At 71.6% G+C, this 42,716-nt stretch carries 69 protein-coding genes; 63 read left to right on the top strand and 6 right to left on the bottom strand.

Going from position 1 to position 42,716, the window contains the following annotated elements:
- Window positions 1-138: 138 nt before the first annotated feature.
- Window positions 139-1,410 (top strand): site-specific integrase, encoded by a 1,272-nt coding sequence (locus tag E8D37_RS19185; protein ID WP_136571453.1) that lies wholly within the window; start codon window positions 139-141, stop codon window positions 1,408-1,410.
- On the opposite strand, the gene E8D37_RS19180 is transcribed toward E8D37_RS19185, so the two are convergent.
- From E8D37_RS19180 to E8D37_RS19165, 4 genes are all read right to left on the bottom strand, one after another.
- Window positions 1,390-1,845, bottom strand: a complete 456-nt coding sequence (locus E8D37_RS19180; protein ID WP_136571452.1) for an ImmA/IrrE family metallo-endopeptidase — start codon at window positions 1,843-1,845, stop codon at window positions 1,390-1,392. The two genes, E8D37_RS19185 and E8D37_RS19180, sit on opposite strands and share 21 nt — an antisense overlap.
- A gap of 65 nt (window positions 1,846-1,910) precedes the next feature.
- The gene (locus E8D37_RS19175) at window positions 1,911-2,090 is read right to left on the bottom strand and encodes a hypothetical protein (RefSeq protein WP_136571451.1); all 180 of its coding nucleotides are present in this window, start codon (window positions 2,088-2,090) and stop codon (window positions 1,911-1,913) included.
- Window positions 2,091-2,103: 13 nt separating this feature from the next.
- Entirely contained in the window at window positions 2,104-2,865 is a 762-nt protein-coding gene (locus tag E8D37_RS19170) for a hypothetical protein (protein ID WP_136571450.1), read from the bottom strand.
- 47 nt (window positions 2,866-2,912) lie between these two features.
- Entirely contained in the window at window positions 2,913-3,611 is a 699-nt protein-coding gene (locus E8D37_RS19165; protein WP_136571449.1) for a helix-turn-helix transcriptional regulator, read from the bottom strand.
- A gap of 254 nt (window positions 3,612-3,865) precedes the next feature.
- Between E8D37_RS19165 and E8D37_RS20030 the strand changes: the two genes are divergently transcribed.
- From E8D37_RS20030 to E8D37_RS18910, 56 genes are all read left to right on the top strand, one after another.
- Complete coding sequence (locus tag E8D37_RS20030; RefSeq protein WP_168929833.1) at window positions 3,866-4,093, top strand: helix-turn-helix transcriptional regulator; 228 nt, start codon at window positions 3,866-3,868, stop codon at window positions 4,091-4,093.
- Window positions 4,093-4,881: a phage antirepressor KilAC domain-containing protein gene (locus E8D37_RS19155; RefSeq protein WP_240770569.1), complete on the top strand. Its 789-nt coding sequence runs from the start codon at window positions 4,093-4,095 to the stop codon at window positions 4,879-4,881. Before E8D37_RS20030 ends, E8D37_RS19155 begins: the two co-directional genes overlap by 1 nt.
- Complete coding sequence (locus E8D37_RS19150; protein ID WP_136571446.1) at window positions 4,878-5,123, top strand: hypothetical protein; 246 nt, start codon at window positions 4,878-4,880, stop codon at window positions 5,121-5,123. The genes E8D37_RS19155 and E8D37_RS19150 overlap by 4 nt, the downstream gene beginning before the upstream one ends.
- An 11-nt stretch (window positions 5,124-5,134) precedes the next feature.
- Complete coding sequence (locus E8D37_RS19145) at window positions 5,135-5,323, top strand: helix-turn-helix domain-containing protein (RefSeq protein WP_136571445.1); 189 nt, start codon at window positions 5,135-5,137, stop codon at window positions 5,321-5,323.
- 83 nt (window positions 5,324-5,406) lie between these two features.
- Window positions 5,407-6,267, top strand: a complete 861-nt coding sequence (locus E8D37_RS19140) for a hypothetical protein (protein ID WP_136571444.1) — start codon at window positions 5,407-5,409, stop codon at window positions 6,265-6,267.
- A gap of 20 nt (window positions 6,268-6,287) precedes the next feature.
- On the top strand, window positions 6,288-6,935 hold the full coding sequence (locus tag E8D37_RS19135) for a hypothetical protein (protein WP_136571443.1): 648 nt from the start codon (window positions 6,288-6,290) through the stop codon (window positions 6,933-6,935).
- Between the two features lie 24 nt (window positions 6,936-6,959).
- Window positions 6,960-7,154 carry a hypothetical protein gene (locus E8D37_RS19130; RefSeq protein WP_136571442.1) on the top strand — a complete coding sequence of 65 codons (195 nt, stop codon included), beginning with the start codon at window positions 6,960-6,962 and terminating at the stop codon, window positions 7,152-7,154.
- Window positions 7,151-7,387 carry a hypothetical protein gene (locus E8D37_RS19125; RefSeq protein ID WP_136571441.1) on the top strand — a complete coding sequence of 79 codons (237 nt, stop codon included), beginning with the start codon at window positions 7,151-7,153 and terminating at the stop codon, window positions 7,385-7,387. The genes E8D37_RS19130 and E8D37_RS19125 overlap by 4 nt, the downstream gene beginning before the upstream one ends.
- Window positions 7,384-7,611, top strand: coding sequence for a hypothetical protein (locus E8D37_RS19120; protein WP_136571440.1), 228 nt, complete (start codon window positions 7,384-7,386; stop codon window positions 7,609-7,611). The genes E8D37_RS19125 and E8D37_RS19120 overlap by 4 nt, the downstream gene beginning before the upstream one ends.
- Window positions 7,608-7,907: a hypothetical protein gene (locus tag E8D37_RS20025; protein ID WP_168929832.1), complete on the top strand. Its 300-nt coding sequence runs from the start codon at window positions 7,608-7,610 to the stop codon at window positions 7,905-7,907. Before E8D37_RS19120 ends, E8D37_RS20025 begins: the two co-directional genes overlap by 4 nt.
- A gap of 23 nt (window positions 7,908-7,930) precedes the next feature.
- Complete coding sequence (locus E8D37_RS20020; protein ID WP_168929831.1) at window positions 7,931-8,356, top strand: ASCH domain-containing protein; 426 nt, start codon at window positions 7,931-7,933, stop codon at window positions 8,354-8,356.
- Window positions 8,353-9,249, top strand: a complete 897-nt coding sequence (locus E8D37_RS19110) for a hypothetical protein (protein WP_136571438.1) — start codon at window positions 8,353-8,355, stop codon at window positions 9,247-9,249. The genes E8D37_RS20020 and E8D37_RS19110 overlap by 4 nt, the downstream gene beginning before the upstream one ends.
- On the top strand, window positions 9,246-9,689 hold the full coding sequence (locus tag E8D37_RS19105; RefSeq protein ID WP_136571437.1) for an HNH endonuclease: 444 nt from the start codon (window positions 9,246-9,248) through the stop codon (window positions 9,687-9,689). Before E8D37_RS19110 ends, E8D37_RS19105 begins: the two co-directional genes overlap by 4 nt.
- Window positions 9,686-10,948 carry a hypothetical protein gene (locus E8D37_RS19100; RefSeq protein ID WP_136571436.1) on the top strand — a complete coding sequence of 421 codons (1,263 nt, stop codon included), beginning with the start codon at window positions 9,686-9,688 and terminating at the stop codon, window positions 10,946-10,948. The genes E8D37_RS19105 and E8D37_RS19100 overlap by 4 nt, the downstream gene beginning before the upstream one ends.
- Before the next feature lie 19 nt (window positions 10,949-10,967).
- Window positions 10,968-11,177 (top strand): hypothetical protein, encoded by a 210-nt coding sequence (locus E8D37_RS19095; RefSeq protein WP_136571435.1) that lies wholly within the window; start codon window positions 10,968-10,970, stop codon window positions 11,175-11,177.
- Window positions 11,174-11,479, top strand: a complete 306-nt coding sequence (locus E8D37_RS19090; RefSeq protein ID WP_136571434.1) for a hypothetical protein — start codon at window positions 11,174-11,176, stop codon at window positions 11,477-11,479. Before E8D37_RS19095 ends, E8D37_RS19090 begins: the two co-directional genes overlap by 4 nt.
- Window positions 11,480-11,556: 77 nt before the next feature.
- Window positions 11,557-12,240 (top strand): hypothetical protein, encoded by a 684-nt coding sequence (locus E8D37_RS19085; protein WP_136571433.1) that lies wholly within the window; start codon window positions 11,557-11,559, stop codon window positions 12,238-12,240.
- Window positions 12,237-12,467, top strand: coding sequence for a hypothetical protein (locus E8D37_RS19080; protein ID WP_136571432.1), 231 nt, complete (start codon window positions 12,237-12,239; stop codon window positions 12,465-12,467). The genes E8D37_RS19085 and E8D37_RS19080 overlap by 4 nt, the downstream gene beginning before the upstream one ends.
- Window positions 12,464-12,610: a hypothetical protein gene (locus E8D37_RS20015; RefSeq protein ID WP_168929830.1), complete on the top strand. Its 147-nt coding sequence runs from the start codon at window positions 12,464-12,466 to the stop codon at window positions 12,608-12,610. The genes E8D37_RS19080 and E8D37_RS20015 overlap by 4 nt, the downstream gene beginning before the upstream one ends.
- A 17-nt stretch (window positions 12,611-12,627) precedes the next feature.
- Entirely contained in the window at window positions 12,628-12,861 is a 234-nt protein-coding gene (locus tag E8D37_RS20665) for a hypothetical protein (RefSeq protein ID WP_136571431.1), read from the top strand.
- A complete protein-coding gene (locus tag E8D37_RS19070; RefSeq protein WP_136571430.1) occupies window positions 12,858-13,553 on the top strand; it encodes a hypothetical protein in 696 nt (231 codons plus the stop codon). The genes E8D37_RS20665 and E8D37_RS19070 overlap by 4 nt, the downstream gene beginning before the upstream one ends.
- The gene (locus tag E8D37_RS19065) at window positions 13,553-14,017 is read left to right on the top strand and encodes a hypothetical protein (protein ID WP_136571429.1); all 465 of its coding nucleotides are present in this window, start codon (window positions 13,553-13,555) and stop codon (window positions 14,015-14,017) included. The genes E8D37_RS19070 and E8D37_RS19065 overlap by 1 nt, the downstream gene beginning before the upstream one ends.
- Window positions 14,014-14,286: a hypothetical protein gene (locus tag E8D37_RS19060; RefSeq protein WP_136571428.1), complete on the top strand. Its 273-nt coding sequence runs from the start codon at window positions 14,014-14,016 to the stop codon at window positions 14,284-14,286. The genes E8D37_RS19065 and E8D37_RS19060 overlap by 4 nt, the downstream gene beginning before the upstream one ends.
- Window positions 14,287-14,344: 58 nt before the next feature.
- Window positions 14,345-14,671, top strand: coding sequence for a hypothetical protein (locus E8D37_RS19055; RefSeq protein ID WP_136571427.1), 327 nt, complete (start codon window positions 14,345-14,347; stop codon window positions 14,669-14,671).
- On the top strand, window positions 14,668-14,892 hold the full coding sequence (locus E8D37_RS19050; RefSeq protein WP_136571426.1) for a hypothetical protein: 225 nt from the start codon (window positions 14,668-14,670) through the stop codon (window positions 14,890-14,892). Before E8D37_RS19055 ends, E8D37_RS19050 begins: the two co-directional genes overlap by 4 nt.
- Window positions 14,892-15,176 carry a hypothetical protein gene (locus E8D37_RS19045; RefSeq protein ID WP_136571425.1) on the top strand — a complete coding sequence of 95 codons (285 nt, stop codon included), beginning with the start codon at window positions 14,892-14,894 and terminating at the stop codon, window positions 15,174-15,176. The genes E8D37_RS19050 and E8D37_RS19045 overlap by 1 nt, the downstream gene beginning before the upstream one ends.
- Window positions 15,169-15,759: a hypothetical protein gene (locus tag E8D37_RS19040; protein WP_136571424.1), complete on the top strand. Its 591-nt coding sequence runs from the start codon at window positions 15,169-15,171 to the stop codon at window positions 15,757-15,759. Before E8D37_RS19045 ends, E8D37_RS19040 begins: the two co-directional genes overlap by 8 nt.
- A 212-nt stretch (window positions 15,760-15,971) precedes the next feature.
- Window positions 15,972-16,196, top strand: coding sequence for a hypothetical protein (locus E8D37_RS19035; RefSeq protein ID WP_136571423.1), 225 nt, complete (start codon window positions 15,972-15,974; stop codon window positions 16,194-16,196).
- Window positions 16,197-16,403: 207 nt separating this feature from the next.
- A complete protein-coding gene (locus tag E8D37_RS19030; protein WP_136571422.1) occupies window positions 16,404-16,598 on the top strand; it encodes a hypothetical protein in 195 nt (64 codons plus the stop codon).
- A 283-nt stretch (window positions 16,599-16,881) separates the two neighbouring features.
- Complete coding sequence (locus E8D37_RS19025) at window positions 16,882-17,202, top strand: HNH endonuclease (protein WP_206055863.1); 321 nt, start codon at window positions 16,882-16,884, stop codon at window positions 17,200-17,202.
- A gap of 96 nt (window positions 17,203-17,298) precedes the next feature.
- Window positions 17,299-17,700: a hypothetical protein gene (locus E8D37_RS19020; RefSeq protein WP_136571420.1), complete on the top strand. Its 402-nt coding sequence runs from the start codon at window positions 17,299-17,301 to the stop codon at window positions 17,698-17,700.
- Window positions 17,657-19,243: a hypothetical protein gene (locus E8D37_RS19015; protein ID WP_136571419.1), complete on the top strand. Its 1,587-nt coding sequence runs from the start codon at window positions 17,657-17,659 to the stop codon at window positions 19,241-19,243. The genes E8D37_RS19020 and E8D37_RS19015 overlap by 44 nt, the downstream gene beginning before the upstream one ends.
- A 27-nt stretch (window positions 19,244-19,270) precedes the next feature.
- On the top strand, window positions 19,271-20,521 hold the full coding sequence (locus E8D37_RS19010; RefSeq protein WP_136571418.1) for a hypothetical protein: 1,251 nt from the start codon (window positions 19,271-19,273) through the stop codon (window positions 20,519-20,521).
- Entirely contained in the window at window positions 20,518-21,906 is a 1,389-nt protein-coding gene (locus tag E8D37_RS19005; RefSeq protein WP_136571417.1) for a head maturation protease, ClpP-related, read from the top strand. Before E8D37_RS19010 ends, E8D37_RS19005 begins: the two co-directional genes overlap by 4 nt.
- A gap of 2 nt (window positions 21,907-21,908) precedes the next feature.
- The gene (locus E8D37_RS19000) at window positions 21,909-22,277 is read left to right on the top strand and encodes a capsid cement protein (protein WP_136571416.1); all 369 of its coding nucleotides are present in this window, start codon (window positions 21,909-21,911) and stop codon (window positions 22,275-22,277) included.
- A 10-nt stretch (window positions 22,278-22,287) separates the two neighbouring features.
- Window positions 22,288-23,232, top strand: a complete 945-nt coding sequence (locus E8D37_RS18995; protein WP_136571415.1) for a hypothetical protein — start codon at window positions 22,288-22,290, stop codon at window positions 23,230-23,232.
- Window positions 23,233-23,243: 11 nt separating this feature from the next.
- Window positions 23,244-23,603 (top strand): hypothetical protein, encoded by a 360-nt coding sequence (locus E8D37_RS18990; RefSeq protein WP_136571414.1) that lies wholly within the window; start codon window positions 23,244-23,246, stop codon window positions 23,601-23,603.
- Window positions 23,603-23,833 carry a hypothetical protein gene (locus tag E8D37_RS18985; protein ID WP_136571413.1) on the top strand — a complete coding sequence of 77 codons (231 nt, stop codon included), beginning with the start codon at window positions 23,603-23,605 and terminating at the stop codon, window positions 23,831-23,833. Before E8D37_RS18990 ends, E8D37_RS18985 begins: the two co-directional genes overlap by 1 nt.
- Window positions 23,830-24,318 (top strand): hypothetical protein, encoded by a 489-nt coding sequence (locus tag E8D37_RS18980; protein ID WP_136571412.1) that lies wholly within the window; start codon window positions 23,830-23,832, stop codon window positions 24,316-24,318. The genes E8D37_RS18985 and E8D37_RS18980 overlap by 4 nt, the downstream gene beginning before the upstream one ends.
- A gap of 31 nt (window positions 24,319-24,349) precedes the next feature.
- Window positions 24,350-24,790 (top strand): hypothetical protein, encoded by a 441-nt coding sequence (locus E8D37_RS18975; RefSeq protein WP_136571411.1) that lies wholly within the window; start codon window positions 24,350-24,352, stop codon window positions 24,788-24,790.
- 27 nt (window positions 24,791-24,817) lie between these two features.
- Window positions 24,818-25,378 carry a hypothetical protein gene (locus tag E8D37_RS18970; protein ID WP_136571410.1) on the top strand — a complete coding sequence of 187 codons (561 nt, stop codon included), beginning with the start codon at window positions 24,818-24,820 and terminating at the stop codon, window positions 25,376-25,378.
- A 35-nt stretch (window positions 25,379-25,413) separates the two neighbouring features.
- Window positions 25,414-26,529: a hypothetical protein gene (locus tag E8D37_RS20010; protein ID WP_168929829.1), complete on the top strand. Its 1,116-nt coding sequence runs from the start codon at window positions 25,414-25,416 to the stop codon at window positions 26,527-26,529.
- A 31-nt stretch (window positions 26,530-26,560) separates the two neighbouring features.
- On the top strand, window positions 26,561-26,965 hold the full coding sequence (locus tag E8D37_RS18960; protein WP_136571409.1) for a hypothetical protein: 405 nt from the start codon (window positions 26,561-26,563) through the stop codon (window positions 26,963-26,965).
- Window positions 26,966-26,967: 2 nt separating this feature from the next.
- On the top strand, window positions 26,968-27,444 hold the full coding sequence (locus E8D37_RS18955; protein ID WP_136571408.1) for a hypothetical protein: 477 nt from the start codon (window positions 26,968-26,970) through the stop codon (window positions 27,442-27,444).
- A gap of 107 nt (window positions 27,445-27,551) precedes the next feature.
- Entirely contained in the window at window positions 27,552-27,722 is a 171-nt protein-coding gene (locus tag E8D37_RS20005; protein WP_168929828.1) for a hypothetical protein, read from the top strand.
- A 21-nt stretch (window positions 27,723-27,743) separates the two neighbouring features.
- The gene (locus tag E8D37_RS18950; RefSeq protein WP_136571407.1) at window positions 27,744-30,113 is read left to right on the top strand and encodes a tape measure protein; all 2,370 of its coding nucleotides are present in this window, start codon (window positions 27,744-27,746) and stop codon (window positions 30,111-30,113) included.
- A complete protein-coding gene (locus E8D37_RS20000; protein WP_168929827.1) occupies window positions 30,110-30,598 on the top strand; it encodes a hypothetical protein in 489 nt (162 codons plus the stop codon). The genes E8D37_RS18950 and E8D37_RS20000 overlap by 4 nt, the downstream gene beginning before the upstream one ends.
- Window positions 30,598-31,899, top strand: a complete 1,302-nt coding sequence (locus E8D37_RS19995) for an NlpC/P60 family protein (protein ID WP_168929826.1) — start codon at window positions 30,598-30,600, stop codon at window positions 31,897-31,899. The genes E8D37_RS20000 and E8D37_RS19995 overlap by 1 nt, the downstream gene beginning before the upstream one ends.
- A complete protein-coding gene (locus E8D37_RS18940) occupies window positions 31,896-32,129 on the top strand; it encodes a hypothetical protein (protein WP_136571405.1) in 234 nt (77 codons plus the stop codon). The genes E8D37_RS19995 and E8D37_RS18940 overlap by 4 nt, the downstream gene beginning before the upstream one ends.
- Window positions 32,130-32,152: 23 nt before the next feature.
- A complete protein-coding gene (locus E8D37_RS18935) occupies window positions 32,153-32,494 on the top strand; it encodes a GPW/gp25 family protein (RefSeq protein WP_136571404.1) in 342 nt (113 codons plus the stop codon).
- Window positions 32,495-32,496: 2 nt separating this feature from the next.
- Window positions 32,497-33,684, top strand: coding sequence for a baseplate J/gp47 family protein (locus E8D37_RS18930; protein WP_136571403.1), 1,188 nt, complete (start codon window positions 32,497-32,499; stop codon window positions 33,682-33,684).
- A gap of 28 nt (window positions 33,685-33,712) precedes the next feature.
- Entirely contained in the window at window positions 33,713-34,483 is a 771-nt protein-coding gene (locus E8D37_RS18925; RefSeq protein ID WP_136571402.1) for a hypothetical protein, read from the top strand.
- 10 nt (window positions 34,484-34,493) lie between these two features.
- On the top strand, window positions 34,494-35,528 hold the full coding sequence (locus E8D37_RS18920) for a glycine-rich domain-containing protein (RefSeq protein WP_136571401.1): 1,035 nt from the start codon (window positions 34,494-34,496) through the stop codon (window positions 35,526-35,528).
- 12 nt (window positions 35,529-35,540) lie between these two features.
- Window positions 35,541-35,825 carry a hypothetical protein gene (locus E8D37_RS18915; protein ID WP_136571400.1) on the top strand — a complete coding sequence of 95 codons (285 nt, stop codon included), beginning with the start codon at window positions 35,541-35,543 and terminating at the stop codon, window positions 35,823-35,825.
- Window positions 35,825-35,980, top strand: a complete 156-nt coding sequence (locus E8D37_RS19990; protein WP_168929825.1) for a hypothetical protein — start codon at window positions 35,825-35,827, stop codon at window positions 35,978-35,980. The genes E8D37_RS18915 and E8D37_RS19990 overlap by 1 nt, the downstream gene beginning before the upstream one ends.
- A gap of 25 nt (window positions 35,981-36,005) precedes the next feature.
- Window positions 36,006-37,937: a hypothetical protein gene (locus tag E8D37_RS18910; RefSeq protein ID WP_136571399.1), complete on the top strand. Its 1,932-nt coding sequence runs from the start codon at window positions 36,006-36,008 to the stop codon at window positions 37,935-37,937.
- On the opposite strand, the gene E8D37_RS18905 is transcribed toward E8D37_RS18910, so the two are convergent.
- Window positions 37,898-39,109, bottom strand: coding sequence for a hypothetical protein (locus E8D37_RS18905; protein ID WP_136571398.1), 1,212 nt, complete (start codon window positions 39,107-39,109; stop codon window positions 37,898-37,900). The genes E8D37_RS18910 and E8D37_RS18905 overlap by 40 nt on opposite strands.
- 98 nt (window positions 39,110-39,207) lie before the next feature.
- The gene (locus E8D37_RS19985) at window positions 39,208-39,384 is read right to left on the bottom strand and encodes a hypothetical protein (RefSeq protein WP_168929824.1); all 177 of its coding nucleotides are present in this window, start codon (window positions 39,382-39,384) and stop codon (window positions 39,208-39,210) included.
- A gap of 175 nt (window positions 39,385-39,559) precedes the next feature.
- Between E8D37_RS19985 and E8D37_RS18900 the strand changes: the two genes are divergently transcribed.
- From E8D37_RS18900 to E8D37_RS18875, 6 genes are all read left to right on the top strand, one after another.
- A complete protein-coding gene (locus tag E8D37_RS18900) occupies window positions 39,560-39,949 on the top strand; it encodes a hypothetical protein (RefSeq protein WP_136571397.1) in 390 nt (129 codons plus the stop codon).
- Entirely contained in the window at window positions 39,949-40,479 is a 531-nt protein-coding gene (locus E8D37_RS18895) for a hypothetical protein (protein ID WP_136571396.1), read from the top strand. The genes E8D37_RS18900 and E8D37_RS18895 overlap by 1 nt, the downstream gene beginning before the upstream one ends.
- Complete coding sequence (locus E8D37_RS18890) at window positions 40,476-41,057, top strand: hypothetical protein (RefSeq protein ID WP_136571395.1); 582 nt, start codon at window positions 40,476-40,478, stop codon at window positions 41,055-41,057. The genes E8D37_RS18895 and E8D37_RS18890 overlap by 4 nt, the downstream gene beginning before the upstream one ends.
- Window positions 41,057-41,950 (top strand): hypothetical protein, encoded by an 894-nt coding sequence (locus tag E8D37_RS18885; RefSeq protein WP_136571394.1) that lies wholly within the window; start codon window positions 41,057-41,059, stop codon window positions 41,948-41,950. The genes E8D37_RS18890 and E8D37_RS18885 overlap by 1 nt, the downstream gene beginning before the upstream one ends.
- 2 nt (window positions 41,951-41,952) lie before the next feature.
- Complete coding sequence (locus tag E8D37_RS18880) at window positions 41,953-42,171, top strand: hypothetical protein (RefSeq protein ID WP_136571393.1); 219 nt, start codon at window positions 41,953-41,955, stop codon at window positions 42,169-42,171.
- 109 nt (window positions 42,172-42,280) lie between these two features.
- Window positions 42,281-42,472, top strand: a complete 192-nt coding sequence (locus E8D37_RS18875; protein ID WP_136571392.1) for a hypothetical protein — start codon at window positions 42,281-42,283, stop codon at window positions 42,470-42,472.
- Window positions 42,473-42,716: the final 244 nt, after the last annotated feature.

Here is a 42,716-nt window from a genome sequence, read left to right as displayed (position 1 = left end):
CCTTATTACAAGTAATTGAGAACCCTCGCTCACACAACCGAGAAACCTCCTCTGATCAGGCTGAATGTCGGCGCTGTCATCTATAGTGCGCATAGCGATGGCTTACACGATGGCTTACATTCCGGGGGGGGTGCCGCAGTGAGCAAGGAACGCCGGCAGGGGTACGGGGAGGGAGGGCTCTACCAGCGCTCCTCCGACGGACGCTGGATCGCCGCCCTCGAAGCCGGCTGGACCGAGTCCAGCACCCGCCGCCGCATCACAGTCAGTGGGCCCGGCTGCCTCCCCGCCTGCCCCGCGCGCTGCTCCCACCGCGCCGCGATCGCCCGGAAGGTGCGCGACAAGAAGGCCGAGATAGCCAAGGCCGCCGCCGCCCGCTCCATCAAGGTCGACCGCAAGACCGTGAAGTCCTGGGCCGACGAGTGGCTGGAGATGCGTGAGAAGACCAAGCGCCCGAAGACCTACGAGTCGAACGTCCGAGCCGTACGGAAGTGGATCGTCCCCACGATCGGCACCAAGCGGCTCGTCGACCTCAGCCCCCGCGACCTCCGCGCAGTGGAGACCAAGGTGGCGCGCACCGCCGGCCGCCCCTCAGCAGTCCTCGCTCGACGCATCCTGATCAAGATGCTGCGCGACAGCCTCACCGAGGGCTACGACGTGCCCCACACCGTCTTCAACGCAGCCGCGAACGCCGGCGCACCGCCGCCGAGCGACCGGACCGCTCTCGAGCTCGACCAGGCGGTCGCCGTGCTCGAGCAAGCCGCGGAGCTCCCCCACGGGACCCGCTACCTCGTGTCATTCCTCCAGGGCCTGCGGCAGGGCGAAGCACTCGGCCTCACCTGGGACTCCATCGACTTCGACACGAACATCATCACCGTCGAGTGGCAGCTGCAGCCCCTCCCCTACCGGGACAAGAAGAACCGCAAGGCCGGATTCCGCGTCCCCGACGACTACGAGGTCCGACACCTCCAGGGCCGGTTCCACCTGGTTCGGCCCAAGAGCCGCCGGGGCTACCGCATCATCCCGATGGTCGCCACCATGCGCGACGCCCTCCTGACCTACCGCGACACCGCACCCGCCAACCCACACGGCCTCGTGTGGGCCAGGGCGGACGGCTGGCCGATCGACAAGGCCGACGACGCCGCAGAGTTCCGGGCCCTGCAGAAGGCCGCCGGCGTGGCCCACCCCAGCGGCAGACCCTTCGTCGGGCACGAGATGCGGAACACCGCGGCGCAGATCCTCAAGGAGCTCGGCGTCGACGACGTCACCATCACCGCGATCCTCGGCCACTCCTCCTACGTCACCAGCCGCGGCTACATGACCTCACGGCTCGCCGAGAAGCGCCGCGCCATCGAGAGCGCGGCTGCGCTCCTAGCCGGCGGGGCGCCCGCGTCAAACGACGATGGCGTCTAGCTGCTGGTCGAGCCAGCCGCGCTCCCGCGGCGCCAGCGTCGACAGTCGCGCATCGAGCATTCGGTCATCGACCCACAGCTCGTGCGCGGCCTTGTCGTGGTCGGCGTGGTGCCACGCGAGAGCGTGCCCGATACGCCGGACCGACGGCAGCAGCAGCCGCGCTGCCTGACGCTCAACCAGCGCTTCCTCCCGGAGACGCATGCACACGCTCGACGGCCCGCGGAGCACGTGGCCGGCCTCGTGCGCGATCGTCGAGCGCCGCTCGGCCTGATCGAGGCCGTTGGCCATCAGGATGCGCTTCTCTCGGTGCAGGGTCAGCCCCCACACCCCGGGCTCGAGGTCGTCGGTCCAGTCGATCCGCCAGTCGGGGAGCTGCCCGATGAACCGCCACGGGTGGTGCCCCCGATGGTCACGGCAACGGCGTCGGTCAAGCATGTCGGAACAGTAGAAGGGGCCTCCGACATAAGTCGGGGCCCCCTTCGTGTAGGTGCGCCGTGCGATCAGCGTCCCGCAGGAACCTTACGAGCCTGGCGCGTCTCGATCTCCTTGATCCGGCGCATCATGACCTCGTCAGGGCCAGCCTTCTTCAGCCTCGTCAGGTATGCGGCGATGGCTCGCTCACGCTCTGTGGGATCGACCTTGATCTTGAACTGGTTGCGTTGCCTGTTGTTCTTGGCCATCTTCAAGAGCCTCTCACTCAATGGGGAAGAGATGCTTCAGATCGTCTCTCACGATCGTGGCCGTGACCGACGCGATGCCGTCAACCGCCGAGGTCGACAAGACATCGCGCTGCACGTTGGCGCCCATCGCTAGGTCCAGCGAGAGCACACCTACTAGATCACCCGCCTCCGACAGTACCGGGACAGCCAAGACTTCTGAGTATTTGTGAGCAATGCGTAGGTATTCGGCGTACTCGAAGCCATCGCGCAGGTGGGCACTGAGTTGATCGAACTGCTGTCTCGTCATGCTTGCTCCCGAGTGCTGAACAGCCTGCTGCCTCCAGGGCCTGTGGATGGTGCGCGACGTCGCCCAACACTCACCCACCGCCCCCTTGGACCGCGTCCGCGCTACGCGCGACGGCTGCGGCACGTCCTGCAGCCGGAAGCGCACGACCCGGACCAAGACCTCGGCTGGCAGACCGAGAAAGACGCTTGCGTCGGACTTCACCCAGCGCACCGCCGGGATGTAGGCGCTGACACCCAAGTGGTCCGGGTCGACACCAATTTCCTTAGCCACTGCGACCAGGCACTGGGTGAGAGCCAGCTGCACGCGCACCTCAGCTCGCGTGCGAGCCCAACCTCTGAAGTTGCCCCAGACGCTGAGGCCATTCGCCGCCGCCGAGGCCGCTGCGAACGAAACCGTCACCCAAAACAGGACAGTCTTGGACACCTTGAAGGTCTCGTACTCGCCGGCGGCGACCAGGGTGCCCACCGCAAGACCAGCGAGAATGCCCACAGTCCGGAAGGCGAGTCCGAGAAATCGCCGGAGCCCTGGACCCAACCTCACCGCGGCTCCATGTCATCTGGGTCGTCTGCGAGCGGTTCTCCAGCAGCATCCTGCTGCCGTCGCTTCCCTGCCACGCGTCCGGGACGCCCGACCTCCCGTGCCGCGGCCGCGCCGCTAGCCAGGTCGCTCGAGAAGGTGTGGCCGGCGCGGCGAGGGTCCAGTGCGTACGCAAGATAGAGGAGGTTCACCAACGCCGACCTGTCAACCTCGGGTTGGCTCAGGAAGTCGTCGGCCAGGCGGTCCAAGGCATCCACGGCATACGGGTCGACATCGCGATCGAGCGTCAGCAGCGTCGACAGACGTCCGTCGTTGCCGCCGGAACCGACCTGTCCCCGCACGATCTGGGTCGGCCCCCGCCGGGCACCGCTGGTGGGGGCGGCGTCTCCATCTGCCACCACCTCCTCTCGCATTCGGCTGCGGACGAGGCCCAGCAGCTGTTCGTTGGTGAGCGCGTCGTAGTTGGGCGCCGCGGCGGGCCGCGCGCCGGCTTCCTCCTCGGTGAGGAACCCGGCCGCGACGAACGCCTCCAGGACCGGCCGGCCGTAGGCACGAGCAAGGCGGGCGGCGCCGTCCGGGCGGGGGCTCTGCCCCCCCAGCCAGCGGCTGATGACGGGAGCCTCGATGCCAGCTCGGGCGGCGACGGCCTTCTGGGGCTCGTCCCCCATGAGCTGCCGGACGTAAGCGGACCAAGACATGCACAGCAGCGTATTGCGATATCGCACAGCGATAGTGCACCGCATTCGGCGTTGCGTGAACGCAAGTGCGCAGCCCACCTATCCCACCAATGTGTTTCCGCACGTCAGGGCCGCACGCGACCTTGCGCAAGTGTGCGTTACCAAATCGTGACCTCAGGTTCTTGCATGTGCGTATGCACCTGCCTACGGTTATGCACGTAGCCGCAAGACGCCAGGTCAGGCGGCACGCCGAGCCAAGAAGGGAGGCGAGTGCTGTGGTCGCCACGCTGCGCCTGAAGTCCGAGATGGTCGCCAAGATCCGGGGCTGGAAGGGGTTGAAGACCGACACCTCGCTCGCCGAGGCGATGGGCATCGACGCCGGCAACCTGTCCCGCGTTCTCCGCGGGAAGCAGCAGCCCGGCTCCAAGTTCATCGCCTCGCTGTGCACCGCTCTCGACGCCGAGCTCGACGACCTGTTCGAGGTCGTCGAGGAGGTGGCGTGATGCTCGAGGTCTTCACCTACGCCGACGTCCAGATCCGTACCGCCCTGATCGACGGCGAGCCGTGGTTCGTGCTCGCCGACGTCGCTGCTGTGCTCGGCATCAAGGAGGTCAGCCGTCTGGCGAGCCGCCTGCCGGGTGGGGTGCGCCAGGCGCACCCCATCGTCGACAGCCTCGGCCGCACCCAGCAGGCGACTGTCGTCTCCGAGGCCGGGCTCTACCGCGTCGTCCTCCGCTCTGATGCCCCGAGCGCCGAGCCGTTCATCGGCTGGGTCACCGACGATGTCCTCCCCACGATCCGGCGGACGGGCCGCTACGGCTCCGACGTCGACATGCTCACCTCGCTCCCCTCGTCTCGTGTCCTGGCCCTCGCCGCCGAAGCAGCGAAGAAGGCAGAGGACGCCGAGGCGCGAGCACTCGCGGCCGAGGAGACCGCGGCGCAGCTTGAGGCGCCCGCCGCGCGGTGGCTCGACATCGCCGGCGCGGCCGGTGACTACGCCGTGGACCACGCCGCGAAGGTCCTTGCGTCCCGCGCCGGGGTGGACGTCGGCCGGAACCGGCTGTTCAAGAAGATGGCCGACCTCGGCTGGATCTACCGACAGCCCGACGGCTGGCACGCCTACCAGACCGCCATCGGCTCCGGCCTGCTCGCCGAGCGGATCAACCAGCCCCGTGTCCTCGAGGACGGCCGGCACCGCGCGGTCGCCCCCACGATCCGGATCACCGGCAAGGGCATCGACCGTCTCGTCACCGAGTACCTGCCACAGACCACGCTGGCGGTGAACCCATGAGCGACTCCCAGATCACCGTGCTGACCGCCCCGGCAGTGTTCGCGCCTCCGCCGCTCCAGACGCCCGAGCACGCCGCCGTCTACCTGATCTTCTCGCTTCTCGCCGACGCCGCTGACGAGCTGCAGGGCCGCGAGGACGACCCCGACTACTGGCTCTCCCCCGAGGAGGTCATCGAGCGCCGCACCGCGCTGGAGGAACTCGCGGAGAAGGTCTGCGGCGCCGCGGCGGTGACGGTCCAGTGACCGTCCAGAAGATGTCCTACAGCCTCGCCGAGGCCGCAGAGGCCACCGGCATGAGCGTCTCGTTCCTCCGCGGCGAGATCTCCAACGGCCGCCTGGCCGCGAAGCGCCTCGGATCGACTGCTGACGGTGAGCCCGCCGGCAAGTACCTCATCAAGGCCGAGTCCCTCGCGGCCTACATCCGCGACCTGCTCGACGCATGAGCGGCCATCAACGGCCCCAACCGCGAGGGCCACCAGGGGCGCCGCAACACCCGCGCCCCCACAACGACATCAGGAAGGACGTCATGAGATTCGACGCTCGACTGCTCGCCAGAGCATGGCTCTCCGTCGCGAACGCCGCCTCCACTGACAAGGAAGCGCCCGCTGCGATCTACCGGTCGATCACCATCGAGGAGTTCGTGTACGGGGCCCGCCTCACAGCCACCAACCGGTTCATGGTCCTCACCTCCTGGGTTCCGGAGAGCGACTCGTACTTCAAGCCCGAGCCAGCCATGGACGAGGCGCCCGACCGCACCGTCGTTGCCCAGGACATCGACGGACGGGCGAAGGGCCTCATGGGTTACCTGCTCTCGCTCGTCAACAAGCAGGGCGAGGACTACATCGACGGCTCGATCGAGGTCGACCTGACCTTCGACGCTCGCAAGCCCGTCGGCGCCGAGTCCCGCGGCGACGTCGCGTTCGACGGCCTCGAGCCGACCTTCACCGTCATCTCGGTCCCCGACACCGAGCGGGTCTGGCTGCCGATCGTCGAGACCGCGCCCGTCGCGGGCATCGCCTGGCGCACGGTGACCTCGAAGCACGTCCCCGAGTCCACGGACAGCATCGGGCTGAACCCCGAGTTCGTCGAGCGCATCGGCAAGGTCGGGAAGCACGCGGACGGCGTCGTGATCTGGTCCTTCGGCGGTGCCGAGGCGGCGGCGCTCGTCGAGTGGCCGAGCTCGGACCCGCACGTGCAGGGGTGTGTGATGCCGCGGCGCGACCTGTCCGCCGAGTACCCCGACGGGTTCCCGGAGCAGGAGCGGCCGGACCCGGCCGGCTACCGCGACGAGGCGTGTCCCGCGTGTGCCACCGCGCCCGTGTGCCTGCGCCACTCCACCGGCCTCGTCCTCGTCGGAGGATCCGACGTACCCAGTGAGGACTCGTGATCCCCGCTCCAGGTGTTCGGGTGGTCGCGGCCCTCCGCGCCGGCGCGTTCCTCGGCTGCCGTCCCGGTGGTGTCGTGCACGTCGTCACCGGAGCCGCCACTGCCTCGGGTCGGTGGGCCACCGTGTCGTCACGGCCGGCGTGCGGCGTGCGCACCCGCCGCCTGGCTGTCGTCCCGTCCACCGGCCCGATTGACCTCCATGGCGCGCGGTTCTGCCGCCGCTGCACGCGGCACCTGCCGCCCGTCCTCGGCCGCACCACCGCGGGCCTCGTGAGCCGCGACGAGACCGCTGCCGTCTACGCCGACCTCACCCTCGACGACCTTCGCCAGGCCCTCGCCTGGGCCCGGACCGTCGACGAGGCCCACGGCGTCGGGTACCTCGCGCTCCTCATCCACGGGCCCGCTCCGCTGCACCGCCCCACCGACCCCGCCCGGCTCGCCCGCTGGGACCTCGAGACCGCCACCCGAGACCGGCTCCGCCGCCTCCGCCACGCCGCCCTCACCCCCGAGGAGCGAGCCCAGGCCGCCGACGACGCCCGCCGGCAAGCCGAGGACGCCGCGCGTGTCCAGGCCGCGCACGCCCGCGGCTACCGCATGGACCGCATCACCGACCGCCGCAACCGAGGTCAGTACGTCCCGACCTGGGACCGCGACCTCCTCCGCACCTGACCACCGTTCACGAAGGGAGACACCGTGAGCTCGACCAAGAACCGCCGGATGCGGGCCAGCACCTGGGGGCTGCTGCTCCTGTGGGGCATCCGCACCCCCGAGACCCGCACCCTGCTCCGCCACCGCCCCGCGGCGACGATCCGTCCCGACGAGGTCCTCGTCCCCGTGGTGAGGCTCCCCCACATGCAGGACACCCCGAAGCCGGGGACCCAGCGATGACTCCCCTCAGCGTGCTCCGCACTCTCCTCGGGTGCCTGCTGTGGGCAGCCGGCTGCGCCGCGTCCGCGGCCGTGGACCGGCTCGCCCCGTCCGAGGACGCCGCCGACACCGAGACGAAGGCCCAGCTGTACGCCGCGCTGGCCACCGCGTACGAGCGGGCCGAGTACCACGCCGCCCGCGACCGCGACTTCGCCGCGTGGGAGCTCGAGCTGGCCCAGGAGGCCCAGGGATGAGCCCCACCGACCTCACCGCCGTCGTGGTCGCCGGGTGGATCGTCCTCACCGGCCTGTCCCTGCTGCTCCCCCTCGCGTGCCTGGTCGACCACCTCACCCGCGACCGGCGGCTCCGCGCACACCGGCGGCCGCGGCTCGCGATCGTGCACAACGCCGACCGGCCCAGCCGGCGCCCCGCCCCCACGCCGCCCGCCGCGGTCCTCCGCCACCGGGGGCGACCGTGAGCCGGCCCTGGGAGTGGTGCCGGGTCCGGGGCTGCGAGCACCGCATCCGCTGGGCCCGCGTCAACGGCGCCAGCCGCCCGTTCGAGTGGGAGGACCGGCCCCCGTTCACCCCCGAAGCCGCAGACGCCCTCGTCCTCATCAACGGCCAGGCGTTCACCCCGCGCGCCGCCATCGAGCACTTCCAGTTCAGCCGCGAGATCACCGAGGCCAAGGCCCGCGAGCTCGTCGCCGGCTACCCGTTCCACCGGCTCCACCGGCACAGCCCGGACGAGCTGGCCAACCTCACCACCGCCTGACCCAACGTCGAGGGAGACACCACGTGAAGGCGCTCAGCGTCCGTCAGCCATGGGCATGGGCCATCCTCCGAGCGGGGAAGACCATCGAGAACCGCACCCGCGGCACCAGCCACCGCGGCCTGCTGCTCATCCACTCCTCCAGGAGCATGGCCGCCACGGCCGAGCAGCACCAGATCGAGGACCTGGCACACCCGCTCCGCATCCCACCATTCGGCCGCCCGGCCGAGGACACCGCGCTGAAGTTCGGCGCCATCATCGGCGCCGTCACCCTCGACCGGGTCCACACCTGCGACGGGTCGTGCTCGCCCTGGGCCTGGCCGGGCGCCATGCACTGGGTCCTCTCCGCCCCCGTCGTCCTCACCGACCACATCGAGGTCCCCGGCCGACTCGGCGTCTGGGACGTCCCCGCCGACATCGCCGACCGCGTCCGGAAGGCGATGCCTCGATGACCTGGTTCCGCGTCGACGACCAGCTGCCCGACAACCGCAAGGCCCGCAGCATCCGCAGATCCCACCCCGAGAAGACCCGCGACTCCAGCCCCTTCGGCCTGTGGACCCTGGCCGGCGCCTGGGCCGGGCGGCAGCGCAACGGCGGCTTCGTGCCCGCCGAGGTCCTGGAGGAGTGGGACGACGACGCCACCGCCATGGCCGCTCGCCTCGTCGACGCCGGCCTGTGGCGCCCCGACGAGGTCGACGACGAGCCCGGCTACCGGTTCCACGACTGGAACGACATGAACCCCGGCGTCGAGGCGCCCGACTACTCCGACGCCGGCGCGCAGGGCAACCACATGAGGTGGCACGTCCGCGAGGGCAAGGTCTCCAAGACCTGCCGGTTCTGCACCGACACCGACACCCCCGACTCGCGGCCCCCGGTCGCCCCGAGTCGGGGGCGACTCGCCCCCGACTCGCCCCCGACTCGCGACCCCGAGTCGCCCCGGCCCGACCCGACCCGACCCGACCCGACCGCAGCGGCTCGCGCGACGACGCCGCCGCAGCCTGTGGATAACGACGTCGCGATCGACATCCTCGCCAGCAAGCTCCGCCGCTACACGGCCCTCACCGGCATCCGCACCGACAAGCTCAAGCCCCACCAGGCCGCCGCGATCTGCAACCTCATCGCCATCCACGGCGACCAGAAGCTCGTCGACGTCGCCGTCCGCACCCTGCGCCGCGACGACCCCCCGCAGACCATCCAGGCGTTCCTCGCCGGCTGGGAGTCCATCCCCCACCCCGGCGCCCCCGCCCTGGCCCTCGTCACCGACACGCCGTGCCCGGCCGGAGGCCACACCGGCACGACCCGCTTCTGCATCCAGTGCGCATCCGAGTCGAAGGCAGCCCGATGACCCTCCCGTACAGCCGCAGGACCCGCCCGGCACGCCGCCGGGACACCGGACCCACCACCGAGACCCGCATCCTCGTCCGCGAGCGCTCCGCCGGCCGCTGCGAAGGCTGCGGCCGAGCCCTCCACGCCGCCGGCACCTGGACCGCCGACCACTCCTTCCACCACCGCCGCCCCCGCGGCATGGGCGGCACCACCGACCCCGCCGCGAACACCCCCGCGAACCTCCTGCTCCTGTGCGGCACGGGAACCACCGGATGCCACGGCTGGGTCGAGAGCAACCGCGGCAAGGCCACCGCCCTCGGCTGGCTCGTCCCCCGCGGCACCGACCCCGCCGACGTCCCCGTCTACGACATCCACGCCACCCGCGACATCCACGACCACGTCTGGCTCACCACCGACGGCTACTACACCCCCACCCCGCCCACGGGAGGCCACCGGTGACCGACAACCAGGCACCCACCGCGACCACCGTCGCCCGGAACCTCGACGAGATCATCGCCCTCGCCGACACCCTCCTCGACCAGGCCATCAACGACGCCCGAGCCACCATCGACGGCCACTCCCTCCCCGGCGGCCTCGCGATGATCGACCTCGCACCCGTCTCCGACCCCGACTCCTGGCAGCGCCGCGTCGACCTCCACGAGCACTGGCAGCTCCCCGGCCCCTCCCCGGCCATCGACGCCGACGACGACACCGGCGACGGCGTGAAGACCCTCCCCGTCCTCCAGGTCCTCCGCTGGTGGAGCGAGCAGTACCGGTGGGCCGTCGGCGCCGTCTGGGACCACATCCCCACCATCCGCACCGAAGCCTCGTTCCTCCGCCACCACCTCGACTGGGCCCGCACCGCCGACGCGGCCCGCTGGACCCACCTCGCCAACGACGTCCGCGACTGCCGCACCCACCTCGAGAACATCACCCGCGCCGGGTCCCGCGACGACCGCACCCGCGTCGTCTGCGACCGACCCACCTGCCCCACCCACCCCCGCCTCGTCCGGTCCTACGCACCCCGCTACATCGCCGCCTGGGCCTGCGTCGGGTGCGGCGCTATCACCCCCGCGAAGCAGGTCTGCGACACCTGCGGCCGCATCACCCCCGCCGGCACCGACCGGACCTGCACCGCCACCGCCCGCCGACAGACCACCACCAGCAGCGAGTGCGGCGGCCGCCTCAAGCCCGCCGCGGACACCCTGACCTGCCCCCGCCCGTGCGCCTCCACGCTGCCCCTCGAGCCCGTCTGGGACAGCCACCCCGAGGACGACCGGTGGAAGTGCCCCGCCTGCAAGCACCGCTACGACGACGACGCCCTGCAGCGCGCCCACGCCGCCCAGCTGCGCCGCGAGGAGGCCGCGAAGTACGTCGCCCTCCCCGACGCCCGCTCCACCCTGGCCGCCCAGGGCCGCGCCCCCCGCACCATCGCGAAGTGGCTCGGCCCCGTGCTCGAGCACGTCGCAGACCACTGCACCGAGTGCGGCGCCACCTGGCCCCCGTCCGAGTTCAACGCCTGCCCCGCCGACCTCTTCGACCCGGCCACCCACGAGCTCGACCGCTGCGGCGGCGAACTCCGCGCCGCGTTCACCGGCGACCCCGAGGCCGTGATCGACGGCTACTGCGAGCTGAAAACCCGCCGGGTCTGGGTCTGGTGGCCCGACCTCTGGCACCGCCACCTCACCACCCAGACCCGCCGACCCACCGCCGGCTGACACCCCAGGAGACCACCCCATGGCCATCACCACCATCGCCGAGGCCCAGGCCGCCATCGACGTCATCCGCCACCTCACCCGCGAGGAGCTCGGCGACCCCGACCGCATCCGCGGCGCCATCGAGCAGCTCGCCCAGAGCGCCGGCGCCCGGATGCAGACCACCGTCATCTACGACAAGCACGCCCTGGACGCCGCCCTCGTCCGAGCCCAGCAGGCGGCTTCCCAGTGACCACCACCACGGTGCTGCCGCACCCGCCCGGCGCCGCGCTCGCGCAGACCGCACCCCACCCGAACGCCGCGCACCGCGGGTACGACACCACCGGCATCGCCCACGACCACGCCTGGAACGACGTCCTCGACCTCATGGCCGCCGGCATCAGCCAGCACGACGCCTCCCAGGCCGTGTGGGGCAACCCCGCGCGCATCCGAGACCACCGCCTCGCCGCCACCCTCACCGTCCGCGCCGGCTTCGCGGCCGCGTTCCCGAACCTCGTTCTCCCGCCCATCCACCTGCCCAGCACCGGAGCCTGACCATGCCCACCGGAACACCCATGACCTACGTCGCCGCGACCGGCCACCGGCCCCTCCCCGCCGTTTCCGTGCGCCGCATGCCCGACTACTCCGCCCGGCCCGCCGGCCTGGACTGGGACGCCCTCACCCCGACCTGCAGCCTCTGCGGGAAGCCGTCCGGCTCGGTCGACACCGAGACCGGCCTCTGCCAGCCGTGCACCGACCCCATCAGCTACACCCCCACCAGCGCCGCCGCGCCAGGTGGCCCGGGAGACGCCGCCCGGCGCCCGGGCCCGCGCCGCCGCTACGCCCAGCGCGACGCCCACATCGTCGAGCGGTACAACGCCGGGGACCCCGTCACCACCATCGCCACCGACCAGAGCATGAGCCCGGGCGCCGTCCGCGCGGTCCTCGACCGGGAGGGCATCCAGCGGCGCCGCACCCTCGGCGGGAACCGCATCGCTGAGGACCGCGACCCCTCCATCGTCGACAAGGTCCGCCGCCTCTACGTCGACGAGCACTGCAGCGTCGAGGAAGCCGCCCGCCGCCTCGGCGTCGGCGTGAGCCGGGTCCGGTCCGTCATGCGCCGCAACGGCATCGAGCCCCGCCAGACCGGCGGCACGGCACCCATGCCGCAGGACGTCCGCGACGACATCATCCGCCGCTACAACGCCGCCGAGCCCGCCCCGGCCATCGCCGCCGCCCACGGCATCAACCCCAGCACCGTCTACACCGTCCTCCGCGCGGCCGGCGTCCCCACCCGCAAGCAGGCGACCCGATGACCACCACGACGCAGCTCGACATGCCAGACCCCGCCGGCCGTGCGGAGCTCCAGCAGCACATCGAGGACGCCCGCGACTCCCTCCGCCGCGCCCGCACCGCGCTCCTCACGGCCGTCGCGGCCGGCCGCCGCGGCGGCCTCACCTGGGCCCAGATCGGGTCCGCGCTCGGCACCACCCGCCAGTCCGCGTGGGAGCGGTTCAGCCACCACATCGAGGCCCACCCGTGATCGGCGGGTCCCTGCCGTGGCGCGTGACCTGCGGCATCTGCAACGCCACCGACCTCTGCCAGACCCCCGAGCAGGTCGGCGAGTGGGACCGAACCCACCGCCTCACCTGCCCCGGCCGCCCACCCCAGGCCACCAGCAACTGACACCTCAGGAGACCACCATGACGCTCAACCCCATCACCGCCCACCGCGCCCGCCTCGACGCCCGCCTCGAGGCCAGCTGCGCCACCGCCCGCGAGGAGGGCCGCTCCCAGGCCGTCGCCGCCGCCATCGCGCTCCTCCAGGACCGCGCCGCCCAGGAGCACGGCACCCCGGGCGCCGCGCACCGCCGCAAGGCCCTCCGCAAGGCTGCCGGAGCCCTCAGCGCCGAGGCCAGCACCGGAGCCGCCTCGTGAGTACCGACACCACGAGCCGAGCCCAGGCCATCGCGCTGCTCGAAGCCGTCCTCGCGACCCCGCACCCGCGGCTCGCCATGCCGGCCATCGCGAGTAACCACGAGCTGACCCTGGCCGAGCTCCAGACCATCCTCGGCCGCCACGGCTACCCCGACACCGACGTCATGCGGCGGCGGCGCGCGCAGCTGCTCGCCGAGCACCAGGCCGGCGCCGCGGAGCCCCCGGCCAGACCCGCCCCGGACCCGGTCGCCCCGCCCGAGGCCCCGGCCGCTCCGGCGCCGCGGCTCACCCTCGGCGCGCTCCTCGCCGAGGCCGAGGACTCCCCGATGGCCCGCCACCGCCGGGCCGCGGCCACCATCCGGGACCGCATCGACACCCTCCGCGCTGACCTCGAGGACTACCGCCGCACCCACGAGGAGGAGGAGAAGGCCCGGAAGGAGGTCGAGGCCGCGCGCCGGGCCCTCGCCGCGGCCCAGGACCGGCTCCGCGCCGCCTCCGGCAAGCCGCCGGCGAAGAAGAGCCAGCCCGCGGCCGTGGTGAAGCCCCGCGGGGAGCTCATCCACGAGTGCCAGAACGAGGGCTGCGACCGACGCTTCGACACCACCCAGGGCCGCTCCATGCACCAGCGGATGAAGTGCGAGCACCGCCCCACCGCATCGGCTCAGACGTCCACGACCGACCAGGAGGCGTGATGGGTGTCGACGTGAACCTCTACGTGGAGGCAGACCCGAACCCGGAGCGCCTCGCCAAGGCCGAGGAGTTCTTCATCGCCCGGAGCGACCTCGCGGACACGGATGACCGATTCCCGCACGCGCTCATACTCACGGTCGATGACCTGTCTTCGGGTCGCCCGAGGGTCGAGGTCAACACTCTGAGCAGGTACTACGGCCCCTGCTACGAGCGCGGCAACTGGCCCAGGATCTACGGCGCCATCCGCGTGCTCCAGGCCGCGTTCCCTGGCGAGAAGGTCTTCTACGGCGGCGACTCCAGCGACGACGGCGTCGAGTGCACCGAGGAGTACCTGGCTGAGGTCTGGGCGCACTTCCTCGGCCCGAACGGGGACGCGTACCGGACCCGGATGGCCGCCGCACGGAACACCTCCGTCCGTCCCGAGCCGTCGTCCACGAACGACCAGACCCGCGAGGAGACTCGATGAGCGAGATTCCGCTGGACGTGCGCGCTGGCCTGGAGCTGATGGGCTCACTGATGGCGGCGAACGCACGCCAGGCCGAGGCGACGACAAACTCGATTTTCGCCTTCAAGGACCGCGAGATCCGCGAGCTGCGCGAACTCGTCCGCGACATGGTCGCGATCTGGGAGTCGGCCGCGGTGATCGATCGGACGGCCGAGCGTGACTGGATAGACATCGTTGAGGTCCGGGCGTTCATGGTGATCGAGAACCTCAAGCGCGAGGCACTGCGATGAGCAACCGGGCTGACGAGAACCGCGCTGTCCGTCCCGACTCCGACGAGGAGGCCGGCCGGTGAGCGCGTGGACCGAGGCGACCGCGGCCCGGCGCGACTGCGCCACCTGCCCGTCCCGCGACGTCTCCGAGCACCACCACGAGGCGTGCGCCCGCCGCGTCCGCGCCATCGACGAGGCCCAGGCCCTCGGCCGCGCCCAGGGCATCCCCGAGGTCACCACGGCGGACCTATGGGCGCACCTCGGCCACGTCGCCGTCGCCCCCGAGGACGCCACCCGCGTCATCCGCCAGGTCATCGACCTCGGATGGCGCCCCGTCGTCGGCAAGGACCGCACCCGGCTCTGGCCGGCACCCACCACCACCGAGCCCGAGGAGGGCACCCCGTGAGCACATTCAACTACCGCTGGACCGTGCACGCCGACGTCACCGCCGAGGTGGAGATCGACCTGGCCGACTACGACGGCGACGAGTTTGCCGCCGAGGAAGCGGCCCGCGACCTGGCCTTTGACCTCGCGCAGGCCCGCCTCGGCGACTGCGCCGTCACCCTCAACGGCGCGGCCATCCACGCCGACATCGACGGCATCGAGCCCGAGCAGGTGGAGGACTGATGAGCGAGACCGAGACCCCCGACCCGCTGGTGGCGCTGATCGAGGCAGTCAACGAGCGCGGCCTCGAGGTGCTGTTCTACGACCCCGAGAACGCCTTCCCCTTCGTCCTCCCCAAGACGCGGCAGGCCGTCGTACTGCTGCCCGGTGATGGCTCGGCGACCGAGTTCCGTGACGACGCACCCCCGCCGCTTGCCCACCTCACCCCGCTGCAGCGCGCCATTGCCGTGACGCGCCTGCGGTACATCGCGGACCACATCGAGCGAGAGGAGCAGGACCGTGGCTGACCTGGACATCGACACTGCGACCACCCACAGCATCAGGTGGGACTACGACGCCGGCGACGTCACCGCGACGGCGATCTGTCATGCGGAGCCCGGTGCCGACTGCCGACTCACGAGCACGACCTGCGAGTGCGAGGAGTGGGGCGAGATCAGGCGACGCGACGACGGCACGATCTGGCACCGAATCGTTGGCGGAACCGAGACCGAGCCGCAGTGGCACCAGGTCGTCCCCCAGGACGACTGCAACGTCTGCCTGTTCATCAACGACAGCGGCTGCCCTGAGGAGTTCGGGGGGAACCGCTACTTCACCATCGCAGAGACCCCGATCCGGCCCGTCTGGTTGGTTGACGGCTGCGACTGGGAGCCAGCGACCAGCAGCACGGACGAGCTGGAGCGGCTGCGGGCGACGGTGGCGCGGGTGGAGGCGCTGTGCGAGGAGGACGCACGCGCTCGGAGGGAGTGCCGGGCCCTGGACGACTGCGGATGCTCGACCAAGGACTGCTACGAGTGCGGCGAGTGGCACAACTGCAGGCACGGCGGCTTCGGCCAGGTCCGCGCCGCGCTGGGAGGTGGCTCGGATGCCTGACCCGACGCCCGAGACTGAGGCTCTGCCGATGACCAGATTCGGCCCGTGGGTCGCTGGCTCCTGCCCAGCCTGCGGCATGAGCTCGATGTTCGTCGGTCAGGGCGGCTACCTCACCTGCGGCTCGCTGTCCTGTCCCGATCCCATCGCGCCGTCCGTGGCGCTCGGTGTGGAGTTCCCAGCGTCGCACCGTCGGCCCGGTCAAGAGGCCGACCGTGACTGAGGTCCGCGTGGAGTATGGCCTGCGCATCGACTGCGCTTTGCAGGGCTGCGACGAGCCCCACTTCGACAACGGTGACGTACTGCGGCGGCGGTACGAGCGGCCCACGACCACGAGCGTGAACGGCCACGCCGTCACGCTGGTCCAGCGGACGGTCACATGGGCCGAGTGGGAGTCGAGCGATCGGCCCGGACTGAGCGGCTCGGAGGAGACCCCGTGAACGCGCCGGCACACCTCGGCGCCCGGGCGCTCGACGGCGCCGCGCTGCTCATCGCCGCAGCCGGCATCGCGGTCATGCGCTGGGCCTGGCGCCGCGGGATGAGGTGGTGGTGATGGCCGGCCTCGGCATCCTGCTCACCATCGGCATCCTCGTGCTGCTCCTGCTGTCCTACCGGCAGGGCGGGCCCCGGGACCGAGGAGGACGACGATGGACGACCTGATCCGGTCCCTCATGCTCGAGCGGTACGGCCAGAACGGGTGGTGGAAGCGCGACAGCCGCAGCAAGCCAGCCCCCGCACCGCTGCCGCAGGACGACGAGCTCACCTGCCGCCGCCGGCGCGACGCTGCAGCTGCTGAGGCAGCAGCCGCAGGGCTCGACGACGACCTGCCCGCGGCTCAGTGACCGGGCACCGGCCGCGTGTCGCTGGCGGCCATCCAGCCTGCTGTGGCATCGTTGTGCCGCCGGATGGTGGGCGACTGCATGCCCAGACCATCCGGTTTCGTGTTGGTGGGTCCCTCGTTCCCCGCCGCACGAGAGGAGATAGGGGTGTCTCCGACGCACGTCGCACCGGTCCCGGGGAAGGGCCCCTCGCGGCGTGCGAACAGGCGCGGGTGGCGGTCGGGATTGGTCTCCCCCGCCCGGCCGTCACCCGTCACCCCGCCGCTCGATGCAGGGGGGTGCTTCGGTGGCACGTCGCTCGATCACCTACGCCGGCCGCTCCTGGCAGGACCCGCGCAACACGCGCGCCTGGCGCGCGCTCGTCGCACTCGTCGTCCGGGAGGAGCCGGTCTGTTGGCTGCGCTACCCGGGCGTGTGCACCGTGGCCAGCACGACGGCTGACCACGTCATCCCCTGGTCACGACGGCCCGACCTGGGCATGGATCGCGGCAACCTGCACGGCGCGTGCCGGCCGTGCAACGAGCACCGCGGGAACGGCTCGCCCAGCCGCCCCAGAGGCCGCCAGAAGCGGCGCCAGAGGCCCGCAGCGCTCAGCTTCTTCGACTGATCCGGCCCGAAAAATCCAGCCTCGTGGGCGCGGAGGGCAGCGGGCTCTCCCTTCCTCTCTCCCCGAGGGCCCCACGTCACGCTAAGGAGCCGCGCCGTGGTCGTTACGTGCGCCCAGTGCGGCGAGAAGTTCGAGGGCAAGCGCTCCACGGCCAAGTTCTGCGGCGCTCGGTGCCGGCAGCAGTCGCGCAGGGCAGCTCCCGCTGAGCAGGCAGCCGCCATCCGGCCCGACCGCCTCGGCGTCGTTGAGATCGTCGCCACCGAGCTCGCCTCGATGGGTAAGACCAACACCGTCCTCGGCGCGCAGGCCCTCCAGCTCGCCGAGCGCCTCACCTCGAGCAAGGACACCGGGTCCGCCATCGCCGCGGTCTCCCGCGAGCTCGACCGGGTCATGGTGCGACTCTCCGCCGGCGCCGCGAAGCAGGAGGACCAGCTCGCATCTGCCAGGAGGCGCCGTGACGAGAAGCGCCGGGCGGCAGCCGAAGCGAGCGAAGCGTAGGAACCCCGCGGCCTGGTCGCACGAGGTCGAGTACCTCTACACCCTCGGCCCCGAGGTCGCCGACGTCGCGGCCGAGTCCGGCCTGATCCCCGACGAGAACCAGCAATGGATCCTCGACCAGACCTTCGGGGTCGACGCGAACGGCAAGCCCGCCGCGTTCGAGGTCGACCTCATCGGGCCGCGGCAGAACATCAAGACCAGCTCGATCATCATGATGGAGCTCGGGTGGCTCTACGTCACCGAAGAGCCGTTCATCCTCCACACCGCGCACGAGCTCGACGCCGCCGAAGAGGCGTTCATCGACCTCCGCGAGCGGCTGCTCGACACCCCGCTGCTCCGCAAGGAGCTGAACCCGGCGAAGGGCGACCGGGAGACCCCCGGCATCTACACCGGCAACGGGTCGTGGGAGATCCACCTACTCAACGGTTCTCGCCTCAAGTACAAGGCCCGCGGCAAGGACTCCGGCCGCGCGCTCACCGCGGACAAGCTCGTCCTGGACGAGGGGTTCTCCCTAGTGCCCGCGCAGGTGGGGTCGCTGTACCCCATCCTCACCACGATCCCCGACGCCCAGGTCATCGTGGCCTCATCCGCCGGCAAGCTCTACTCCGACGTACTCCGCGAGCACCGAACGCGCGGCCGGAAGGGCCTCTCCCCTCGCCAGTTCTACGCCGAATGGGGCGACACCGACCCGTGGGACGGATGCAAGGCACGCGACTGCGAGCACGCCCTCGACGCCGTCGGCTGCGCACTCGATGACGAAGAGCGGTGGGCACGGATCATGCCTGCGTGGGGACTGCGGGTGTTCCCCGAGACGATCAGGAACATGAGGCAGGCCATGCCCCCTCTCGAGTTCGCCCGCGAGTTCATGGTCTGGTGGGAAGACCCCGCCGCCACCGCAACCCCAGGGGTCCTCGACTTCCAGAAGTGGACAGCGCCTGTCACTGAGGGTGGCTGCCTCAACCCCTCCGCCCCTTCTCCGTCCGGCCGAGTCGAGCTGATGCTCGATGTCTCCCCCGACCGCCGGTCGTCGACCATCGGCGCGGCCTCCACCATTGGGTCCCGGACCCTAGTCATCACCACCACCATCCCCGGGACCGACAGGACCGTCGAGGCGCTCGGGAAGCTCCACGCGAAGCGGAAGATCAAGAGCCCCGTGGCGCTCGTGCCGAACAGCCAGGCAGGCGCACTGATCCCCGACCTCGTCAAGGCAGGCATCCCCTGGGAGCCCCTGACCAGCGTCCAGGTCGGCCAGGCCACCGCTGCGTTCATCGAGGGCGTCTCGAAGGGCCGGATCATGCACGTTGGACAACCCGAGTTCGACAAGGCCGTCGAGAACGCCACCACGAAGTTCACCGCCCGCGGCGAAGCCGAGGTGTGGGACCGCCGCGACAAGACCATCTCGATCGGCCCCGTCGTCGCAGGGTCCGGCGCCGCGTTCCGTCTGGCGCTCAAGAAGCCACCCGCTCCGGCCCCGCGCCGCGTCGGATCGTCGCCCGCCGCCGGCCGGGGACACGCCCCGAACATCGCCACGACCGGCTTCTAGCCGCACCCGGGAAGGGGGAACCTCCGCATGGCCGAGACCCCGACCGCCCGTCCCGTCCGCGAGCGCGGCTACGCGCGGGCCGCCAGCAGCAACGTCTGGTGGACCGACCTGACGAACGAGACCACCCCCGAGCTGCGGTGGCCCCTGTCGATCAACGTCTTCGACCGGATGCGGAAGCAGGACGCGCAGGTCGCCTCGGTGCTCCGCGCCGTCACCTCGCCGATCATCCGGACCCGCTGGAGCATCGACGGGAGCGGATGCGCTCCCGAGGTCACCGAGTTCGTGGCCCGCAACCTCGGCCTCCCGATCCAGGACGCGCCCACCGACGAGCCTCTTGACGCCTCGCTGCGCGGACGCGACCGGTTCTCCTGGGACGATCACCTGCGCCTGGCGCTGCTCATGCTGCCGTTCGGGCACATGTACTTCGAGCAGGTCTACCGACTCGACGAGGCGACGGGGCTGTTCATGCTCCGCAAGCTCGGCGAGCGGCACCCCGCGACCATCGCGAACGTGACCGTGGCTCGCGACGGCGGGCTGGTCTCGATCACCCAGTCCGGCACCAACGCGCTGGGCGGCCTCGCCCTGACCTACAACGGCTCGAGCGACGGAGTCACCATCCCCGTCTCCAGGCTCGTGGCCTATGTCCTCGACCGCGAGGGCGGAAACTGGCTCGGCCAGTCCCTGCTCCGCTCGGCCTACAAGAACTGGCTCCTCAAGGACCGTGCCCTGCGCACCTGGTCGCAGTCCATCGACCGGCAGGGCATGGGGCTGCCCATCTACACCGCGGCCGAGGAAGAGACGAACCTCGACGCCGGCCAGGAGATCGCCGCGGGGGCCCGCTCGGGCGACAACTCTGGCGCCGCGCTGCCCCACGGCGCCCAGTTCGACCTCGTCGGGGTCTCCGGCAGCCTGCCGGACATCGACTCGTTCGTCCGCTACCAGGACGAGCAGATCGCACGCGCCGTGCTCGCCCACTTCCTCAACCTCGGCACCCAGACCGGGTCCTGGGCGCTGGGGTCGACGTTCGCCGACTTCTTCACCCTCTCGCTCCAGGCCATCGCCGAAGAGGTCCGCGACACCGCCAACGCGCACATCATCGAGGACCTCGTCGACATCAACTTCGGCGCCACGGTCCCCGCGCCCCGGCTCGTGTTCGACGAGATCGGGTCGCGCGCCAGCGAGCTCGACCGCGTCCGCGAGGCCGCCGGCCTGAGCAGCGACGCCGACCTCGTGAAGTTCCTCCGATCCACGCCCGCGACCCAGGGAGGCACCGCGTGAGCACCCGCACCCCCATCCAGCTGCCCGCCGCCCCGGCCGCAGGAGCGCCGACCTACCGATTCTGGGGCCACCAGAAGCCCCCGGCCGACGCCGAGCGGCTCTGCTCCGTCGTGGTCCGCAAGGCCACCGAGGAGCCCACGCGGGCCACGCTCCGCATCTACGGGCCCATCGACTCCTGGGGCGGGTTCTGGGGTGTCTCCGCCAAGGAGGTCGCCGAGGCCCTCGACGCCCTCGACGAGTCCGTCACCGACATCACCGTGCGCGTCAACAGCCCCGGCGGGGAGTGCTTCGAGGGCCTCGCGATCCTCAACCTGCTCCGCGCGCACCGCGCCCGCGTCACCGCCGTCGTCGACGGCCTCGCCGCATCCGCGGCATCGTTCATCGCCGCCGGCTGCGACGAGACCGTCATGGCACCCGGGACCACGATGATGATCCACGACCCGTGGTCCTCGGCCTGGGGCTGCAACGCCGACGAGATGCGCAAGGAAGCCGGCATCCTCGACAAGATCGCCGAGTCCATGGCCAGCCTCTACGCCGACGCCGCCGGCGGCACCGCCGCAGACTGGCGGGCCGTCATGGTCGAGGAGACCTGGTACACCGCCGACGAGGCCGTCACCGCCGGCCTCGCGCAGAGCGTCGCTGTCATCCCCGACACCGGCCAGGTCGCTACCGCCGGCAACGACGAGCACGACGACGCCGAGGACCCGCTCACCGACCCTGCCGCGCTCTTCGACCTCTCCCACTTCGCCCACGCCGGGCGCACCGCAGCCCCGGCCCCCCGGGTCGCCCCCGGCATCGCGGCCCACGCCCGCGACTTCCTGCGCGCCCAGGCGGCGCAGGACCACACTCCCCCGGCCGCGTCCGCGGACGGGTCCACCACCCATCAGGAAGGGACTGCCGTGTTCACCGACGAGCAGATCACCGAGATCCGAGGGGCGCTCAACCTGAGCGCGGACGCTGACGCGGACGCCGTGCTGACGGCCCTGCGAGAGCGGACCTCTACCCAGAACACCTCGACGACGCCCGAGGGCATGCAGCTCGTCGAGCGCGACGTCCTCGCCGAGCTCCGCGCCGGCGCCGCCGCCGGCCGCGAGGCCCAGGCCACCCTCGCCGCCCAGGAGCGCGACCGCACCATCGCGGCCGCCGTCGCCGACGGCCGCATCACCCCGGCCCGCCGCGACCACTGGTCCACGGCCTACGACGCCGACCCCGAGGGCACCCGCCAGATCCTGGCCTCCCTCGAGCCCGGCCTCGTCGTCAACACCACCGAGGCCGGCCACGGCGGCCAGCCCGAGGCCGCCGACGACACCGCCACGTTCGAGGCCGCCCACGTGGCCTTCCTCAAGCAGCAGGGCATCACGACCAAGACCGAGAAGGGGGCCTGACGATGGCCGACTACCTGCCCAAGTTCTTCGTCGGCGCCAAGCCGACCATCCTGGCCGGCTCCGGCGGCGTCACCGGAGGCAAGCTCATCGAGCACGATGGCACGGTCTCCGCGGCCGCGTCGCTCACCGTCATCGGCGTCGCCGCCACCGACGCTGCCGTGGGCGACCCCGTCACCTACTTCCCGCTCCCGGGCCAGGTCCACTACCTCACCGCCGGCACCGGCGGCGTCACCGCCGGCCAGCTCGTGAAGTCCGACGCCTCCGGGAACGTCGTGACCGCCACGTCGGGCACCGACGCCGACGCCGCCATCCTCGGCATCGCCCTGACCACCGCCACCGCGACGAACGTCGCCGAGATCCTCGGAAAGTGAGGGCCTGACCATGGCCACCAGTTCCCCCGCAGCGCCGACCCTCAGCGGCACCACGCTGAGCCTCGACGTCTACCTGAACAACCCGGTCTACTTCGCCCGCCTGGCCGCGGACCTCACCAAGACCCGCCCCATCGGCGGCGACCTGCTCAAGGGCCGCGTCGACGTCACCGGGTCCGGCAGTCTGCTGTTCGAGGGCCTCGACTCCCTCTTCGCCGACCAGGACCCCGGCGTCGTCGCCCAGCTCGGGGACTACCCGCTGGTCACGACCAGCAACGGCACCCCGTCGGTCGCCGAGACCGTGAAGAACGGTCTGGCCACCGAGTTCTCGGACGAGCTCGCCTCCCGCGGCCGCTTCGACGAGCTCAGCAAGAAGACGAAGAAGCTGACCAACTCCGTGGCCAAGCTCTTCGACACCACGGTCACCACGGCCGTCACCTCCTCGGTGACCGCCACGACCGCGGCCACGGCCACGTTCGACAACGCCTCCGGCAACGGGTTCCGCGACATCCAGGTCGCCCGAGCGAAGATCGAGGAGGCCGGCGACGCCATCGGCGTGGCCTACAACCCCGACGTCGTCGCCTGCCGGCCGCTGATCTTCGCCTACGTCGTCGAGCAGCTGGTCCGCATCGGCGCGCTGCAGTCGGCCGAGGCGCTCGTCGCCAACGCCACCGGCATCGTGTTCTCGGCCGCCGACGGCATGACCTACCTCCGCGCCAGCGCCTCCTTCGGCTCCGGCACCAAGGTGTTCGTGGCCGACTCCACCATGCTCGGCGGCATCGCGACCGAGAACCTGGGCGGCGGCTACACGAAGATGGGCACCGACCCGCTCGACGCCGAGGTCAAGGTCATCCGCGAGGACAAGCGCGACGGCTGGCACATCCAGGCCCGCAAGGTCGCCGTCCCGTTCGTCACCGACCCGGCCGCCGGCATCTGGATCACGGGGGCGCACTCCTGATGGGGTACGTCGTGACGGCGCCGCTCGTCCAGGTCGCCACGACCGCGGGCGGCGCCGGTGTCCAGGTGTCGCGCGGCCGGACGGTCCCCTCGAACATCACGGAGACCGCGCTCGCCGTGCTCATCGAGAACGGCTACGTCGAGAAGCAGGGCGCCGCGGCTGAGCCGGAGACCCCGGCCCAGCCGGCGCCCGGCACCGTGAAGGCCATCCTGTCCGAGGTCGGGGACGACCCGGCCGCGGCCACCGCGGCCCTGGACGCCGAGGTGGTGGGCGAGAACCGCGCCACCCTCGTCAAGAAGCTGCAGGCCATCATCGACGCCGCTGACAGCGGGGACGACACCGACGGCGACACCGAGGACGACGAGTCCTGATGCGCGTCGTAGCCGCACGCCGCGCAGTCGTGCGGCTCACCGACGGGGGGACCGTCGCGCTTGCCGCTGGCGCGGCGGTCCCCTCCTCCGCCGACCCCGGGCACGTCGAGAAGCTCGCCGCGCGCGGGGTGCTCGTCGACGCCCCGAAGGCCCGGAAGCCCCGGGCACGGAAGCCCGAGGCCGAGGACCAGCCCGACACCCGGCCCGAAGACCAGGACGGCGAGCAGTGACCGAGCCCACCTACGAGGACGCCGAGGCTGCCGTCGCCGAGTACGGCGACACCCCACTCGACCTCTCCCCCCTCGCCTCCGAGGTCGACCTCGGCGCCGTCACGGCGCTGTTCGTGGCGCGCGAGGACCTCCCCGTCTTCGACACCGCCGACCCCGCCCACGCCCACTACCTCCGGGCCCTGGACGGGATCGCCACCGAGGTCGAGGCCATCGTCGGGTCCGACCCCCAGGCCCCCGTGCGGAAGTTCGCGCTCCGGGCCATCGCCATGGGAGTGGCCGCCCAGCTCGAGCGGAGCATCTTCCCCGAGCAGCAGACCGGCGACGACAACAGCAGCGAGTACCGCGACGCCTATCTCGCGCTCCTCGCGCAGCTCCGCGCCAGCGGTGCCACCAGCGACGGGGCCCTACGCGGCGGCCTGTCCCCGGTCGGGTCGTTCCCGGCCGCGCCGCGGTACCCCGACCCAGCCGAACGCCGCTGCTGGTAACCACCCGCCCCTGAGAACCGGGAGGTGACCCATGGCCTACTCCTCCCCGCTCGAGGTTGACACCTCGGCCGCCGCCGGGCTCCTCGACGGCATCATCGGGCGCCTCGACTCCGCCGACCCGCTGCTCGGGTTCCTCCTCGACAAGCTCACCGACCACGAGGCCCAGGTGTTCGCGACCCGCGGGTTCGGAGCCTGGCCGAACCTCGACCCGGACACCACCCGCGAGAAGGGCTCCTCCCGGGTCCTGGTCGACACCGGGGGGCTCCTAGACGCGCTCACCGACCCGTCCTCCCGGGCCTACACGCGACACGGCGAGAGCCTCGAGCTCGATCCGCCCGACCCCGCCCGGTACCTCGCAGCAGGCGCCCGGGGCGCTCCACGCCGCGACCCGATCCCGGCCCCGACGCCGTTCACCCTCACCACCTGGGGCAGCGACCTGCTCGACGCGATCGTCAGCGGCCAACTGCTCTGACCCAGTCAGGACGGAGACCCGGGGACCATGCCGTTGAAGCTGATCGACGCCGACCAGGTGTGCACCGCCGTCGCCGCCTCGGTGCTGGAGCACCTCCCCGCCGTTATCACCGCCGCCGGGCTCAACGCCTCCCAGTGGAAGCCGCCGCGCGACTTCAAGCAGGTGCCCACGGCCGACGCCCTGGGCAAGATCGCGGCCTGGCCCGCCGGCGCGAGCGCCTGCCCCGGCCTCCTCGAGCCCCCGACCCGCACCGTCGACGGCTGGCGGGCCACCTGGCGAGTGTTCCTCGCCGTCTACGACCGCGGCGGCGACTACACCGCCACCGCGGCCCGGGTCCGGAAGTGGGCCGCGCTCGTCCGCGCGGCAGCCCTTCACGACCCCACCCTCGGCGGCGTCGCCCGCAGCGTCACCTGGGCAGACGAGTCCTACCTCCTGCGCACCGCCGCCGGCGAGGCCCGAACCATCGGCGGCGCCACCGTCGCGCTCAACATCCAGGTCAGCGACGCCGTCGACGCCACCGACCTCACCGCCGACCCGCTGCCCACCGTCACCACCACCAGCACCAGCGTCGCCGTCCGCGTCCGCTGAGCCAGCCCAGGCGTCCACCCACCAAGGAGAGCCCCATGTCCCGTCCGCAGACCACCGTCACCGTGACGCCGGCCCTGGCCCGCCGCGGTACCCCGACCCCGACCGGCTCGCTGTTCATGGTCTACGCCGGCGCCGCCGGCCCGACCACCCCGGCCGCGTACCTCACCCAGTCCTCCGCAACCACCGCCGGTGTCCCCGACGCCCAGGCCCAGTGGATCGCCGACGCCCTCACCACCGGCGCGCCGGAGGTCATCGCCGTCCGCGCGGCCGCCGCCGACCCCGACGCGGTCACCCAGGCCGAGTGGGCAGCCGGCCTGGCCACGCTCACCGCCGAGTTCGGCGTCGGGCAGGTCATCATCCCCGGCGTCTCCACCGACGCAGCCTGGTCGGCACTCCTCGCCCACGCCGACTCCTCCGGCCGCACCGTCCTCCTCGACGCCGCCTCTGACGCCGACGCCGCCACCCTCGCCACCGACGCCGCCGCGCTCGCCGCCTCCGACGGGGCCGAGCGCGCCACGATCATCGCTCCCTGGGTCACCGTCCCCGTGTCCGGCGGCACCACCCGGGACGTCCCCGGCAGCGTGTTCGCCGCCGGCCTCGCCGCCCGCGGCGACGCCGCGCTCGGCCACGCCAACCACATGCCCGCCGGCGACCAGGGCCGCGACGCCGGCGTCGTGTCCACCTCCTCCGCCATCACCGTCACCTACACCGACGCCGAGCTCGACGACCTCCACGACGCCGGAGTCTCCGTGTTCCGCCGCATCGGCGGCGTGACGATGCTCTACGGCTGGCGGTCGCTGTCCGACGACACCCGCTTCACCCAGCTCAACTGGGGCCGCATGGCCATGCAGCTCGCCGACGGGGTCTCCTCCGTCGTCGCGCCGTACCTGTTCCGGCAGATCGACGGCCAGGGCGGCCTGTTCGCCGAGGTCGAGGGCGCCCTCCGCGGCTACCTCGCGCCCCTGTGGGCCGACGGCGCGCTGTACGGCGCCACCGCCGAGGACGCCTACGACGTCGTGGTCGCCGACCTCAACACCGAGGAGACCATCGCCGCCGGCCAGCTCGTCGCGGCCGTCGAGGTCTCCCTGTCCGCCGCCACCGAGCGGGTCGTCATCAACGTCGTGACCTCGAACGTCACGTCCGTCGCCTGAGCCCGGCCACCCGACACAGAGGAGCAGCCCCATGTCCGCGCAGCACCAGAGCATCGTGACCGTCCACGTCGACGGCGACCCCCTCGGCCGGTTCTCCACCCGCACCGGTGGCGAGTCCGCCGCCGAGATCAGCAAGTACCGCCCCGGCGGCGCCCTGAAGCAGAAGGCCCGGCACGGCCTCACCGACATCGGCGACGTCACGGTCTCCCGCGAGTGGGAGGACGACCGCGACAACGCCGTCGAGCGGAAGGCCCGCAACAAGATCGGCGCCAAGATGGTGGTCTCCGAGCAGCCCCTGGGCGACGACATGACCGCCTCCGGCAAGCCCAAGACCTGGACCGGGGTCCTGCAGTCCGTGAACGGCGGCGACTACGACGCCGAGTCCAACGACGGCAAGACCCTCGAGCTCGTCATGGTCTGCACCGAGGTCGGCTGACCATGACCAACACCAGCGGCACCACCCCCAGCGTCCCGAGCATCCCGGCCGCGGACTCCAGCCCCCTGGCTGGGCTCCGCGCCCGCCGCGAGGCCGCCCGTGCCGAGCTCACCTTCGACCTGCCCGTCCCGCTGTACGACCCGCCGCTCTACATGCGGTTCCGGGCCGTCACGCACGAGCAGATCACCGGCCACAGCAAGCGGCTGGGGAAGACGAAGGCGCTCGACAAGGACGTCAGCATCAACGCCGCCGTCCTCGCCGACGCCGCCGTCGGTGTCTTCGATGACTCCGACCCCGAGGAGATCATCCCGCTCCTCGACCTCGTCGAGACCCTGCAGATGCCCGAGAAGTCCACCGCGGGCGACGTGATCCGTGAGCTCCTGCTCCGTGACGGCGACATCATCGCCATGGGTGCCAAGGTGTCCGAGCGGTCCGGGTACAGCCTCGAGGACCTCGAGGAGCGCGAGAGGGGAAACTGAGCGGCGACCCGGCCGTCGAAGCGGCCGCGGTCGCTCTCTTCCTCGGGTGGGGCAACCCCCTCGAGTTCCTCGCGCTACCCGCCGACGACTTCCGCGTCGCCTCGGCCGTGGTCCAGAAGGCCCACGAGATCCACGTCGAGCAGAGCGCCCGGCTCGCCGACTACACGGCAGCACGCACCGGACACGAGACCGCCATCCGCGTCGTCCCGCCGCTGGCCAAGACCCTGCAGCGCGCGGTCCACGCCATCGCCCGCTGGGCGGCCAGATCTGCAGGCTGACGAGACCCGTGAGGAGGTGCCATGGCCACCGAGGAGATCGGGCTCAAGTTCACCCTCTACGGGCGCCGGGAGGCGGCCTCCGCGCTCACCGGGGTCCGCAAGGGTCTCGATGAGGTCTCCGACTCCGGCGACGACGCTGCCGCGTCGCTCGAGCGGGCCTCCGACGGGAAGATCTCCCGCGGGTTCGCCGCCATCAGCCGGGGCGCGGCGTCGCTGGCCGGCACCCTCGCCCGGGGCCTGGTCCTCGGCGCAGCAGCCGGGACGACCGCGCTCGTCGGCGTCGCCGCGGCCGCCGCGACCATCGGGATCAAGACGGCCTCCTCGATGCAGCAGGCCAAGATCGGGTTCACCACCATGCTCGGGTCCGCGAAGAAGGCGTCGACCTTCCTCCGGTCCCTGGCGAAGTTCGCCGCCCGGACCCCGTTCGAGTTCACCGACCTGCAGACCGCCGCGAGCAGTCTGGTCTCGGTCGGGATCGAGACCGACAAGGTCATCCCGATCATGACGACCCTCGGCAACGTCACCGCGGGCATGGGCACAGGCTCCGAGGGCATCCAGCGCGCCACCGTCGCACTGCAGCAGATGACCGCCGCGCAGAAGATCTCCGGCGAGGACCTCAACCAGCTCCGCGACGCCGGCGTCCCCGTCTACGACCTCCTCGCCGCGGCGCTCGGGAAGACCAAGGGCGAGGTCGTGCAGCTCGCATCGGCCGGGAAGCTCGGCAAGAAGGCCCTGGACGCGATGATGCACGCCCTGGAGACCGGGCAGGGGCTCGAGCGGTTCAACGGCCTCATGGACAAGCAGTCCCAGTCCCTGGCCGGCATGTGGTCGACCCTGTCCGACACCGTCACCATGGGCCTCGCCCGGGCGTTCAAGCCCGCTGTGCCGCTCCTCACCGACCTCACCGGCGAGGCCGCGAAGCTCGTGCAGAAGGGCATCAAGCCCCTCAAGCAGTGGGTGGCCGCGGCCGCCGACGAGGGGCAGCGGCTCTTCGACGCCTACAAGACGGGCGGCATCGACGCGGCGCTCGACCAGATGTCGGGGCCGCTCAAGACCGTCGCCACCTGGGCCCGCAACCTCGCCGTCAACTTCGACGGGTTCCACTGGCCCTCCAGCCAGGGCGCCTCCGACCTCGGCGCTTCCCTCGGGCAGCTCGGCGACGCGCTCGGGCGGGTCGACTGGAGCGCGCTCGGTGACGGGACCGCAAAGACCGCCTCGGACACCGTGTCGGTGTTCGCCGTGGCCGTCGGGTTCGCAGCCGACCACGTCGACACCCTCGCCAAGTACCTCCCGGTCCTGGTCGCCGCGTTCGCGGCCTACAAGACCGCCCAGGCGCTCGCGAACGCCGTGAAGCTGGCCGAGGTCCCCATCACCGTCGCGCAGGTCGCTGCGAACCTGGCGCTCGCCCGGTCGAACACCCGGCTCGCCGGTCAGCTGGCGGCTACCACCGGCGCCACCGTCGCTCAGACCGCCGCCGGGAAGGCCAGCGTGGCCGGGATGATCGCCGGGAAGGTCGCCGCGCTCGCGGCCGCCGCCGCGACGAAGGTCGCCGCCGCCGGCCAGTGGCTCCTCAACGCCGCACTCACCGCGAACCCCATCGGCCTCGTCATCGCCGGCGTCGCGCTCCTCATCGGCGGGCTGGTCCTGGCCTACAAGAAGTCCGAGACGTTCAGGAACATCGTCAACGGGGCCTTCGGCGCCGTGCTCGCCGTGGTGAAGACCGTGTGGGGCTGGATCAAGGACAACTGGAAGACGCTCCTGGCCGTCCTCGTCGGGCCCATCGGCATCGCCGTGCTCGTCATCGCGAAGAACTGGGACAAGATCAAGTCCGGCGCCGCGGCGGTGAAGGACTGGATCGTGGACAAGTTCCTCGCCCTCGTCACGTTCTACGCGACCATGCCGGCCCGCGTCGCCCGGGTGGCGGGCGGGATGTTCAACGGCATCAAGGACGCCTTCAAGTCCGCCATCAACTGGATCATCGAGAAGTGGAACGCCCTGTCGTTCTCGATCCCCTCTATCGACACCCACATCCCCGGCGTCGGCCAGGTCGGCGGGTTCACGCTCTCCACCCCCGACATCCCGATGCTTCGCCTCGGCGGGGATGTCACGACCGGGAAGAGCTACATCGTGGGCGACGGCGGTGTCCCCGAGCTGTTCGTTCCCTCCACCAGCGGGCACGTCTACCCGAGCGTGGACGCCGGCCTCAAGGCCATCACTGCCGGCTCCCCCTCGACCGAGCAGACCGCGAAGTCGATGCCCCGCAGCGAGGACGACGGCACGCGCATCGCCACCCCGCCCGCCCAGCCGCTGGAGATCCCCCTGTTCATCGACTCCCGCGAGATCGCCCGCGCCGTCATCGACGACGTCAACACCCAGCTGGCCCGCGCATGACCGCCACAGCCCGGGTGTGGATCAAGCCCATCAGCCCGGCCCAGCCCGGGTCCTGGTTCCTGATGTCCGGCCCCGCGGTGGTCTCCGGCGGGGCGGGCGGATGGGTCGACCTGACCCGGCCGAAGCGGCGCACCACCGTCGAGTTCGACTCGGTCCCGCCGCTGGTGCAGACGATCCCTGTCCTCCTCGACGGACTCACCGGCCAGATGCGGCGCCCCACGTCCATCGAGCCGTCCGCCCGCCTGCTCGAGCAGTGGGCACTCCCCACCGACTCCACCGGCGAACCGCCCATCCTGCGGATCAGCGGCCCGGTCGAGGGCGCCGGGCGGAAGTGGGTCATCACCGACCTCGCCTGGGAGGGCCCCATCCGCAACGACCGCGGCCGCCGCGTCCAGCAGGACGTCACGGTCACGCTGCAGGAGTACATCACCGTCACGGTCGTCGGCAGCCCCGCCGCCGCGGCCCGTCGCCGCAGGAACGGCTGATGACCACCAGCGTGCTGTCCGGGCTCACCTTCGTGACCGCGGACCGCAAGACTCCGCTCCTGCTGACCGACGCCATCACCGACCCGCCGAAGATCCAGGACACCATGGACGGCGCAGGCACGATCACCATCGTCGCCGCCGACCCCCAGCAGAAGCTCCTCACCTCCGGGTTCCTCTCCGAGCTGTCCTGGGCCCGGTACACCAGCCCGGCCGGGGTGACGGCTCGCTACCAGCTCGTCGCGGCGAAGCGGACCGCCGGGCGGATCACCCTCACCTACGAGGACGCCGTCGCCGCGCAGCTCCGCATGGTCACCAGCCACCTCGCCATCCCGAAGAACACCTCGACCCGCTCCGACATCGTCAAGCGCCTCGCCGTCGAGGGTGGGGTTCGGTACGACGTCGACCCGGGTGACGGCGACCTGGTCCGCACCGCCGTGCGCAGGTCCCCGAAGGGCGAGGACCGCACCAACTCCTGGGACGTGCTCGGCAGCGACATCGCCGACCCCGTGAACTGGCGCCGGTTCTCCGACGGCCGGCAGCTTGTGGTCGGCTCGGACGCCTGGCTCCGCCGCCGCTCCACACCCACCACCATCCGTGAGAACCACGGATCGTTCGGGTGGCTCGACTTCGACCTCGACGCCGGGACACGGCGCGTGCACCGTGCGTCCCAGGCCACCATCGATGTCGACGCCGACTGGTGGACGATGTCAGCGGGAGACCCCATCACCGTCGCCGATGCCGGGCCCGCCGACGGGAACTGGCTGGTCTCCGACTTCACCCGCACCACGGTGTCCACCCGCGGCACCCTCACCCTGGTCCGCGGCAAGCACGAGTTCAGTGAGGCCGCGGCGGTCGGCAAGGGCGACCGCGGGGAGAAGGGCTACGCCGCCGGACGAGACTCCGGCAGCGGCACCAACTACGCCGACGTGCCGTTCCTGCGGCGCATGGTCGACTACGCGCTCAAGCAGGAGGGGAAGCCCTACGTCTGGGGAGCCTCCGGCCCCAACAGCTTCGACTGCTCCGGGCTCGTGCAGGCGGCCACCGCCTACGCCGGGAAGACGCTCGGCAAGCCGTCAGAGACCCAGTGGGGCACCATCGTGGCGAAGAACATGGACGTCCCCGTCGCGGACGCCATGCAGGTCTGCGGCGGGCTGCTGTTCCGCATCGGGGTCGGGGACTACAACCACGTCGCGATCAGCCTGGGCAACGGCTCCACGATCGAGGCCATGGGCACCGCCTACGGGGTGTGCAAGGGCTCGGCCTACGACCGCGGATGGACCGGCGGAGGAGTGTGGCGATGAGGTTCGACAAGCTCCTCGACGTCCGCACCCCATCCGCCGGCGACCAGGCCCCCGTCACCGCCCAGATCGTCCGCACCGACGACAGCGGCGTCTGGGCAGCCCAGATCGGCGACGACACCCGGCACCCGGTCGGCCCCTGCTACGGCGGCGCCGGGCTCCCGGTCGGCACCCTCGTCCTCCTCGTCGACACCGATGAGGGCCCCTGGATCGCCGCCGCACACACCGCCTGACCCCTGAGCAGAGAGGAACCGCCGTGGCGCGCACCCTGTCCCTCCCCCTCGCCGTGACCGTCGCCGGCCAGATCGCCTCCCTCGAGCAGGGCAGCACCACCGAGGTCGCTCGCTCCGTCGGGCTCCTGATGGCCACTCGCGTGGGGGAACGCCGCTCGGCCTCCAGCTACGGCACCCCCGACCCCGTCTTCGGGGGCGTCGACCCCGCCGACCTGGCAGACGCGATCACCACCCACGAGCCGCGCGCCACCCCCACCGACTTCGTCCTCGAGACCACCGACGACGACCCGGCCACCGAGTACCTCACGGTCTACCCCCAGGCCAGCGACGACTCCACCGCGGCCGACGACTCCCAGGAGGGCTGACCATGGCGTTCGAGCTTCCCGCGATCTCCAGCGACCCCGACGACGTCACCGACCGCATCCTCGACGCGCTCGCCGAGAACCTCGACGGGTGGGAGGCGGTCGAGGGCGCACCAGAGGTCGCCCTCGCCGAGGAGATCGGCCGCGAAGTCGCCACCACCAACGCCCGCGCCTCCACCGCGCTCCTCACCGCGGTCGCAGGGATCGGCGAGAGCGTCTTCGGGCTCACCGTGCGCGTCGCCACCGCCGCCACCATCCCGGTGACCCTCACCCTCACCGCGGAGGGCGCCACCGCACCCGCCGGGCTCAGCCTGGTCGGCACGAACGCGGCCGGCCTCACCGTCGCGTTCACCGTCGCAGCGGCCGCCACCGCCGTCGGCGGTACCACCGTCGACGTCACCGCCACGGCCGACACCGCCGGCACGGACGGCAACGATGTCGCAGCCGGGACCCTCACCGTGGCCACCGCGACCGCCACCGTCGTGTCAGCGGCCGCCACCGGCACCTCGACCGGCGGGCAGGACACCGAGACCGTCGACGCCTACGTCGCCCGGCTTGCCGACTACCTCGCCCACCTGCGACCCGGAGGCGTCACCCCGTCCGACATCGCAGCGCTCGCTCGGTCCGTCGACGGGGTCCACCGAGCCCTCGTGATCGACCTCTACGACGCCGAGACCGACGAGACCGACGCAGAGCGCACCGCCTCCGCGTTCCTCGTTGCCGCCGACGGGCGCCCGGTCAGCAGCAGCATCGCCGAGGCCACCCTCGCCGTCCTCGAGGACAACCGCGAGATCAACTTCGTGCTCCGGGTCGCCGACCCCACCTACACCCCGCTCGACATCACCTACGCCGCCGTCGCCGAGACCAACGTCGCCACGAGCACCGTGCAGGCGAACATCGCCGCGGCGGTCGCCGACTACCTCGACCCCGCGGACTGGGGGGCGGTCGCGGCGACGAGCGGCCTCGACGCGGCGCTCGACGAGGACCGCATGTGGGTCGAGACCACCACCGTCAGCTACTTCGACCTCATCAGGGTCGCCGCGTCCGCGGACGGTGTCGCCGCGCTGACCGCGTTCACCCTCAACGGCGGCGCGACCTCGGTCGAGCTCGACGGACCCGCCGCCCTCCCCGCCCCGTTCGCCGACCCGCCCGACGGCGTGACCGCCTCCACCGTGACCGGCACCGTCTCCTGACCCTCCGCCGCGAGAGAGGAGCACCGCCGTGCCCGCCACCGCCGGACCCGACTACGACGACTTCGACCCGATCTGGGGGCCCTTCCCCGACACCGTCACCGGCCGCGTCCTCGACGCCCTCGGACCCGCGTTCCGCCGAGCCGCCGGCAGCCTGCTCCCCGCGCTCGTCGCAGGGCTGGTCGTCGAGCTCGAGGCCACCGACACCCTTCTCTCCCCCGTCATCGGGGTCCCCGGCTACGACGACACCCTCGACGGGCTCGACGACACCGCCACCTACGAAGACGCCGCCGAGGTCTTCGCGACCTACGAGGCCGTCGAGGACCTCACCACCGGCGACGTCACCAGCTGGGCCGCCGCGTTCGACCTCGACGGCACCACCGACCCGGGATGGCTCGGGCTCGTCACCGGCCAGCCCGTCCCCTCCGGGCTCTCCACCACCCAGGAGCGCGACTTCATCCGCGCCCGATCCTCGTGGCGTCGCGGCACCCCCGCGGTCCTGGTCTCGACCATCGGCCGGTACCTCAACGGCACCCAGACCGTGGAGCTCCTCGAGCGCACCAGCAGCCCGTGGCGGGCCTCCCTGCGGGTCTACTCCGAGGAGATCAAACCCGGCCAGGAGCAGCTGCTCCGGGACGCCGCAGCAGCTGCGAAGCCCGTCGGAATCCGCCTCGACGTCCACCTCGCCGACGGGGTCAGCTACGACCACTTCACCACTGAGCACGGGCCTGCCTACTCAGTTGTGACCAGCGAGTTCGGAACCTACGCGGACATGACCAGCCACAAGCCCTACGACGACTGAGGAGCAGCCAGTGACCGCTACGACCGGTCGGGGCTTCCCGTACCCGGAGCCGACCGACGACAACAACATCCCCGCCGACATGCAGGCCCTCGCCGAGGCCGTCGACACGATGCCCGGCGTAGCGGTGCTCACCACGGCCCAGCGAGATGCCCTCTCCGGCGCCGAGCTCTGGGCCGGCCGGGTCATCGCGAACACCACCACGGGAACGGTCCAGCAGTACCGCGGAGCATCCATCGGCTGGGTAGACATCGCTGAGTCTGCCGTCCGCACCGTCTTCACGGCTTCCGGCACCTGGACGAAGCCCGCCGGGCTCCGCAAGCTCGTGGTCGAGGCCATCGGTGCCGGTGGGTCCGGTGGGTCCGGGATGCTCAGCAGCGGAGGTGGCGGCGGCGGTTACGCCGTCGAGACCTTCAACGCGGAAGACCTCCCCGCCACGGTCCCGGTCACCGTCGGCGCTGGCGGGGCCTCCGTAGCCAAGGGCAACGCGGGTCTCGACGGCGGCGAGTCCGGCTTCGGAGGGACGCTGTTCAGCGGCGTCCTCGTCGACGCCCTGCTCACCGCGAGCGGAGGCGCTGGCGGCGTCTGGCTGGACGACACCGTCGACGACGGGGACTCGGGCTCAGTGATCGGCGGCAAGGGTGGAGGCATCACGGGGGGCCAGGGCGGAGTCATCGTCATCTACCGGACCACCGTCAACTTCGGCACCTCTTCCATCAGCGTCAAGTACCAGGGGCTGGAAGGGCGCTCGTCCCATCACGGCGGCGGGGGCGGCGGCGTGGCGAATGGGTGGGGGTTCCCTGAATGGCACCCCGCCTGCTACGGCGGCAGCAGCATCTACGGCGGCGGCGGCGGCGGCGGCTACTACTCCGACAGCGGGGGCGCGAGCCAGCACGCGGGCGCTGGGGGCGCGGGATCTTCGGACTCTGGCACGGCGGCAGGTTCCGGCTCTGCCCCTGGAGGTGGCGGCGGCTGCCAAGGCCACGACACCTCCGGGGTGTCCGGAGCCGGGGCGCGCGGCGAAGTCCGCCTCACCGAGATCTACTGAGAGGAACAGCTCGTGCGTGCAGCCCTGATCGACGAAACCGGCTACGTGGCCAACGTCATCGAGATCGACGACGCTTCGACCTACACCCCGCCCGAGGGCCTCACCCTCCTCGTCACCGACGAGGCCATCGCACCTGGGTGGACTCAGGTCGATGGCGTCTTCACCCGGCCGGAGCTGCCCGTCATCCAGGCCCCCGACATGCCCGGCCTGCCGGGCGTCATCGCGGTGCCTGGCTTCCAGGCCCAGATCGACGAGCTCGCAGACCTGATCCTCGCCCTGACCCCGCAGGAGTCCTGATGGCCACCGCACTCGGCGCCCGCTACCTCGACCGGTACGCCGCCGGCGCCTCCACCACCGAGCAGCTCGACATCTGCCTCGACCGCGGCCTGATCGACCAGGCCGAGTACGACGCCGCCATCGCGGCCGGCCAGACCCCCACCACCACGGCCTGACGGCCCCGCGCGAAGGAGCACCCCCGTGGCATCGACCACCACCGACGGCGTCCCCTACCCCGAGCTCGGCGACCCGTTCCGTCCCCAGGCCGACCTCCAGGCCCTCGCCGACTGGCTCCAGGAGCAGGGCATCACGCCCGGCGGCCTCGCGAACCCTGACACCCCGGCCGGCGCGCTGCTCGGCACGAAGGCCGACCTCGAGGACGGCAAGCTGCCCGAGGAGCAGGTCCCCGACCGCCTGACCGAAACGGCTCTGTCGGCCTCTAATGCGGCGGCCGTCGACGACGACACCTCCCCCGTGTCGGTGGCCCTGGCGAAGACCACCCCCCGGATGACCACCCCCGAGGCGTTCGGAGCGGTCGGCGACGGCACGACCGACGACACCGACGCCGTGCAGGCCGCCTGGGACTCCGGCGCCCCGGTCGCCCTGACGCGCACCTACCGATGCACCGAGTCTCTGCTGGTCGACGACGGGCTTGACCTGTGGTGGGCCAACCCGACCGCCACCTTGCTCAAGGACTTCGCAGCGGGCTCAGGGTCTACAGAAGCCTTCATCCGCAACCGGGATTTCGCTAGCGCGATGACCGGCGTGAGGATGCACGGTCTCGGGCGAGTGCAGGGGGCCTCTCTTTCGGCCACGGGCAAGGTCTTCTGCCTGTACGCAGACGACCTGGTGCTCGAGGGCTTCACTGTTGACACCTGGGCGGGAGGGCAGGCATTTCTCCTCGCTGGTGACCGGGTATCCGCCCGGCACCTGTGGGCCCTCAACTCTGCCGCCACCACAGGATGCGGCGGAATCCGCTTCGTCGGCGGCGACGACTTCAAGGCGCTTGGCTGCCACATCGAGTCCGGTGACGACGTGTTCCAGTTCGTCCCGGTGGGCCTGAGCACTGACCCCCTGTACGACATGACGATCCGCCGGGGCTCCTACGAGCAGTGCACCGGCGTCTCCAGCGCCGCGCGCCTCGCCGCCGCCGTGATCCTTGACCCCAGCGACATCGGCGGGATGACCTGCTCCATCATCGACTCCAGCTTCCGCAACATCAAGGGCCGCGCCGCAAACCGTGGCCTCGTCGTCGAGAACGATGACTCCACTGGCGACATCGACGGAATCCAGTTCGATAGCGTCTCCGTCGACCTCACCGGCGCAACGGCCGCAGCGCAGGACATCCTCGTCAAGCGGGACAACGCCACCTATGCATCCGTCGGCGCTGTGAAGAACGTCGACTTCAAGCGGACGCGCGTCACCAACCCCGCCGGAACGACGGCCACCGTGAGCGTGGTTGGGTCCTGCTCCGACATCACCTTCGAGAAGCCTGACATGCGTGCAGCGACAGGCGCCACGAGCGTCATCGACCTCGCCAGCGTCACGACCGCTCGGGTCCTGGGCGGCAGAGTCGACGCCACGGGGACCACTGGCGGCGGCGTCACGGTCGGCACGGGCGGTGGCGCCAACGCCGCTGCCGACGTGACAGTCGATGGCACCCGCATCGTCGGCGTGCCGGATGGCGGGTACGGCGTAAACCTGAACGCCGTGGCGGGAGCGAGCGTGGTGCGCACGGTCATGTCCGAGGTGAGTGGCGCAACCACCGCGAAGGCCGCACGGATCGGCTCGAGCTCAACCAAGAGCGCGGTCGTTGGCAACGACTTCACCGCGTTCACCACGGCGAGCACGGGGCGAGTCAACAACCTGTCCACCGACGCTGTGATCCGAGGGAACCTCGGCCACAACCCCCGAGGGGCCGTGACGACTCCGACCATGCCCGCCACCGGAGTCGCCTACACGAACACCTCGGGCTACGACTGCACCGTCACCGTCACGGGCGGGACCGTGACGGTGATCCGCGTGGGCGGGACGATCACCAACCTGACTTCTGGAACCGTCCGAGTCCCGGCCGGGCAGACGATCATGCTCACCTACTCGGCCGCGCCCACCTGGGTCTGGATTGCTGACTGACGCCTTGAGGTCTCGCGCCACAGCAGGAAGGCGATGCCCATCCCGATCGCCTGCCACTGCGCGAAGGCAAGGAACCCGCCGCCCGAGGTGAAGCACCGCACCAGCGCGATGCCCAGCGCCCCAGCGCACCCGATCGCGGCCGAGTCGCCCGCCATGACCAGCCCGAGCGCCGAGAACCAGCGGCGTATCAGCGTCAGGCAGAACACGACAGCAGCCACCGCGGCCAGCAGGCCCCCGCGGAGTGCGGCGTCTCCGACCATCGTGTGGGTCGAGATCGTCAGCGGGCCGCCGCCGAAGAATAGGCGGTTCCAGATGTCCGGCTGAGAAAAGGCCGACCAGGAGCCGGCGCGGCCCTCGTAGCTCGTCGTGTCGTCCAAGAAGTGGTCCAGCACGAGTTGCTGCAATGCTGGTGCGTAGAGGGGGAACGCGAGCACCGCCACCCCCGCGAGAGCAGCCACCGCTATCGGAACCTTTATGCGGCCGAGGAGCCCAGCCGCAGCCACCATCCCAGTGATCGCCACGGCGATCATCACCGATCGCGACAGCGAGGTCGCGATCAGGGCGAGGGTGATGAGCTGGGATGCGACTACGACAGCCCTCGTCAGCGCGCTACGAAGAGACCAGATGGTCATCCCGCTGACACAGGCGGCGATGAACAGGGCCCCGTACATCTCGTGCCGGGTCATCGACAAGACCTCTTCGCCACCCCCGGACGAGAAAGCTCCCCGGTAGAGCGCAAAGAGGAGGATCTGTCGGTCCCCCGCGAGGGCAGCTCGATAGACGCTGATCGGGTTCAGCCCAGCAGCGATGATGGCCTGACCGAAAGCGAGCACGAACGTCGTAGTAACCGCTGGCGAGGCCATCGCCATGAGCCGCCTCGCCGGCGCCTCCGTGAGCGCGGTGAAGAAGCAGGCGCCGGCGAAGATGCCGAGGAGTGCGTACAGCGCGTTCTGGATCGGGTCCGGCCAGTAGCCGGCCCAGGCCATCGCGGACAGCGTCATGAGGATGGTGTGTACGACCACGGCTACGGCGGCAGGCAGGATTCGCCCCCAGAGGGCGAAGTAGATGCCCTGGATGGGCCGTGCGATAGCCAGCATTGCCAAGGCGCCGAGGTGGAAGTACCTGATCGACCCAACGGGCGTTGCCGCGAGCTGCTGCCACAGCAGGGGCATGGTGCAGAGGAGCACCAGGAGTCCGGCTGCCGACCTCATGGCCCGGCGCTCGCTTGCGGAGCGCCTCGCCGCTGACCTGGGTGTGGCGTAGGCGATGGTCACTGCACGCGTCCGCGCTCGGAAAGCCGCCTCCACAGAAGGAGCCCGCAGGCGCCGCTCAGAACGGCGTCGTATGTGGCGGCTGGGTCATTGGTGACAATCGAGATGACTAGCAGGGCGCCGAAGAGGATCGTGCCGAAGGTGAGGCTGATGTCGAGCGCCAGTCGCGAGGTCACCCGGGGAGCCTAGGCCAACCTGGAACGCCCTGTCCTGCCCTCGCCACGGACGGCCGGGACTGAGCCGATCCAGATGCTCGCCCGCCACACCTGAATCTGCACCACCACGAAGCCCCGCACGGCCCCCAGCCGGCGGGGCTTCGCCATGCCCCCGACCCCAACCAGGGAGGCCCCCGTGCCGCTCGACCGCGACCACGTCACCATGTCCGCCCGGCTCCGGCTCCCCGCCTGGGCCGCCTTCGCCGCTGTCGTCGGCGTCGTCTACGTCACCGACCCCGGCCACCGCCTCGCCGGGCTGCCCAGCTTCCCGTTCTTCCCTGCGGCGATGTGGGGCGCGGGGTTCTGCGTGATCGCCGGGACCCTCGCCACCGCGCTGGCCATGCACCTGCGCGGCGGCTACACCGCCGGCCTCGCGCTGCTCCTCGTGTGGCTCGGCCTGTGGTCCGGCACCCTCGTCGTCGGCGCGGTCACAGGCGACGCCACCTTCACCGCCTGGGCGTTCCCCGGGCTCCTGGCCTACCTCGCGTGGACCGAGATGGTCGCCCTCATCGGGCGTGAGCAGTGATGGGGCCCCGCGTCGACGAGCTCGCCGACCGCCTCGGCTGGCGGGCCCTGTGGCTCGTGATGGTCGGGTCCGCCTGGATCGTCCTCGGCGCCGGCGCCTCCATCGACCGGCAGGTCGACCGGCCCTGGGTCCTGACCCAGATCCTCCCCACCTGGGTCCTCGCCGTCGGATGGTGGGTCACCGGGGCCGTCGCGATCGGCGTCGGGCTCCGCGGGAAGGGCCACGATGACGGCCTCGGCCACCTCGCCCTCTACCTCATGCCCGCCGCGAAGTCGCTGAGCTTCATCGCCGCATGGGTCATCGCGCTCGTCTCCCCGCTGCTGCAGCACACCGGCATGACCAGCCACCCCGTGGGCGACCCTGACGGCTGGTACGCCGCCACCATCTGGGGCACCACCTCCCTCATGCTCGGCGTCGTCGCCGGCTGGCCGAACCCCGACCCGCTGCCCATCCCGCCGGCCGACCCCACCCTCGCGGTCGACCCCACCGCCGACCCGGCCGCCGCCCAGTCCCCGGCCGGTGACGCATGAGCGGCCTCGAGCCCTGGCAGCAGACCCTCGTCACCGCGCTCGGTCTGCTGGGGTCCATCGCGGTCGCCTACATCACCTACCGCGGCGCCCGGTACACCGCCGCCGCGTCCCGTGAGGGCGCGCGCCGCACCAGCGACGTCGACGCGCAGGACTCCGCCCTCCAGGCGTGGAAGGACATCCTCCAGCCCTACCGCGACGAGGTGAAGCTGCTCCGCACCGAGCTGCAGCAGGAGCGAGAGGACCGGGCCCTCGCCGAGCGGCGCGCCAGCGAAGACCGTGACGCCGTCGCCCGCCAGGTCCGCGACGACATGGTCCGCATGTCCGAGCGCATCGACCTCCTCACCATCCAGGTCGGGGAGTGGAAGCGCCTCGCCAAGACCATCGCCCGGTGGGCCACCCGGCTGCGCGACGAGATCCTCCGCCTCGGCGGCGAGGTCCCCGCGACCCCCGACGAGCTCCTCACCCTCCACGCCATCGAGGACGCCGAGCTCGACCCGCCGCTGCCCACCCGGGGCAGCCAGCACCGCCGGCCCATGCCGACGGACACCGAACCCCCCGCACCCACGAAGGAGACCTGATGCTCGCACCCGACGAGATCGACCCCGACCTGATCCTCACCGCCGAGGACTGCACCCTCGACCCCGCCGCCGAGGCGCTGCCCACCCTCGGCGCCGACGACTTCGGCCCGCCGCCCGAGCCCGAGGCCAGGCAGGACGACGTCGACGAGGGCATGGGCGCCGTCGCCGACTCCGGGCCCGGCGCGATCCCCGACTACGTGCGCTCGAAGAAGGACGCCCTGGCCCTCGCGGTCTCCTACGCCCGTGACGGCCGCTCCGTCACTCCGGGCTACTGCCTGCGCGAGACCCGCTCCTACTTCAACGTCGGCAGCCTCTACGCCGCCGCGAAGCTCTCCCTGGCCGGCGCGAAGGCCCTCGGCGTCGCGCACAAGGTCAACCTCTCCGACCCCGCCGCCGTCAACAAGATCCCCCGCGGCGCGATCGTCTACTGGTGGGGCCCGTCCTCGCAGTACGGCCACATCGCCCCCTCGCTCGGCGGCGGCATGGTCCTCTCGACCGACTGGCCCCGCGGCAAGTACGGCAAGGTGCGGGTCGACACCCTCGCCCACGCATGGGGCTACACCGAGGCGTACTGGGCGCCCGTCGTCAACGACGTGCGCGTGTGGAAGCCCGTCTCCACGAAGCCGAAGAAGACCCCCACCATCACCCGCGCGCTCGCCGCCCTCAAGGGCGACCAGCCGAAGAAGGCCGAGGCGCTGCTGTCCAAGCTCGCCGACGACGGCGACGGCGACCGCCCCCACGAGGCCAAGGCCGCCGCGAAGCGAGTGCTCCGCGCGATGGACCTGGCCGACCAGATCGACGAGTTGCGTGACGAGATCGCAGACCTGACCGCACGACGCAAGGCGGCCCGCACGCGCGGCCTCCAGTCCCTCCGAGCCCTCGAGGTGGCCTGACCATGAGCAGCATCCTGACCGACGTCATCCCCGCCAAGGCGCGCAAGTACGTCTACCTGGCGTTCGCCCTCGCCGGCATCGTGGTCGGCGCGCTGACCGTCGCCGGCATCGACACCGGCTCCGCGGCCGACGTGCTGACCTACGTCGGCGTCGCGCTCGGCCTCACCGCGGCCAGCAACACCAGCACCAGCGCGACCACGGAGGACGACGCCGAGGAGTGACCCTCGCGGCCCCGTCCAGCAACGAAGCCCCCTCTCCGCTCACGCAGCGGGGAGGGGGCCCTTCGCCGTTCCCCCGGCGCGGCGCTCGCGGCCGGGATAGCCTGACGTCGTGAACGCCCCCGAGCCGGACCCTCAGCCGGCCAGCCCACTGCAGCGCGTCGGGACAGCCGATGAGGTCCGCTACTGGCGCTCGGCCGAGCGGGTGAACAGGCTCGCCGCAGGGTGCCTCTGGCTGCTCCTGGCCGGGTTCGTAGTGGCCGTGGTCGGGGTGTTCTTCCTGGTGTTCGCGGTTCTCTCCTGAGCCCTGTGGATAACCGCCGCGGGTCCTGCCGGGATCTGGGTAGGTTGCGGTCAAGGCCCGTGCGGTGGACGGACCCGAGACCGAACACCGCACGGGTCCCTGGCCAAGGCCGAGACCATGAATCCCGGACTTGTGCTCCATATCACCCGGCAGGGCCGTACAGTCGTGCTCTGCGGCTCGTGCTGCGGCAGGACCCGAGACCTTGACGCAGCGCGAGCCGCATCTAAGGGGGGCGTCCTGTGGG

It is taken from the genome of Nocardioides sp. GY 10127 (assembly GCF_004919085.1).
GTDB lineage: Bacteria > Actinomycetota > Actinomycetes > Propionibacteriales > Nocardioidaceae > Nocardioides.
The sequence above is the reverse complement of the archived record's forward strand: the minus strand, read 5'-3'. Positions and strand labels throughout refer to the sequence as shown.

Bases quoted from the DNA above. Each gene is read 5' to 3' on its own strand.
- E8D37_RS19180 (WP_136571452.1), bottom strand. From the start codon at position 1,845: ATGCTTGACCGACGCCGTTGCCGTGACCATCGGGGGCACCACCCGTGG.
- E8D37_RS19175 (WP_136571451.1), bottom strand. From the start codon at position 2,090: ATGGCCAAGAACAACAGGCAACGCAACCAGTTCAAGATCAAGGTCGAT.
- E8D37_RS19165 (WP_136571449.1), bottom strand. From the start codon at position 3,611: ATGTCTTGGTCCGCTTACGTCCGGCAGCTCATGGGGGACGAGCCCCAG.
- E8D37_RS19155 (WP_240770569.1), top strand. From the start codon at position 4,093: ATGCTCGAGGTCTTCACCTACGCCGACGTCCAGATCCGTACCGCCCTG.
- E8D37_RS19150 (WP_136571446.1), top strand. From the start codon at position 4,878: ATGAGCGACTCCCAGATCACCGTGCTGACCGCCCCGGCAGTGTTCGCG.
- E8D37_RS19145 (WP_136571445.1), top strand. From the start codon at position 5,135: ATGTCCTACAGCCTCGCCGAGGCCGCAGAGGCCACCGGCATGAGCGTC.
- E8D37_RS19140 (WP_136571444.1), top strand. From the start codon at position 5,407: ATGAGATTCGACGCTCGACTGCTCGCCAGAGCATGGCTCTCCGTCGCG.
- E8D37_RS19125 (WP_136571441.1), top strand. From the start codon at position 7,151: ATGACTCCCCTCAGCGTGCTCCGCACTCTCCTCGGGTGCCTGCTGTGG.
- E8D37_RS19120 (WP_136571440.1), top strand. From the start codon at position 7,384: ATGAGCCCCACCGACCTCACCGCCGTCGTGGTCGCCGGGTGGATCGTC.
- E8D37_RS19110 (WP_136571438.1), top strand. From the start codon at position 8,353: ATGACCTGGTTCCGCGTCGACGACCAGCTGCCCGACAACCGCAAGGCC.
- E8D37_RS19105 (WP_136571437.1), top strand. From the start codon at position 9,246: ATGACCCTCCCGTACAGCCGCAGGACCCGCCCGGCACGCCGCCGGGAC.
- E8D37_RS19095 (WP_136571435.1), top strand. From the start codon at position 10,968: ATGGCCATCACCACCATCGCCGAGGCCCAGGCCGCCATCGACGTCATC.
- E8D37_RS19085 (WP_136571433.1), top strand. From the start codon at position 11,557: ATGCCCGACTACTCCGCCCGGCCCGCCGGCCTGGACTGGGACGCCCTC.
- E8D37_RS19080 (WP_136571432.1), top strand. From the start codon at position 12,237: ATGACCACCACGACGCAGCTCGACATGCCAGACCCCGCCGGCCGTGCG.
- E8D37_RS20665 (WP_136571431.1), top strand. From the start codon at position 12,628: ATGACGCTCAACCCCATCACCGCCCACCGCGCCCGCCTCGACGCCCGC.
- E8D37_RS19065 (WP_136571429.1), top strand. From the start codon at position 13,553: ATGGGTGTCGACGTGAACCTCTACGTGGAGGCAGACCCGAACCCGGAG.
- E8D37_RS19060 (WP_136571428.1), top strand. From the start codon at position 14,014: ATGAGCGAGATTCCGCTGGACGTGCGCGCTGGCCTGGAGCTGATGGGC.
- E8D37_RS19045 (WP_136571425.1), top strand. From the start codon at position 14,892: ATGAGCGAGACCGAGACCCCCGACCCGCTGGTGGCGCTGATCGAGGCA.
- E8D37_RS19030 (WP_136571422.1), top strand. From the start codon at position 16,404: ATGGACGACCTGATCCGGTCCCTCATGCTCGAGCGGTACGGCCAGAAC.
- E8D37_RS19010 (WP_136571418.1), top strand. From the start codon at position 19,271: ATGGCCGAGACCCCGACCGCCCGTCCCGTCCGCGAGCGCGGCTACGCG.
- E8D37_RS19000 (WP_136571416.1), top strand. From the start codon at position 21,909: ATGGCCGACTACCTGCCCAAGTTCTTCGTCGGCGCCAAGCCGACCATC.
- E8D37_RS18995 (WP_136571415.1), top strand. From the start codon at position 22,288: ATGGCCACCAGTTCCCCCGCAGCGCCGACCCTCAGCGGCACCACGCTG.
- E8D37_RS18985 (WP_136571413.1), top strand. From the start codon at position 23,603: ATGCGCGTCGTAGCCGCACGCCGCGCAGTCGTGCGGCTCACCGACGGG.
- E8D37_RS18975 (WP_136571411.1), top strand. From the start codon at position 24,350: ATGGCCTACTCCTCCCCGCTCGAGGTTGACACCTCGGCCGCCGCCGGG.
- E8D37_RS18970 (WP_136571410.1), top strand. From the start codon at position 24,818: ATGCCGTTGAAGCTGATCGACGCCGACCAGGTGTGCACCGCCGTCGCC.
- E8D37_RS20010 (WP_168929829.1), top strand. From the start codon at position 25,414: ATGTCCCGTCCGCAGACCACCGTCACCGTGACGCCGGCCCTGGCCCGC.
- E8D37_RS18960 (WP_136571409.1), top strand. From the start codon at position 26,561: ATGTCCGCGCAGCACCAGAGCATCGTGACCGTCCACGTCGACGGCGAC.
- E8D37_RS18955 (WP_136571408.1), top strand. From the start codon at position 26,968: ATGACCAACACCAGCGGCACCACCCCCAGCGTCCCGAGCATCCCGGCC.
- E8D37_RS18950 (WP_136571407.1), top strand. From the start codon at position 27,744: ATGGCCACCGAGGAGATCGGGCTCAAGTTCACCCTCTACGGGCGCCGG.
- E8D37_RS20000 (WP_168929827.1), top strand. From the start codon at position 30,110: ATGACCGCCACAGCCCGGGTGTGGATCAAGCCCATCAGCCCGGCCCAG.
- E8D37_RS19995 (WP_168929826.1), top strand. From the start codon at position 30,598: ATGACCACCAGCGTGCTGTCCGGGCTCACCTTCGTGACCGCGGACCGC.
- E8D37_RS18940 (WP_136571405.1), top strand. From the start codon at position 31,896: ATGAGGTTCGACAAGCTCCTCGACGTCCGCACCCCATCCGCCGGCGAC.
- E8D37_RS18930 (WP_136571403.1), top strand. From the start codon at position 32,497: ATGGCGTTCGAGCTTCCCGCGATCTCCAGCGACCCCGACGACGTCACC.
- E8D37_RS19990 (WP_168929825.1), top strand. From the start codon at position 35,825: ATGGCCACCGCACTCGGCGCCCGCTACCTCGACCGGTACGCCGCCGGC.
- E8D37_RS18905 (WP_136571398.1), bottom strand. From the start codon at position 39,109: ATGCCCCTGCTGTGGCAGCAGCTCGCGGCAACGCCCGTTGGGTCGATC.
- E8D37_RS18895 (WP_136571396.1), top strand. From the start codon at position 39,949: ATGGGGCCCCGCGTCGACGAGCTCGCCGACCGCCTCGGCTGGCGGGCC.
- E8D37_RS18890 (WP_136571395.1), top strand. From the start codon at position 40,476: ATGAGCGGCCTCGAGCCCTGGCAGCAGACCCTCGTCACCGCGCTCGGT.
- E8D37_RS18885 (WP_136571394.1), top strand. From the start codon at position 41,057: ATGCTCGCACCCGACGAGATCGACCCCGACCTGATCCTCACCGCCGAG.
- E8D37_RS18880 (WP_136571393.1), top strand. From the start codon at position 41,953: ATGAGCAGCATCCTGACCGACGTCATCCCCGCCAAGGCGCGCAAGTAC.